Origin of the sequence: Bacillus sp. GC_Bacil_1, assembly GCF_026540675.1 — a bacterium.
Classification (GTDB): Bacteria; Bacillota; Bacilli; order Bacillales; family Bacillaceae_G; genus Bacillus_A; species Bacillus_A cereus.
Genome location: NZ_JALNUG010000022.1, coordinates 57672 through 98993 on the forward strand (window position 1 = coordinate 57672; position 41322 = coordinate 98993).

The window sequence follows — 41322 nt, forward strand, 5'->3', positions numbered from 1 at the left end:
CATTTGTAATATCTCTATAATTTACATCATATGTCTCAATTCCTTGTCCTCTTGTGTAATCAGCAAGCGCATAATTCCCACTGGTCTGTTTAGAAATACCAAATGTACGAGTTACGCCTAAATCATCTTTTCCTGTTCCAGTTAATGATGTAAAATTGCTAGTTTTATTTTCCTTAACGGATTCAACATACTCTTCACTTATTTTCAAACTTGATTCTTGTACCATATCTTTTAACATTTCACCATTATGAGCATTCACTAAATAAGTTCCAGATACATAATTTGGTGTTGTAGCAGCAAATGTAACTTGATATGCATTGCTAGCCTGCCCATGATTTTCATCAACAAAAATAACTGCCTTAACTTCTGGCTCAGAAATAAATTTAGTATCGTTTCCGTACTTTTTATAAATATATTGTTTTGCTTCTTCTTTTGATAAATTAATAGGTTTCTTTAAATCTTCTTGTGTTAAATTTTGTGCGCTAGCTCCTGAAATGCTTTTAATAATACCTTTTTTATCTACGTGAGCAGTCAACTGGTGGCCATATACTTCTTTCCCTTCATATATTTGTTGCATGCGCACAAGTGTAGTTCCATCATAAGAACCACGTTTTTGAAGAACCTTGTAATCTACTCCTGTTTCTGCACTAACTTGTTTTGGAGACAAAGCATGCTCCGTATTTTCCTTAAGTGCATCTTTCACTACATTCTCTGGTGCCTTTTTTGATGGTTGTGTCAGATCACCTGTACGGAACGAATCCTCTTGAATTTCAACTTGCATTTGACCAGGTTCCTCTGCATGACCTACTCCATATGGTGTTACACTTGTTAAAACGAATCCTGTTGTTAATGCTACTATAGCTATTTCTTTTTTATTTCCCATGATATTTACCTCGTATAAATTTCTATTATTTATATGAAACTGCTAAAATGTATACAATCTATTCCTAACATAAAAAGATGACTTTTGTAATCTACAAAACCCACCTCTTCAATATGTAATATCCCTAAAATGTTTTTAATACATAATTTCTATACAAAAAGAAAAAAGCATTCATTAACGAGCATTTTGCAATACTTTTATTAGGTCATTTATATTTTCAACTTTCTGCTGAAACTGATCAAGTCTGCTATGTAGCGATGAAGGATTTTTATCTTCAGTTGAAATAACTTGTTTTAATTCGTTTTCTAATTTATCATACATATCAAAGAAATTATCAAATTCTACACTTACAAGCTCTTCATTTTCGCGATAGAATCTTTTTGCTTCTATATAAGTCATATATGATTTATTTAAAAATCCTAATGAAATTAAATATTTAGAAGTGTTTTCTTGATAAATAGCAATATCACATGCCATTTTAATATCAGAATAAGTCTTTTGAACGAGACAATGCAATTCAAAAATCTTAAACTTTAATCCATTATTCATTTCATCCCCTCCCATCGTATCTATTCTACATAAAATTAGAATATTATACAAAGAAAATTATTAGTATGAAATTGACAATTTAAAAAATAACTTAAGGATAAACAAACTCCCTCGCATTATAAATTATAGTTACGGAGCATTTACCAACATAACAGCAAAATAAAAAGCGAAAAGAATAAATCTTTCCGCTCTTAGAGTAATAAATACATTTCATATTGTGCTAAAGAATTCTTTTCAAATCTACATTTCTTTAAAAAACCCTCCAGTAAATTATTGTTAGGAAACCCAATTGATAAACTTGATAAATGTAATTCTTCTCTTGCTACTTCTAATAATTTCATCCCAACACCAATATTTCTATAATCTTTATCTACGAAAATAAAACTAATTTTACCTTCTTCATTTACACATAGAGAGCCTTTTAAGTCATTAGTGACATATGCACCATAAAATACATTATTTGTTTTTTCGATATAATCAACATCATTTTGCCAATTTATATGGAAGTTTAACCATTTCTGAATTTCATCTTTAAAAGTTGGAAATTCTAATTGTTTTACTTCAATATCCTTACAATCTTTATTCATTATTTTAGTCAAATCATTTAAATTATAATAAGAAAGATCGTACACTTTTTCATAGCCCAACTTATTATAAAAATGAATCGCTCGGTCGTTTCCTACAATGACTTCGAGAAAAAGTTGCTTACATCCATGTTGAATCGCCTCTTCTTTATGCAGTTCAAATAATTTTTGACTCACACCAATACCTCGGTAATTAGGATGAACCGCTAATGTTCCACAGCGCATAGTCTTTATACTTTCATAATCCTTTATACCACCTAATATTACGCCAACTGATTTGTCACCGTCTAAAGCAAGAAAAGAATGTTCTAGCAAATTACCTTCTGGTCCCAAAAAACGGTGTATAAAATCACCTTTTGAAACTTCCATCTTAATAATATAATCGGAAAATCCATCTTTAAAAGCTTCATATACTAAATCAATATTTACTTCACTACATCTTTTATATTGAATCATATAAAATTGCCCTCCAATTGCTTGTATTAACCGCAACATGTACCCATATAATATATTCCATCTATTATAAATTTCAGCTCTTAATTTGAAATGAACGGACATTTCCCTACATATAACCCACTATTAATTTGTTTTATAACAAACTATCTATTATTTACTACATTAATCTCATAAACACGCAAAAAAGCAATTAAATGCTCACATGCTCTTTCGCATGCTAGCATTTTAAAGATTTTTTGTTCTTCTTTCGTTTTATCATTTGCTTGATCTGAAGCAGCTTTTAAACATAGAAATGGTTTTTTATTTATTTGGCATACATAGGCGAAAGCTGCTACTTCTTGATCAACTGCCAATGCTCCATATACGGTATGGAGTAAATATCTCATTTCTGAACTGCGAATACGTTGATCTCCGGATAAAAATGTACCGAAATGTATTGGATCATATGATCGTATTTTTTTTATTCTTCTTACAAGTGATTTTGTTGTTTCAATAGGTGCTGTTCTACCGTTATATAAATTAAAAACATCTTCCCCTGAGCCAGCTGCAGTAACATCGTGTTGTATTGCGTTTAGTGCCACTACAATATGACCGTTTTTCACCTTGTTTGATAAACTTCCGCATATTCCTGTCATAAACAACTCATCTGGCTGAAACTCACTAATTAACAATTGTACACAACTAGCGCAGCTTACTTTACCAACACCAGTAACAACTGATATAATTTCCAGCTCATTAATAGTATGAAAATGAAATTCCCAAGCTGCTCTTTTTTCAACACGTTCACTCGGATAATGTTGATGCAAATACGTCAGTTCTGGTTCCCATGCAGATACTATTGCAATACGTTTCATTACACGCTTCACTTCCCCTATTGTCATTTAAATAAGTTATCTATACTTTCTCGTTCATAATCTGGAATCCATTCTTTGTATTTCTTATATAAATCTCGTATTATTTCTTTATTCTTCGCAATTACTTTACATCCTCTATCATCACACATAAACATGACAATATCTTTCGTTGCATTTATGAGAAATACATCTGGATAAGAAATTTCTTTTTTTCGTCCAAATCGAGGATACAGAGCAGAGAAATCCTCGTGATTAGCAGCTTGTATAAGCAATTCATACTTAATATCTTCCGCAAGACATTTTAAAGAAAAATGATATGTACAATATAAATCTGCTTCTTCATCTTCAAATAGAAACGGTAACGTTTCTTGTCTTATATGAAATCTTAAATCTCTTTTCTTAATATATTTATTGTATACATTTATTTTCTGTGGAGTTTTTATGTTTTCCTTTTTAAATCTATAAACATTTGTCACTACAAACACTACATCTTCTTTTGAAAATATGTCTTCAAATAAGAATTTATTATATGTATATAGTTGAGAAAAGTATTCCATATTTAAATCGTCGGTTCCTTCTACAATTTGATATTTATCTTTTCCGAAATCAAAATATAAATGATTTCCCCACTGAGAATATAAGTAGGGTCCTAATGTAACTCCTGGAAATGTTTGATTCATATATTCTTTTAATTGCATTTCCTTGTCCTTTCTACTGTAAAATTCCTTTTAAATCCCAGTATGCTTCTTCTAGCCACGGATGTATAACTTTCAATGTATCTTTCCTTTCCCACAAATATGAAATATATACAAAAGCTGCTTTTTCCAATCCTTTTTTTATTTCTATTAAATATGGTGGTGTCCCGTTTTGATCCCATTCTATTTTATCTGCAACAAATAATACTAAATCCATCTTCGTTGCATGTTTACGCAACGTTGTATGGCAACAAATTGCATTTAAAATTTCTTCATTTTCTACTTTAAATATTTCTTTTGCGATTACTCTCGATAATTTTTGATGAATAATCATAGGAAACTTTTTTCTGCTTCCACTATCTCTACCCCAAACTCTTCAGCAACTGCAATCCTCTCCTCGTTCGGAAAAATGCCACTAATATCATGTAAATATCCTGCAATTGCTGCTTTTTCTTTATCTACGTGAAACTTTTCTGCAATCTTTTTTGCCTCATTTGCCACACGAATTGAATGTTTATATGTAAACTCTTTATTATATTTTAGTAGAAAGGCTTTAATATCATTTTCTATTTTTCCAGTTGGAGTAAATGAATATATATCACTATATAACATAGAAAATCCCCCTTATAACTAACTTACATTATAATGTAGAATCTAAATATCCTTTTTATTTTATATTCGATATTAATCTTTTTACTCCTTTTTAATACGTTACATGAAATTTTATACAAAATCATCGCTACAAGTACATAAATGTTTGATATTATAGTAATGTTGATGATTTGTAAGGAAAGGAACTACACAATGAATAAAAACATATTAATTATTGATGATGATAAAGAAATTGTTGAATTACTTGCTGTTTATTTGCGAAATGAAGGCTATAACATTTATAAAGCTTATGATGGCGATGAAGCATTGCAAAAGGTTTCTACATATGAAGTTGACCTTATGATTTTGGATATTATGATGCCAAAACGAAACGGATTAGAAGTTTGTCAGGAAGTACGTGAAAATAATACTGTACCAATTCTAATGCTTAGTGCAAAAGCAGAAGATATGGATAAAATATTAGGTCTTATGACAGGTGCCGATGATTATATGATCAAGCCATTCAATCCATTAGAATTAGTAGCAAGAGTGAAAGCTTTATTACGAAGATCATCTTTCCAAAACGCTACTTCGCAAAAGAATGAAGATGGTATTATTCGTATTCGCTCTGTTGAAATACACAAACATAATCATACTGTTAAAGTAAATGGAGAGTATATTAAACTAACCTCTATTGAATTCGATATTTTATATTTGCTTGCAAGTAATACAGGAAGAGTATTTAGTTCAGAAGAAATTTTTGAACGCGTTTGGAATGAAGATGGTTACGGTTCAAATAAGACTGTAATGGTCCATATTAGCAACTTACGGGATAAACTTGAAACAGTAATAAATGGAGAAAAATTTATTCACACTGTTTGGGGAGTTGGCTATAAAATTGAGAAATGAAGCATTTGATATATTAAAAGATATCCCTAAATGGAAACTTATTTTTTGGCTCTTATTAGCTATCACACTCACGCCTATTACTGAATTAATTATTTATCGCCTCGTTACGAGTGTAATTGAGAGTTCACTTACTCTAACTGAACTCGGTAAAGAATTCATTCGAATTTTTGGTTATGAAAAGTATAAAGGGATTAAAGAATCGTTATGGATGATGATTGTATCTTATTTGTTTTTATTTTCTATTTTTTCATCCTATCTTTACATTTTTTATCGTCACGAGAAAAAACTTTACTATGAAACTTGTATTAAAAAAATGATAGAAGAAATTCGTTATATTGCAAATGGAAACTTCAATCATAAAGTTTCTATTGTAAATCATAATTATCTAGAAGAATTAGCAATCGGGGTCAATGAAATTGTTGAACAATTAAAAGTCTCCATTGATGAAGAAAGACAAGCGGAACAAGCAAAAAGTGAACTTATTACAAATGTATCACATGACTTACGCACTCCCCTTACTTCTATAGTTGGATACGTAAATTTAATCCATCATGATAATTATAGAGATGAAGTAGAATTGCGATACTATATTCAAGTCATTTACGATAAAGTAACTCGTCTTAATGCATTAATGAATGACTTGTTCGAATATACACGTGTTCAAAATAAAGAGTTAAGCTTGTATTCTGTCCCTATTGACATAGTAGAGTTACTTGGGCAATTAACTGTTCAATTCCGTATACAATTTCAAGAAGCAAATATAGAGTGTCGACCTTCTTTCCCATCTCAAAAGCTCATGGTATTAGCTGATGGTGAAAAATTAGTGCGTGTGTTTGAAAATCTTATTATAAACGCTATCGCTTATGGAAGCGAAGGTCGCTATATTGACCTTACTGCTTATGAAAGCAATAATATGATTACAATTGATATAACAAATTACGGACAACCTATTCCTAGTACGGATTTACCTCATATTTTTGAACGTTTTTATCGCGTTGAGAAATCTCGCTCTACAAACACTGGTGGATCTGGACTTGGATTAGCTATTGCAAAAAGTATAGTCGAATTGCATAAAGGAACAATTGAAGTATATAGTGATGATGAAAAAACAACATTCACTGTAAAACTACTCCCATACAAATGTTAATATTATAAATAAAAAGTTCAATTTCTTATCATATAAGAAATTGAACTTTTTTCCATTAATACCCAAAATTTAATAATCCTTTATAATTCTTTAGAAATTCTTTACCTTTTCTTTCTTCCTAATTAAGCATTCCTTTTTACAATACTAGTATTGATGTCATAATAGGAGGATCGCTTATGCAATTCTTAAAGAAATTCGCTATTTTATTATTATCTTTTTTTATTACCGCACTTATCGTTTTATATTTTTATCTTTATGTAAATGGTCCGATTATTCAAGCTAAATCAGCTATTTTAATAAATGCTAATTCAGGTGAAATTGTTTATAAAAAAAATGAAGAAACTCCGGTACAATCAGCTGCTTTATCTAAATTAATGACAGAATATATCGTATTGGAGCAACTAAATGATAGAAAAATACAGTTAGATGACTTAGTACAAATAAGTAACGAAGTTTTCCGAGTAGAAACAAGCCCTATACAAGTAACATCGAATGATAAAACAACGGTTCGTGATTTACTTCATGCATTGCTACTGGCAGGGAATAATCGTTCTGCACTCGCTCTAGCAGAACACATTGCTGGAAATGAAGATAACTTTACAGTATTAATGAATAAAAAAGCAAAAGAACTAAAGTTATTACAACCATCTCCATTTCTAAACTCTACTGGAATTAATAATGATACAGATAAACAATCAACTACAACAGCGATAGACGCAGCTAAACTAGCAGCAAAATTAGTAAAAGATTTTCCAGATGTATTGAATATTACGAAACTAACCTCTTACCAATTTACCTTCAAAGATTCCCAGGTTTTCAATACGAATAAAATGATATATTCCCTTAATGAAAACATTAAACTTCAAGGTGTTGATGGCTTACAAACTAGTTTTTCAACTAACGGTAATTATAGTTTTGTCAGTACAGCAAAACTTGGAGATACTAGACTAATTTCAGTAATATTAGATGCAGATGAAGAAAACATTTCATTTATTGAAACAAAAAAGTTGCTACAGTATGGTTTTGATCCTTCCTCGTACTCTGCACTCCAAGCTTTTAAAGACGCCCTTACATCTTGGACAATATTGCTTCAGTTTAAAAATTTAATTATACAAACTATAATGATTTTTTTAATCATTACCACCTTAATGTTTTTACATATACGTCAGAAAAAATCCGAGGATTTCAATTAAGAAATCTTCTTATATATATAAAACCGACTTGCGCTTAAGATGCAAGTCGGTTTTTAATTCTATCATCCTCGTCCAATCAAATTTGCTGAAACAGATTGCAAGTTTAACTCCCTCGCCCATATAGATAGCTGACCAATATGATGAATTTCATATCCCATTACATGTCTTAAAACCTATGTTTTTCGAGGCATACATCCATCTCTGTTTCCTTTCGTTATGTTCTTTTGTTTGTATAAATGGGTTAATCTATTAATTCTATTAAATCCAACAATTGAACTATTACATTTTAAAGTTCTACTCATATACTATAGTAAATTACTAGAAAGGAGGTTTAACTATGGATAGTTGCGTTGTATTTGTAAACGGACAACCTTTTTTAGTTCTTTCAGTAGCTGGTATTGAAATTGCTAGATTAGAGATTTCCCTTCAAGTAGCATTAGCTCTAAGAGTGCTTGGGATACCAATCTGTGATTAATTACCAAATTAAAAGAAAAAGAGGGCATTAGCCCTCTTTTTTTATTTTCTTCTCACCTTTTCTTAACAACAAACAAAATTCAAATTTAATTAATTATAAAAAATTAAAGTATATGAACGTTACATGAAACACTTGTTAAGATAGCTGTCCTTCACACTATTTATTTCGCCGACATTATATAATCAAAGCACACAATGATTAACTTTTTATACGGCTTATTTTAAGTGTGCTAGCATTCTAGGCTAGATAATTATGAGTGCAAAAAAACTTCAAGTTCTCGTTTATATAAATTAAATAACGCTTTCACTTTTTGAATCGATTGATAATCTTTAAATTGCTGTTCTCTATCTTCTTATCCTTGAAGAGCACTAATCCAACTATACTCTACATCTACAATATGAAATAATGTTTCTAAAATACCACCAGTTTGCAAAGTAAATCTTCCTCTGAAAGTTGTTCACACCACTTAAACCAATCATCTCTTACTTGCCAATTATATTGAAATAAAGTGTACACATTTATCTCTCCCTTACTTCAATTATCCACCTAACAGCATCTGTTATATAATGTGGCTCATCTTTTTGAATATAATGACCACTTTGTTCTGCAATTATTAGTTTATTTTTGTTTGATAATCTTAATAATTCTTCTTGCAATTGTAACCATTTTATTTGTGCATCTTGCGAATAAAAAGCTTTTTTACCAGCAGCTAACACGACGAGTGGAATATCTCTCGTCGACTGACAATATTTATCTGCTTCACCCAGACTAAACATAAACTCTTCATAAGAACTTTCATGTACAAATTGTTTATAGTAAGCTTCTTGAAATTCTGGAGACATGATTGGCAAAAATGCTTCTTTATAATTTTCTGGTGTCGAATCAACCAAAACTATTCCCAACATATCTTCAGGATAAAAATCAGTAAATAAACGTGCATTTATACCACCAAAAGAATGTCCTACAAAAATATAAGGTGGCTTCAGTTGTAAAAGATTTAAGCATGTTCTCAAATCTTTTACCATTTCAGAACTAATACGTTTCTTGGAACTCTTCCCGCTTTTGCCTAATCCAGCCCGATCGTATGTAAGTACCGTACCATATTCCGTCAGTTCTTCAGCAGTTTGATTCCATGCCTTCGAATAATCACCATAGCCTGATTCCAATATAATAACAGGCTGCTGCTTCTTTCCTTGGAATATTTTCGTATACATTTTAAAATCAGCAACTTGTATATATTCCTCTATACATTTAACCATTGACAATCACTTCTCTTCGGCCAAGTTCCTCTACAGCGTGATTAATTATTTCACTTACAGATAAAGAACCATCCAATATGATATCTGAATTCGGCTTAACAGTATGAATTGCCTCTAAATAAGCTTTTCTCGCATATGTCATGTAATGTTCCAAATCATTATGTATTTCATCTATTGTACCTTCCTTAAAATCTCGCAAAATCCTTCTAGCCATCGCAATATCTAAAGGCGTATCAATAAATATAGTTACATCAATGAATTTTCGCATCTCACTATTTAAGTATGCAAAAGGATAATCTACAATAATATAGTCTAAGGTATTATTTTGTATAAGTTGCTCAATATCATGAATTAATGGTGTTAATACCCACTCGTCGTAATTCGCCCCATCATCAATCCATTTACAAATATCAGCAGGAGATTTATCAAATGTGTAACTATCAAAATATAGAGCTTTTGAGTTTTTAAACTTATGCTTTAATCTTTCTGTAATTGTAGTTTTACCTCCCCCCGAAACAGCTGCAATTGAAATTATTTTTGTTTTATTATCCACTATACCCACCAAACCCCTTTGTTAACATAATATAATTATAAATTACTATCGTTGCTACTTCTTCCATTCATATTCTAACATACTCATTTCCCATAAATTCCAATACGTTTCTCCTACTCTTTTTGACTCTCTTAATAAGCCTTCTTTTACAAACCCTATTTTTTCGTAACATGAAATGGCCGATGTATTAAAATCATACACACCAAGAGTTACTCTATGTAGTTTTAATTCGTCAAAAGCAATATGAAGTACTGCTTTCATCATATGTTTTCCTATAGAACGTCCTCTCATCTTCGTATTACCAACTAATACTTTTCCAATTCTAGCGGACTTATTAATATTATCTATTTGCCCAAGCGAAATATGTCCAATAACGTCTGAAGTCTCTTCATCTACCACTTTGAAAGCGAGTGTATTTGCACTTTCTATATACTTCTCTAATTGCTGTTCGTCTAAAGGAAATGTGAATGCATTTCCTGACCATTGTATTAGAAATTCTTCGGAATTAATCCAATTTATTAATTGTTTAAAATCAGATTTCTTAAAGCTTTCTAGTTTAATCACTTCCTTGCTCCTTTCGTACATCATGCTTTATAACCTCAAACTTATTTCTATATAAAGAATATATTCTCCTTTTATATAAAATTAAAATAAAGCCATTCATGTGAATGGCTTTACAAAAAAGCAGCATAATTATGCTTTGTTTGCTACATCAATACCATTAAAATCAAAGTCAGCAGTAACCGTTGTAACCGGTGGGAAAATTGCTTCAATTTTGCAAATGGAAATAATTACTCCAACCGATCCAGGAATAGCCGCAAGCCTAACTACATCACAACTTACAGACGAAACAGTACCTACATAAGTACGTCCCTCTGTATTAATTTGAACTGTTCGATTAATTAATTTCTTAAGTTCATCTCTAATTCCTTGTACACAAGAATTATCACATTTCTCATGCTGTTCTTTTTTACACTCTTCGAATACTTCCCAACAATCATCTTGTTTACATGTACACTTCTTTTTACAATTATTAAATCGAGAACCCAATACCTCACCCCCTAATCCTTTCTATTAGTAAAGTATGTCCACTAGCTTAAAAGGGTACGAGGCAAACACATAAAAAGAAAAAAACAAACAATTGTACCAAACTTTCTTTTCATTATTCATTATAAAAACAGACTTCTCCTAATTAAAAGCTTTTTAATGAGCGGCCGTAAATTTAGTCCTACTCCATTTAATGTTTAGACACCACTTTCTAAAACAAACCTTTTTTCTTTTAAATAAGACGCCCCTTAAAAACACACTAGATTTTCCCATTAACTCACATATACATAGACTTTATTTGTGGATTTCCCATTTTTCATTGTGAAATATACATTTAAAAAGCGTACTCGAAAATAAGATATTATTTGTAATCAGAACATTTTCTTCAACAAGTGTTTATTGAAAAATACCATAACTAGTAGTAGTTCTCTCCACTTTCTCTTAAAAATCAGCATAGTTTGTATGAATTCTATATCGAGTAGAAGACACTCTATCATATAAAGATAAAATAGTAGGTTAATAAACAAGCAATTTTTTTATTAAAACATAGAATAATATGAACACTATTGAAAGGAGGTAGAAATAAATGTCCTGGAAAAATGATTGCTGGAGTTCTCAGAAAAAGCATTGTTGTGATGATTGGTGGAAATCTAAAGAAAAACATCATTGTGATGATAATTGGAGTTCTCAGAAAAAGCATTGTAATGATGATTGGTGGAAATCTAAAGAAAAGTGTCATTGTGATGACGATTGGAGTTCTCAGGAAAAACATTGTAATGATGATTGGTGGAAATCTAAAGAAAAGTGTCATCGTGATGATGATTGGAGTTCTAAACGAAATAAGTGTCGTTGTAAATGTTTCTTTATTTGTTGCCATTGTAAAAGAAAAAATTGGTAATATTTTCGATGCCAACTTAAAGGAAAGAATATGTCTTTTGGAACCGATAAATACTAGAATGTATTATACAAAAAGCTGAATGAATATAATCAGCTTTTTATCAATGAACACGTAAAGATTTCAACAGACATATGTATTTACTGATTAGGTGGGCTATTAAGAAAAAACAAGCTAACTCTTATAAATCGATTTTTAATTACTTCACGTACGTATAAAGCTTTAGATGCCCTCATTACTTCAGACGAATTCACCAGTATTTTCAGCAAAAAATTCATGGAATCTTTAATTAGTCGAGTACTTTCATTGCCTTCAGAAACCCCAGAGACAAGCGGGGTTTCTTTTATTTAAATAAAGATTTTGTTTAAACTTTACAAAACTCACCTATATTAAAATATCTTCTAAAATCCTTATTGAACATTTATAATACTATTAAACGGTTTAAATTCGACAATCAGTAATGGAGGCATTTTAATGGGAAACATCCCAAAAGTATCATCACACCAATCAAATCCTAATATACCCTCACAGCAAGTGAATCCTAATACCCAACAAGGTAGTATAAAAAAAACAAGACGCCGTATTATAACTACTTTGGCTTTTATATTACCTATAATTTTTGTCCTTCAATATTCTCTGAATAACCAACAAGAAATGATTAAAGAAAAACAAATCACACTTAATACGGAACAACAAAAATTATCTTCTGTAAAGAAGGATGGTCATTCCCTTAACAAGGATGTCAAGGCTTTAACAAGTAGTGAAGAAGAAATTTTAAAATTCGCAAGGAAACTGTATGGATTTTCCAAACCGAATGAAACTATATTTCAAATAACTGAATAAAATTACACGGCATTACCTAAAAGGCGATTTGAAGATAATCGCCTTTTTATATTTAATTTCTAAAGGAATCATACTAATCTCTCTTTCTATCATATAACTACTTTGTTTAATTTGTTAAAATAAAACCGCTTGTCCGTTTCACTTTGCTCTATCATTACATTTACTATTAGTAATACGATTTTTAGAGGTGATAAATAATGGACGAGTTTTTATCTTTTGCTGCACTTAATCCCGGTTCTATTGGACCTACACTTCCAACTGTTCAACCTTTTCAATTCCCTACCGGTCCCACCGGTTCTACAGGAGCTACTGGATTAACCGGATCAACTGGACCGACTGGGCCAACCGGATCAACTGGATTTAATCTTCCTGCTGGACCTGCATCTATTACCTTGACTTCTAACGAAACTACAGCATGTGTATCCACTCAAGGAAATAATACTTTATTTTTTTCGGGTCAAGTATTAGTAAACGGTATTCCTACTCCAGGGGTAGTGGTCAGTTTTTCGTTTAGTAACCCATCTCTTGCTTTCATGGTTCCTCTTGCTGTCATTACCAATGCCTCAGGTAACTTTACCGCTGTATTTCTAGCCGCTAATGGGCCTGGAACAGTAACCGTTACTGCTTCACTTCTTGATTCTCCTGGAACAATGGCTAGCGTCATTATTACCATTGTGAATTGTCCGTAATGATTTTATTTTTAAGAACTAAGCAATTTCTAATAAAAAGAGCACTGATTTTATAGCGCTCTTTTTTTATCATTTGGATGTGCCTTTCAAATTAAATTTCGTAACAGCCTATTAAAATAACGCTTTTATTGAATTTCATCCTTAACAAAATTTAATTACTCCAATGAATAAACATGCCACAGTATCGTATTTTAATAAAAACTATAAAACAGACATACTTAACACTAATAGTAGAATTTTTCTTCTTCATCAAATTCACTTCTTTTCTTTTTATAAACATAAAAAAGGATCTCTATTTATACAGAGATCCTTTCTAACTTTATAATTTACTAGACTGTAACCCCTGAATAAACGGAACTACTTCAGGATTTACAAGTGAAGACAAATCACCTAATTCTTTTCCTAAGTAAGCTGCTTTAATAACACGGCGCATTACTTTAGAATTACGTGTTTTCGGTAAATCTTCTACAACGTGGATGTCTTTAGGACACAACGCTTTTCCAATATGAGAGTTTACTAAACTCATTAATTCTTTCTTTAATTCCCCTGTGAATGTTACATGGTCTCTTAACACTACAAAACAATGACAAACTTCACCTTTTACTTCGTCAGGTACACCAATTGCAGCAGCTTCGATTACATCGTTATGTTTCACAAGAATAGATTCATATTCAGCAGGTCCAATACGTTTACCTGCAATATTTAACGTATCGTCTGAACGCCCTGTGATGATATATTGTTCACCATCGTAAATGACCCAGTCACCGTGGACCCATTTATTTTCAAAACGCGACCAATATGTGTTTACGTAACGTTCATCATCTTCCCAGAAGCTTTTCGTCATACCTACCCAAGGTTTCTCTAAGCATAATTCTCCGACTTCATCTCGAATTGGTTTACCTTGATCATCCAGTACGACAGCTGCCATTCCTGGTAAAGATGCGTTAAAACTAATCGGTGCGATTGGCTTAATAAGAACATTGCCGAAAATCCCACCAGAGATTTCAGTTCCACCTGAGTAGTTACAGATTGGAACATTTCCTTTTCCAACTGTTTCAAACAGCCACATCCATGGATCAGGATTCCAAGGTTCTCCTGTTGATGCGAATACTTCCAAACTCTTTAAAGAATGTTTATTGACATACTCATCACCTTTTGCCATTAATGCTCGGATTAACGTTGGCGAAATACCTAGATGAGTAATTTCATATTTATCAACTGTCTCCCATAACCGGTCTGCTTCTGGGAAGTCTGGAACACCTTCGTACATAACCATCGTTGCTCCATTAATGAGTGAACCGAATAATAGAAACGGCCCCATCATCCAGCCCATATCAGTTACCCATAATACACGATCACCTTGTTTAATATTCATTCCAAATCCTGCATCAAAAGCTGCTTTCAAAGGAAATCCTGCATGCGTGTGTACTGTTCCTTTCGGCTTACCAGTCGTTCCTGATGTATAAATGAGCATTAATGGATCATCACTTTGCATTTCCTCGGCATGTATGAATGGTTTTTCTTTTTCTAGCGTATTCCACGAAAAGTCATAGTTATGTGGTATAAAATCATTTCCTGCATGACGAACGATAACAACTTTTTCAACAGTTGGGCAATGTTCACAAGCTTTATCTACTTCATCTTTTAAAGAAACAATTTTACCGCGGCGTGAAAATCCATCTGCGGTAATAATCATTTTTGAACCTGCCGCTTGCACACGTGTCATAACTGCATCAGACGCAAAGCCTGAGAATATTGGTGAAATAATTGCTCCAATTTTCATTACAGCTAGCATCGCAACAACTGTTTCTGGAATCATCGGCATATAAATTGTTACACGGTCACCTTTTTCAATACCCGCGTGTTTCAAACCATTGGCAACACGGCTTACCCAGTTATCAAGCTCTTCATATGTAAATGATTTTGAAGTTCCATTTTCTCCTTCGTACTGAAGTGCTGGCTGTATTCTTGTCTCTTCATCCGCAAGCCAGCGGGATAAAGCTGATTCTACAACGTTACATGTTCCGCCATTATACCACTGTGCAAACGGTGTACCATTTTCTAAATCTAACACTTCTGTATAAGGTTTCATCCATTGATAGCCAACTGCTTTTTCTGCCTCTCCCCAAAGCCAAGCTGTTTCCTCAATAGATTTATTATAAAAAGTTTCATAGTCTTCATATCCCAATGATTTCATCCAACTATATAAACGTGTTTTTTCCTTGTACTCTTCTGTTGGAAACCAAACTGCTTGTTTCAATGTTTTCCCCTCCTTAACTTTTTGAGCAAGAAAGCCCTAAATAGGGCTTTTAAACTGGATATACAGGATGTTTACGATCTGTGAATACTTGATATTTACTCATATACATTTCGAAACGTCCTTTTAACTCTTCACGTAAATTGTTTGGATGAACAATACCATCAATCACCATCTCTGATGCTAAATGATAAATATCAATATCTTTCTTATACTCTTCACGTTTTTCAGCAATGAAGCTAGCACGCTCTTCTTCTGGTAAAGCTGCAATTTTATTTGCATATACAGCATTAACCGCAGCTTCTGGACCCATTACCGCAATAGAGGCTGTCGGTAATGCCAAACAGCAATCTGGTTCAAATGCTGGACCTGCCATCGCATATAAACCAGCGCCATATGCTTTACGAACAACGATAGAAATCTTCGGTACAGTCGCTTCACTCATTGCAGAAATCATTTTTGCACCGTGGCGAATAATACCAGCACGCTCTACTTTTGTACCGATCATAAATCCTGGTACATCCGCAAGGAATAATAATGGAATATGATATGCGTCGCATAAATTAATAAACTTAGCAGCTTTATCAGCTGAATCATGGAATAATACGCCGCCCTTCATACGCGGCTGATTTGCAATAATACCAACTGGCTTACCATCAATACGTGCTAAGCCTGTAATTAGCTCTTGAGCAAATAATTTTTTTACTTCATAGAATGAACCTTCATCAATAACTCTATTAATGAGATCTTTCATATTGAAAGGAGCATTTTGATTTTCTGGAATGATTTGTTCTAACGTTTTATCGAATTGTTTCGGTTCTTGGGGTGTAACCAATGGAGTCTTTTCTAAGTAGTTATTTGGAAAATATGAAATGTATTGTCTTGCTTGTGTAATCGCATCTTCTTCTGTCTTACATAAAACATCTCCGCATCCTGATACAGAGCAATGCATACGAGCTCCGCCCATCTCTTCTAAAGTTACCTTCTCACCGATAACCATCTCAGCCATACGAGGAGATCCTAAATACATAGATGCATTTCCTTCTACCATCATTACAACGTCACAAAAGGCTGGAATATACGCACCACCAGCTGCAGAAGGTCCAAATAACAAGCATACTTGAGGAACTTTACCTGATAACTTCACTTGATTATAGAAGATTCTTCCTGCACCGCGGCGCCCTGGGAACATTTCTACTTGATCTGTAATACGTGCTCCAGCAGAGTCGACTAAATAAAATAACGGAACACGTAGTTTTTCAGCTGTTTCTTGAATACGTAAAATCTTTTCAACTGTGCGTGATCCCCATGATCCAGCTTTTACAGTAGAATCATTGGCCATTACACACGCAGTACGACCATGTATTTTACCCGTTGCCGTTACAACGCCATCCGCAGGTAAGCCTGTTTGTTCACAGTTAGCAAATAATGCATCTTCTACATATTCGCCATTATCAAATAGAAGCGCTAAACGATCTCGAACAAATAATTTTCCTTTTGCTTTATTTTGCTCATGATATTTCGGTGCCCCGCCTTGTTTAATTGTTTCAACTCGTTCTTCAAATGAATTAGATTGTTGTTTTTGGTCTAACATATTTACTCCCCCTTATACATCGGTTTGCGTTTTTCTTTGAATGCCTGTAATCCTTCTATTCGATCTTTCGTATGGATTACACCTTCATACGCTTGTTTTTCCATTTGTAATCCGGTATGTAAATCAACTTGAATACCATTTGAAATTGCCTCTTTTGCTAATCGAACAGCAATCGGTCCATTACTAGCAATTTTCTCTGCTATTTCAATCGCTTTCTCTTCAAGTAAATTAGCTGGTACAACAAATTCTACTAAACCGTATTCTTTTGCTTCTTGCGCTGAAATACGTCTACCTGTATAAATTAATTCTTTCGCTCTACCAACACCAATTAATCTCGGTAAGCGCTGTGTACCACCTGCTCCTGGTATAATTGCAAGTGTCGTTTCAGTAAGACCAAGACTTGCAGATTCAGCAGCAATTCTAAAATCACAAGCTAAACTTAATTCCGTACCACCACCAAGTGCAATTCCATTTATAGCAGCAATAACTGGCTGTGGTAATTGTTCAACCATCTCCATAGTAGTGCGAATCATACTAACAGCATGGCGAACTTGTTCTTCGTTCATATCGGCACGCTCTTTTAAATCTGCACCAGCACAAAATGCTTTTTCACCAGCACCAGTCAAAATAACTACACGCACGTTTGAATCTTCACTTATTTGAGTTAATATAGTTTGTAATTCATCTAATAATGCTAAAGATAATGAGTTTGCTTGTCTTTCACGATATAACGAAATCTTTACAACGTGAGGTGTTACATAATCAACTGAAATGTTTTGTAATTGTAGCATCTTCTCACCTACTTATCGTTTTATGTTGAAGCGCTCTATACACATGACTCGGTAATTGGATATTTAATTTACTTTGAATAAATTGACTTGCTCTCAATAACTTCTCTTCATCAATATTCGTTTGGACTCCTAACTTATGGAGCATATGTACTAGGTCATCAGTAGCAACATTACCTGATGCTCCTGGTGCATAAGGGCAGCCCCCGAGTCCACCACAAGAACTATCAAACGTTTTAATACCGTATTCTAATGATTTAACTACATTCGCTAGAGCCATTCCATACGTATTATGAAAATGCATTGCAAACTGCGAAGCATCATACTTCTTTAATAGATGTTCTAATACTTGTTCTACTTGTAATGGATTCGCTACACCGATTGTATCCCCAAGAGAAACTTCATAAATGCCGTATGAAAATAGTTGATTACATAATTCGTCAACTGCTGTGACACTTATATCCCCTTCATAAGGACATCCAAATACAGTAGAAACATAGCCTCTTACCTTTTTCCCTTCGAATAATGCCTGTTTTGTTATATCTTCAATTACAACTAATGCTTCTTTAATCGATTTATTAATATTACTTTTATTATGAGATTCACTTGCTGATAAAAAAACATTCACCTCATCTACATTTTGCAAAAAAGCTCGTTCCAAACCATTTTGATTCGGAACAAGCGCAGCATATGTAACATTTGGGTCCCTTTTCAGCTCAGAAAATACATCATTTGCATCTGCTAATGCAGGGACCCATTTTGGGTGAACGAATGAGGAAACTTCAACATACGACAATCCTGCTTCTGTAAGTAGTTGAATCCATTTTACTTTATCTTTTGTGCCAACAATCTTTTTTTCATTTTGTAAGCCATCACGTGGCCCGACTTCTTTAATGACAGCAAAATTAGGTAGTTTCAATTCGCTTCCCCCTATATCTCCCTATTCAATTTCTAATAATACATCTCCTTCATTTACAAAATCGCCTTCTTGCACATTAATTTTCATAACTGTGCCAGCTTCTTCTGAAATGATTGGAATTTCCATTTTCATAGATTCCAAAATGACGACATCCTGCTCTTCCTCTACTGTATCTCCTACTCCTACAACAATCTTCCAAACGTTTCCTGCCATCGATGCGTATACTTTCGTCATCATTTTTTCCCCCTTAATATTGTTAAATCTTATTTTTTAACGAGTTGTTTCGTTACAAACCCCGTTGTATAAATACCCTCTTTGAACACTTCGTCTTCCAAAACTTGCAGTAGCATTGGCGTGTTCGTTTTAATACCTTCTACTTTTAATTCTTCTAGAGCATCATGTAATTTCGAAATTGCTTCTTCACGAGTCTCGCCATGTGCAATGACTTTCGCAATCATTGGATCATAGAAAGGTGTAATCGTTACATGATTTTCTAAGAAGTGATCAATCCGTACATTTGACGGTAATGTTAAATCTGTAATTTTCCCAGGTGATGGGAAGAATGTTTTCGGATCCTCTGCATAAATACGAGCTTCAATGGCATGACCACTACGTTTTACATCATCCTGAGTAAATGATAGTTTCTCTCCACTTGCGATAAGGAGTTGCTGTTCTACAAGGTCTAATCCCGTAATTTCTTCTGTCACTGGATGCTCTACTTGTAATCTCGTATTCATCTCTAAGAAATAGAAGTTCTTCTGATCATCTACAAGAAACTCAACTGTACCTGCATTTGTATAGCCAAGTGCTTTGGCAGCTTGTACAGCAACTTCTCCCATCGCCTTTCGTGTACCTTCATCTAAAAATGGTGAAGGTGCTTCTTCGATTACTTTTTGATTTCGGCGCTGTACCGAACATTCACGCTCCCATAAATACACTGTGTTACCATGTGTATCTGCTAAAAGCTGAATTTCAATATGATGCGCATCTGCTATATATCGCTCTAAATACATTTCTCCGTTACCAAAGAAGTTTTGCGCTCTTGTTTTATTACTTTCAAACGCTTTGGTGAGCGTTTGCTCAGTTTCCATCAACTGCATACCAATGCCTCCGCCGCCTGCGGATGCCTTAAGCATTAAGGGATAACCAATTTGTTTTGCAATTTCAATTGCTTCTTCAGCAGTTTCAATATTTGTAGTAATACCTGGGACTACTGGGACATCTGCTGCTTGCATTGCGATACGTGATTCGATTTTACTTCCCATCTTCGTAATGATTTCTTCTGAAGGACCGATAAATACGATTCCTTCTTCTTTGCAACGAACCGGAAAAGACGGATTCTCTGATAATAAACCATAACCCGGATGAATCGCTTCTGCATTTGTCTTCTTAGCTATTTCAATAATTTTTTCAAGGTTTAAATAACTTTCTTGAACACGCGGTCCACCTACTAAGTAAGCTTCATTTGCCATCTTCACATGAAGGGCATTTTCATCTGCTTCAGAATAAATAGCAACAGTGCGTATGCCAAGTTTTTGACAAGTTTTCATAATACGAACAGCAATTTCCCCGCGATTCGCAATTAATATTTTTTGAAACATAGTGATTCCTCCCTTTTATCTACATCCTAAATGTCTAGCAATTACGAGACGTTGAATTTCAGAAGTTCCTTCACCAATTTCTAATAGTTTCGCATCACGAATATGTCGTTCAACTTCATATTCACGCATATAACCATATCCACCATGAATCTGTACTGCTTGATTCGCAATACGGCTTGCTGCTTCCGATGCAAATAGTTTTGCCATTGCCGCTTCTTTGCCGAAAGGTTTATCGTTATCTTTTAACCAAGCTGCTTTATGTACTAAATTGCGTGCTAGCTCTACTTCAGTCGCCATATCAGCTAATTTAAATTGAATCGCTTGGAAATTAGAGATTGACTTTCCAAATTGTTGACGTTCTTTCGCATATTGTAATGCACGTTCAAAGGCTGATTGCGCAATACCAACTGCCAATGCAGCGATTGAAATACGCCCTCCATCAAGTGTATATAAAAATTGTTTAAAGCCTTTATTTACATCACCAAGAATATTTTCTTTCGGTACACGAACACCATCAAGTACGATTTCACAAGTATTAGAAGCGCGAACACCCATCTTATCGTAAGGACTTGAAATCGTTAATCCTTCACTCGTAGTAGGCACGATAAATGCAGAAATACGTTTTCTACCATTCTCTTCAATACCGTTGACAGCGGTTACAATAATTGTATTTGCATACTCTGCGTTTGTAATCCAACACTTCTCACCACTGATTACATACTCATCACCATCTAATACCGCTTTCGATTGAGTACCACCTGCATCTGATCCAGCATTCGGCTCCGTTAATCCGAAGGCACCTAATGTTTTACCTGACGCCATTGGAACTAAATACTTTTGTTTTTGTTCTTCTGTACCGAAATAATAAATTGGAGAAGCACCTAATGAAATTGTTGCAGCATAGCTTAAACCGGTGCCACCACAAGCGCGACCAATTTCTTCAACTGCTAAAGCATACGATACTGTATCGCCACCTGAACCTCCATACTCTTCTGGGAATGGGATGCCTAGTAATCCTAGTTCGCCCATTTTTTGAAATGTTTCATATGGAAACTCTGCAGTTTTGTCATAATATACAGCTTTCGGTGCGATTTCCTTTTCAGCAAAGTCACGTACCATTTCTTTAATCATTTGTTTTTCGCGAGTTAGAGTAAATTCCATTCCGCTACACACCCCTTATCGAATATTGAGTTTCGACAGCGTGCGAGTTTCTACTACAAACATAACAACTTAAAAGACAGGAATATTAGTTAGACAATTGCTACAATTCTGTCATAACTTAATTTTAAAACAGATTCTGTACTAATGCACAAAAAAATTCCTACATTGTTCTACAACAACATAGGAGGTTTTGTGTCGAATTATGTAATTTATTGTTTAATAATCTCTACCTTTTCCGGAATCAGAAATTTCTACTAATGCTTCAGGGTATGGTTCGAAATATGTTTGTCTTAATAAATACTTTTCATCAAATCGAATAGCCCATGATTTTAAAATTGTAAGTAAACTACTAAGTGGTATTTTCTTTTCTGCATACTTTTGTAACAGTTCTATAAAATGATCTTTTTCTTGTTTTTTTAACTTTGTTTTAAAATATCCAAAAATGTGCTCGCATACATTTACATTCGATGTATAACGGGGCGCACGCATAAATAATTCATATAAAGTCTTCTCATAGTTTTCAAATACCACTTCAATTTTTTCATTTTTTTGATTTGCAATTATACGCCCTAATTCCTTTTGTTTCACCTGATTATATGCCATAAATAAATATTTATTGTCCGACTGAAACGATACAAGGTCTTTTATATTTTTACTATGTTTAATCATTTTGTAATATGCGATTGTAAATAGCCTTGTAAAGAAATGCTCTCTAATAATAAAATTCGACAATCTGCCTTCCTCTTCAATAGGAAGATGCGAAAAATTTTTTACTACTGCTCCCCCAAATAAGCCAGCTCCTTTTCCCTTTGCTGGCGCTTTTTCAAAACCAGAATAAATTTTCACATCACGCGTACCACAACTTGGTGAACGATTCTTTAAAATAAAACCATCCACATCCGATATCGTTTGTAAAAAGTCATTTGAAAACTGCTCCATTTTTTCAGTAACGTCTTCTCGTGTCGACGGTTGCACAAGTCTATTCATACCATTTTCTTCTACAATTCGTATCGTTTCACGAGGAGTTCCCAATCCAATCTCCACTTCTGGACAAACAGGTATAAATGTAACAAATGGCTGCAAATTTCGTATTGTTACATCTGGAATCATCTCTCCATTATAACGACAAGCATCAAATTCTAAACATTTACTTACGACGATTGTTGGTTTTGCAAATTGTCGCATCTTATTACCTCCTTAGTGCTAGCCCGTATAATATAAATTGTACTAAGATTAACATTTTAAGCAAAGTTTGATTCATTTATTTTTATGAGAAATATATATCCAATGATATATTAACAATCATTCAACTCTATTTTCTATAAATGTGCGCCTTATTAATGAGGGTTTAGATATTGTGAAATGAATAATACACACTTGCTTCGGAGAAATTAATGATTAAGAAAGGAGGGATTGTTATGAAAAAGAAATTATCATCTATTTTAAGTGTTTTAGCACTATCTATTATGTTTTTAGGTACATCTACGCAAGCTGAATACGATGGAAATAATATGAATAGAGTTAATAACACTGATATTTCAACTCGAGTAAATGACAATAACTTAGACAGAGTTAATAATGATGTAAGAACTCGAAATGTAAATACAACAAATGATTTAAATGATAATCGTGATAAAAATAATAATTGGGCTTGGCTTGGTTTATTAGGACTAGCAGGATTATTAGGTCTTAGAAAAAGAGACAAAGAAACACGCTGATTTAGAATGTTTTTAGTAAACAAGTACTTATTTATCAAAAATATATAATGAAAATAAATCGCCTTTTTAAAGGCGATTTATTTTTACTTAAAAGTAATGTATGTAATTCACATTTCAACGCTTAAATTCGTGGAGTTAATCCATACAATATAAATTGAATCGTATTTTCGATTTCCATTTCATCATCCCATTTTTCTTCAGGCAATAATAAAAATCGTGTTAATAATAAACCTAATACAGCTGATAAAGTAAGACGTAATACGGAAGATGACGGTATTTCAATAATCTCTCCTTCTTCTTGAAATTTCACAATCAATTTTTTGAAATGTGAAAAAAGTTCTGTTTCTATTAATTGCTGTATTTCATTTTTTAGTTCTGGTTGAAATGGTACTTCTTGAATTAATATTTTTATCATAGGAAAGTGTTTTTGAGCAAATTTAAATCTATTATGAATTACAACCCTTAAAAGTCCTTCATACGATTCATACTCTGATTTAAATATTTCTTTTGCAAAGGTTTGTACGAAAAATGGTGCAGCGAACTTAGTTAAAGTTGGCATTACGACCGCTAGTAATAAATCTTTTTTCGTCTTATAGTAGCGGAAGATTGTTCCTTCCGCTACACCAGCCCGTTTTGCAATTTCACTTGTTGAAGTTGAAGCGTATCCTTTTTCTCCAAACATATCAACAGCCGCCTCTAATATTCGCATTTGACGTTCATTTCTTTTATCCGTATTAGTTGCAGCTATTAATTCCTCCAGCCAATCCTTCTGCATTTATAAAGCTCCTTTTTGTCATTATTATATTTTGCGATGTTTCTTTAAAGCAAATACATTTCCTACTGCAAATAATATTGAAAAAAGTAATAATACAGCAAGATCTAATGCAATCTCTGTAAACCCTTGATTCCGAATCATCACTTGTCTCATTGCGTCAGCGCCGTATGTGAGTGGAAATACTTTCCCTAACATTTGTAGCCACTTGTTCATAGATTCCATTGGAAACAATCCAGAAAAGAAGATTTGTGGCACAATAACAAGCGGTATAAATTGAATCATTTGAAATTCATTATTTGCGTATGCCGATAAAAACGTACCTAATGTTAGTGCAGTTAAAGAGAGCATACATGTAATAAGTAGCGTTAGCCATATAGATCCAGCTACGTATAAATCTAAAATATAAACGGAAAAACTTACGATAATAATGGATTGTATAAAGGCAAAGATTCCAAAACCAATAATATAACCTGCGACTATTTCCCATCTTCTTATTGGGGTGGATAATAACCTTTCTAGCGTACCACTTAAACGTTCTCTTACGAAGGATACACCTGATAATATAAATACAAAGAAAAATGTAAAGAAACCAATTAATACAGGACCAAGCCCATCAAACATCGTAAAGTCTTTAGAGCCATGTAAAAAATTTACTTCAGGTTTCATAATCGATACATCATTCTTCTCTGTGCTTTTTTGCAATACTTGAAGTACAGCACGATTTTTTGACGAATCACTACCTTCCAACAGAAGTTTCATTTTTCCATTCTCTATTCGAAGTATTGCATCTACCTTTTGTTTTTCTAACTCAGAAATCGCGTTTTCTTTACTGTATTCATAAATTGACGCTTCTTGATTTTTCATCACTTTTACTATTTGAGCGGGCATATCAACAACAGCAATTTGCGGTATATAGTCTTTTTGTGTAAACACTAGCGATAATAGCCAAAGTAATAACATTGGTGCCCCAAACATCATCGCTAACGAACGCTTATCTCGAAAAAATTGGCGAATAATACGAATGATTACACCAGTAACTCTCATGATGACACCACCTCTTCCAACAAAAAGACATCTTCAATCCGTCCAGATGACACGCGTTTTTTCAATTCTTCAGTTGTTCCAACCGCAACTAGTTTCCCTTCTCTAATTAATCCTAGACGCTCACAAAATTCAGCTTCATCCATAATGTGCGTCGTTACAATAATCGTTGTGCCTTTCTTTTTAAGATCATAAAATTTTTCCCAAATCGTTTTCCTAAGAAGCGGATCTATCCCCACTGTAGGCTCATCTAAAATTAATATTTCTGGTTCATGGAGGAGTGCTATTGCTAATGATAAGCGTTTTTTCATTCCACCTGAAAATTGTTGTACTTGCTTTTTCATATACTGTGACAATTGTACAAGTTCAAAAACCTCTGCAATTCTTGTCTTTTTACTTTTCCCCTTTAATCCATACATCGTTGCTATAAAATCTGCATTTTCATATGCTGACAATTCTTCATATAATGCATCCGCCTGGGCCATATAACCAATTCGTTTCATTTCATTTAAATTAGGCATATTAGTATTATTAACAAGCACTTCACCTTTCGTTGCCTCATTAATACCTGCAATCATTTTAATGAGCGTTGTTTTCCCCGATCCAGAAGGTCCAACAAAACCAAAAATCTCTGCTTTTTCAACTTGCAATGAAAGATTGTGTAACACTTCTTTTTTTCCAAAACTTTTTGATACAGTCCGTAAAATAATTGAAGGTTGTTGCACGTTTCATCCTCCTTTTCCAATAAAAATGAGTGAGTACTCACTTTTATTTTACTCTTGCTTAATTATATGTCAAACTTCGTTGATTAGTATGTATGTTCAATCACCGATATTAAAAAATGAAACAGAGTCGACATTAGAATTTCATTTCCTAAAGTCGACTCTGTTTCATTTAAACTATAAATTTCACTTTACGTTTTTAAATTCATATACTTCCGAATTCTAGCAACGTCTAAAGAATATTCGATAACTAATTGCTGTAACGGTAAAATAACTGTGTCAGGATATAAATGTGCATATTGTAATGTTTCTGCATATTTTTCTAACCTTTTTTCTAAATACTTTATTATTTGATCAGGATGACTTACTAATAAACATTTACAATAATAATGGATTTGTTCCTCAATCGCCGTGTATTCTTCAATTTCATATTCTTTATGCATGTGTACACCCCTTTAAGTTTTTTATATGAATTACTTATCACAATTTTCACTCGACAAATTTTAAGTTTTTTGATTATTTACACTATAACAAACACTGAGGGTCAAATTTTGTTACTTTATGTAACGTAGAAAATTTTTAACAAAATTGTAATGTTTACTCCTGCAAAATACAGAAAGCCCCTTTACTCATTTTTGTATAAAAAAAATCGTACAGCTTAATTTAGCTGCACGACTACAATTTCTGGCCTATTCAAAATCCTTTGCGGAATGATACTATTTCCTAATCCTCTACTCACTACCATTGATGTATTTTGTTCTACATATAAACCCGCTGTATATTTAGGTAAAACACCTTGATTTGGCGCAACTAATCCTCCGATAAATGGCAATCTAACTTGCCCTCCATGAGCATGTCCCGATAAAACCAAATCCAACCTCTCATTCGTATATTCCTTTATAAATTCAGGCCGATGGGATAATAATACATTATATTTATCTGGCTGCATTTCAATTTTCGCTTTTTTAATTTCATCTATTATAATATTTCCTTCATCACGGTTTCCAGTAACAAACTCTGGATCATCAATACCTAGCAAGTTTATTTCTTGCTCACCCTTTCGAATGCCTACATGTTCATTCCTTAAAACATTGACATCATATTTCTTCAACTCTTTTTCTAAATTGTTATACTTTCCAGACCATTGTTCATGGTTTCCTGTCACAAAATATACAGGATATTTCTTTACAATTTCTCGTATTAATTGCATACTAACTTCTGCATCGTATGATTTACTGTCAATTAAATCACCCGTAATCGCAATAATATCTGGGTCTATACTTTTTATTTTTTGAATTAACACATCTTGATTATCGCCAAATTTTTTATTGTGTAAGTCTGAAATTTGTAGAATTTTATACCCTTTAAAAGAGGATGGTATTTTACTAGAGGTTATTTTAACCTCAGTTATACTTATTAAATTGTTCTGTAAATATAAAAAGATACTACAACCTACTAATGTAGCAATAAGTAATATACTTCTTTTAATCTTCTTGCTCATATTCCCTCCTAAAATCTTCATCAATACTACAATTCTCAAAAACATTTCAATAGATTATTCTTTTTATCTAACGGTTCTCTTTTAAAGTGAAATCGATTTAACTACGATAATCAAGTACAAGTTTCTAATTTTAGGAACTGAAGAACTTATATCACTCTGTTGAAGTAAACATGCCCGGTTCTGTTCTAATCGTAACTCTATCATATAACATTAAAGCCGAAATTCCCAAGTTAAGGAATTTCAGCTTTTTGAGTTCGTATGAATATCTTAGTTTTAGTTCTATGTATCTTGCCGTTGTACATCTTAGTACATACCAGTTGTCTCTCTATATGTGGTGAGTTTTTTATCTTTTTCAATAATCAACTATGTATAAAACATTTAACTTAGTTAATACCCTTAATGAATATCATGCTTTTTAAAGTTTCCGCAACATCATATACAGTGACAAAGGCATTTTCATCAATTTCATGAATAAGTTCCTTCATTGTTTCTAAATTTTAAAATTATGTAGCGTCATTCCATTCAGACTTCAATATTGAATATTGATATTCATCAATCCACTGCCCTTTTAGCATGTAATTCTGTAATAAATGACCTTCTCTCCTCAACCCCACTCGTTCTAGTACAGAAATAGACTTATTATTTCGAACGTCCGAAAATGCAATCACTTTATGTTTCCGTAATGAATGAAATATGTAATTCAGTAAGGCACAAACAGCTTCAGTTGCATAGCCTTTCCCCTGATATTCTGGAGAAAGAGTAAATCCAATTTCTACAATGCGAGGTTCATTTACAAGTGTGTGAAGTGCACAATCTCCAATTATTTTGTTATTTTCAGCCAAAGCAATTGCGAACTGAAACCAAGTACCTGGTAGATTAGGATTATTTTTAACTTGTTCATTTACAAACGTTTTAGCCTCATGATATTGATAATTAACCCATGACTGAAATCTAGCCACTTCTGGATTAGAACGATAAAAATGAAAGTAGTTAGTGTCATCCATACTAAACCTTCTCAAAATAAGGCAATCTGTTCTCCAAAAGACTTGATTGTCATTCTCCATAACTATTCAACCTCTTTTCTACATTAATAATATCTTTATATTACATATGTATAAATAGTTTACATGCTTATAAAAAAGCGATTCTTTTCACATTAAAAAGAATCGCTTTCCAAGTTCTTATTTTTAATTATATTACATAAAGAATTGAGAGATTATTATTTAAGAGCCTTAACTATAACTTCCGTTGCCTCTGCAATGAGTTGATTATCATAGGTAGCCTCTTTCTCATCTTTACTAGATAAAATTGCGATGATAATTGGTGCTCTATTTGGAGGCCAAACGATAGCAATATCATTTCTTGTCCCGTAACTGCCAGCACCTGATTTATCTCCAACTACCCAGTCAGTTGGTACGCCTGCACGAATAAGTTTGTCCCCTGTAGCATTTCCTTTCATCCACTCTGTAAGAATTTTACGTTTTTCAGCTGGAAGTGCATTTCCGACCGTAAAAGCTTTAAGATTCGTAGCAATTGCTTTCGCTGTACTAGTGTCACGAATGTCTCCTGGAATAGCTTCGTTTAATTCTGTTTCAAAGCGATCAGACATAGTAACCCGATCCCCCATCTTTCTAAGCGCTTTTTCATATCCTTTAGGTCCGCCTATTTTATTAAATAAAATGTTCCCTGCAGTATTATCACTTGAACGAACAGCAGCCTCAGCAATTTCTCCTAGTTTCATTCCAGTATCTACATGTTTCTCTGTAACAGGTGAATAATCCACTAAGTCTTCTTTCGTAAATGTGATTACTTCATTTAATGTATCAATTGAGTTTTGCTGTAGTAATACTCCTGCAGCTAAAGCCTTGTAGGTTGATGCGAAGGCAAATCTTTCGTTAGATCGATAAGAAATTGTTTGATTTGTACCAGTATCAATCGCATATACACCTACTCGAGCATCAAATTTTTTCTCAAGTTGAGAGAACTCTTTATGCGTCGCCTGATTTTTATGTTTCACTTGTCCAGTCTTTTCTTTCGCTTCAACTTGCAGTGCCCCTCCTGTAAAAGCTTCTAAGCTTGTAATACTTAAACCTAATATACCAACGCATATTCCTATTTTTAGCATCCTCTTATTTTTCAAAATCATCATTCCTTCCAAATTTTTAGCACCTTTTTATACGTACACATAATAGACAATCACCGAACCAAATTTGTTCCATAAACTAAAAAAATTATAGCTAGTATGAGAGTTATTAACAAAATAAGAGATAGTAGCTACGACGCCTCTATCTCCTATTTCATATTTCATTTTTTTACTTATAAATGGCTTTATATGAACAGGTTCTTTCCCTGAGAAAAGTACTCTAATTTTGCTTAGAACTACCTGTACTAGTAGCTTCACCATGTATACGTTGCTGTTTTAAATCAAAGTATACATCTAATACTTCCTTTCCGATTATAGAATTAATTCCATTTTTATCATCATGAAGCCATGGAACTACTACGGAAAATGCTACTTCTGGATTATCATATGGAGCATATCCAACTAACGTTAAGTTGTAACATTCCATACGTTCTCCTTTTGCATTTCTACCAATCGGGTCATCTCCACCATATACAGTTTGGGCTGTTCCTGTCTTTCCTGCTGGTTTATATGGCGCGTTTTTGAAATATTTCACGCCAGTTCCATCACCTTCTTGGAATACCCATCTAAACCCTTCTTTTATCCGATCAATATGTTCTTTCTTCATATCAATTCGATTTAATACGACAGGCTCTATGGAACGTATAACTTTGCCAACCTCTTCTTTTATTGATTGTTCTCGTATTTCTTGTACAATTTGAGGTTGCATTCTATAACCACCATTCGCAATCGTTGAAATATATTGCGCTAATTGCAACGGCGTATACGTATCATACTGACCGATAGAAAAATCTAGTAAAAACCCAGGTTGACTATCTACTTTTCTCGTTTGTCCAATTATTTCATTCGGTAAATCAATACCTGTTGGGACACCTAAACCAAATTGCTTGAAATAATAGCGCATCGTATCAAATGCTCCTTGTTTAATATCCAATGAGCCATTTGGTACGTAATTAACTCCCGCAATTTTTAAAGCTGTCTGGAACATGTATACATTCGAAGATACTTGTAAAGCCCGTAAATCATTAATATTACCAAATCCGGATACATTCCACGATTTCTTAGCTTGTGTACCTTTAAATTTCATCGGCGCGTCATAAAATTGATCTCCTGGATGTATTGCGCCTGTCTCATATCCAGTTAATAAAGTAGCACCTTTTACAGCTGACCCTAGCTCATACGAAGTTGTCATGTTTCCTAATGCCAAATCCTCAACCTCTATTTTCCCTTCTTTTTCTACAATCTTTTTGCCTGCCATTGATAAAATTTGTCCGTTATTTGGATTCGTCATGACAACAAAAGCTCGATCGAGCAGTGGCTCTGAACTCTTAAAAGCTCTCAAGTTTTTCTCTATACTTTCTTCCACTTTCTTTTGTAATTCCATATCAATCGTTAATGTTAAACTATTACCACTTTTTCCTTTAGAGATTATTTCTGTGCTAACAATGTTTCCTGATTTATCAGTAATATTTTTCACTTCTTCTTTTGTGCCGTGTAATACATCTTCATATCGTTGTTCAATATAACTTTTTCCAACACGATCATTACGGTTATATCCACGTACTAAATAAGAATCTAAATTTTCTTTCGGTAATCCTTCTTCACTACTCGTAATATTTCCTAATACAGAACGAAATAAATTACCGTTTACATAATTACGTTCCCAATCAACAGTTGCATCTACTCCTGGAAAATTCGCAAGATTTTCGCTTATCCGCGCATACTCTTCATCTGTTACATCTTTTTTAATGATTTGTGGTGTTAGTTGATAACCTGAACTCATTTTACTTTTAATAGCTAACACCTTTAAATCTTGTGCTGTTAATTCTGCTAATTCTACCTCTGTAACACGACCTCGTCTTAAGTCTTCTATTTTTTTATCTAACTCTTTTCCCTCTATACCCTTTTCTTTAAACTTTTCTATATCTTTCTTAGTAATCTTTGTCTCCGCACGTTTCGAATTCAACTGCATCCAAAAATCTTTTTTATCGATATCTGTTAATTTATTTATATCTTGTTCAGGCATTTCAAGTACTTTCGCCAAGTCTTTTGCTATTTTTAAAATATCTTCACTCGTAATTCCCTTCACCCTTGTATACGTAATTGTGCGAAGAGATTTATTATTAACAACTGTTTTCCCTTCTCGATCTAAAATTTGTCCACGTGGAACTGGAATACTAGTTATTGCATTTTGACTACTTTCCACTTGGTTCTTATAAGCCTCTCCCTCAACGATTTGTATCTTTCCTAGCTGCATAATAATAGCTGAGAATAGTACAAATATGCAAAGGAACATTATATTTAATCGAATAGATATATATGTCTTCTGCTTCTTGCCTTTTTGTTCTTTCATAAATCCTCCATTTAATCCTTTCAGAAATTGCTACAAATACTAAAAGCATTCCTTATATATTAGATACCGATAATCGGTTATAAATATCGCCTCAATTTTTTGCTTAATCCTTGTAAGCAACCATTTCTTTTCGTTTAGATACGGAATTAATAACTCTCCCTTCCTGTTTTCTCTCTATTTTTTTGCCACTTGCATGAGAAGTGCTAAACTGTATAATGACTCTTATTAAACTTACATATAAACTTGCTAGTAAATTTTCATGCTAATTATTCCTTTCTTCATGCTGTAATACTTAATAGACAACCTAAACAATAAAGTTGTTCCACATTTACAAAAAAAATAATTAAATATAAGATGAAATAGGCTACATAAGGGAGGGTTATATGTTACATATAAAAAGATGGAGATTTTTTGCGGTTTTTTCTATCGTAGGTTTGATTTTACTAATTTTATTAAAAATCAACTTCATTTCAATTACTATCGCAACTTCTTCAGCTGAAAGAGGAAAGATTTTTGATCAAAATGGTGTAATACTAGCTACAAATAAGAAAGTTAAGTCTCTATATTGCACTTCTAATGACGAAAAGCTATCGAAACAAGATACATCAAACACATTAGCTTTTTTTAATCAATTTTCAAGCGAATTTCAACATGATATTTCTACAGAGAACATAAAATCTCAATTACAACAATCTTGTAAAAAGCAGACTATGAATGATATACCGTTATACTCTGATATAACTGAGAATGAACTTGCATTCATAAACAAAAACAAACCCAATAATGTAATAATTAAAGATGAATGGATTCGATATTATCCTAAACACGAAATTGGTTCACAAGTAATTGGGTATGTAGAAAATGACCTTAATTCAAAGCATAAGGCTGTTGGAAAAAGCGGGATTGAGCTGCAATATGAAAATGATTTAAAAGGAAAACCAGGTAAAACTCTTATTTTTAAATTGAATAATAAAAAGTTCTTATGGAACATTCAAAACGTACAAAAAGGTAAAGATGTACGGCTAGCTTTAGACTCTGAGTTGCAGCAAAAGGCAGAAGAAGCATTAAAATCTCAAATTAAGAAAACACCTGATGCTAAAGCTGGTTATGCTGTAGTGAGCGATGCGAAAACTGGCGCAATTTTAACTATGGCCAACTCGGTAGTTTTTGATCCAAATATATTAAATACACATGTATCTTCTAGAAAAGAAAACATTAAATCTCTTTCGCAAAATAAAGCAATTCAAAAATTAAAGTATGGTGAATCTTATGTAAATATGGCTTCTACTATAAAACCACTTACTATTTTAATTGGATTAAATGAAAAGCTTTTTCAACCCGAAGATACTTATTTAGATAAAGGTACTTTTCAATATGATAATCAAAATAACATTACGAATGCGCCTGGAACACCAACAGGGGAGATTACACCGAGGCAGGCTATCATTAATTCATCTAACACATTTATGACAGCAAAAGTAGCTCTGCCCCTATTCAACCAAAATAATGGGAATATAGAAAAAGTGGCACATATATGGACAGATTATTTAATGCAATTCGGCCTACGTTCTAAAACCGGGATTGATTTACCCTATGAAGAAGACGGACAATATCAATTCCATCCATCTAATAAGTTTGAAAATGGAATCTCCGCTTTATTAAACGCCTCTTGGGGAGGAAATGAAGTGCATACCCCTCTTCAACTCGCTCAATATGCAGCAACTTTGGCAAGTAAAGGTGATAAATATAAACCTCAAACTGTAAGTGCAATTATTAGTCCGGACGGTAAGGAAACAAAAAAGTTTAAACCAATTTTAGAAAGTTCAAATCGTTACCCGATGAACTTTTGGAGTGTCGTGCAAGGTGGAATGAGTCAAAATATAGAGGAAATTAAAAAGTTGCCCTTTGACGTCGCAGGTAAAACAGGTATTACAGGTTTTCCGAATGAGCAAGAAAGAATGATAAATCATTCTCTTTTCATTGCATATGCTCCTACCGAAGATCCACAAATTGCCGTTTCTGTCGTTATTCCTGGTAGTAATTCAGAAAAAAACATCGCTGCTCTCGTTACATCAGAAATTTTAGAGTCTTGGCATACACTTCAAAAAGAGAATAAAAACAAAGAGGAAGGTTCATTAAAGTGAACCTTCCTCTTTTACCAAATAGAATCTATATTTATTATTTTCCATTCACCATTATCATTTTTTTCGAACATAAATGAATACTTAATATCAGTTAAAACATACTCTTTTTGTACGTATCCAGTATTGCCATTAATTGTCGATATTTTTATATATCCATCATTTTGCACTTTTTCTGGAATCCAAGCTTTTACCATTTCATTAGATACTTCATATAACACTTGTGATTCTCGTTTTGGTTCAGCTAAAATTTTCGTTTTATTTCCAGTAACCGTTGCATATATAAAATGCGCTTGCTTTGGTTGGTTACTTTCTGTCAATCCACTTGGTACTTTGTATACTTTTTTTGTATCATTTGCAAACTCTCCCCCCATTGTAAGAGCGACTTGCAACTCATGAAAAATATCTTCATCAAACTTCAGTTCATCCTTTTTATAACTCTTCCCTTTAAATAGAACTTCATCATTTAACGCTTTGTACAGGTCATTTTCATTTTTTGAGTTCGTACTTTGATATAGTTCATTCATAAATTGTTTTAATGATGGATCTTGAGCAGACTCATCTTTTGTTTTAGGCTTAATTTGAGTACTACTTTGTACCGGTGATTTATTATCATCAAGCCAAGGTTGTTGAACAATGAAAAATAACATTGTACAAACCAAAACAACTACAATAGGTAATGCTTTTTTACGAAATGGTCTTTTATGTTTTACAAAATCCACTTCATTATTTTCATATATAGACTGCTTTATTTTAGAAATAAATTCTTCTTCATCTTTACGATTCTCCATTGGCCCTTTTTTTATTTTTCTATACCAGTCCGGATTTTGTTTATTGTTCATCACTACTACCCTCCCCTATTAATTTTGAAACCTTACTTCTCGCTCTACTTAATCTCGATTTTACAGTTCCAATGGATACTCCTAATGTTTCAGCCATTTCTTCATAAGATAATTCATATTTTGCGTCCAATATAATTATTTCACGGTGCTTTTTAGGTAGTTCTAATACAACCTTCCACACATCATTCATTTCTTCTTGCTTAAAAAATTCTTGTTCTGCTGACAGGGATTGCTTATCGTCACTAAAAAATCCTATTAAAGATATCCTTTTAAAATAAGAGGATTTCAAATAGTTTATTGCCGTATTTCTTGTGATTTTTAATATCCACGTTTTAATAGATGACTCCTTTCGAAATGAATTCCAATTTTTAAACACCTTTATAAATACATCTTGCGTGATATCATCTGATAAGTGTGGATCTTTCGTAATAATAAATGAATAATTCCATACATCTTGCCAATAGTCTTTTATAACATAGTCCAGCTCATCATGATTACACTTTTCAATAAACGTCTGTTCCATTTCCACACCTCAAACTTATTTGAATAAACATAAAAACTGCCCTCACTTTTATTATGGTTTCAATATATAGACAAGATACAAGTTTCATTTGTTCCATTGTTTATCTTTTTTCAAGCAGAATAATACTACTAAAAAACAAGTAAAGCATACAATGATAAAATTCTACTCATGAAAATCTGTTTTTTGAATTTAACGTAACACTCCACTTGTCCATTTCAATTTGCTATCTCCTTCTATTTGCCATTAACAATGTCAACTTTTCTAGAATCACAGCAAAAAAGCATTCTTTCTAATCGAGAATGCTTTTTTGAAATTTAATTGTTCTATATTTTCCCCAATTTATATCTTTGAGTTAAGCAAACATGTAATAAATTTAGTCAAAAAATTCACCATATAATTAAGTATTATTTCTGAAATACATGTTTTACTTTTTCACCTGGAACGTTACTTCCTCCTCTTCCTTTTACATCTTCAATCATCATTGTAACAATCATGTCTGGCGCATTTGCATCGAAAGCTGCGAACCATCCCAGTTCTTTTCCGTCTGCTTCTTTCGACTCTTTCAGTTCTGCTGTGCCAGTTTTACCAGCAAGCGTTACACCATCAACCTTTGCAATTCTCCCTGCACCATCAGGGTCATTAATGACTTTGATTAATGCACTCTTTAATATCTCTTGATTCTTTTTAGAAACCACATTTTCTTTCCAATTCCCTGCTACTTTTGCTTCTTTTAAAAGATGTGGCGACGGAATATTCCCTTCATTCACAATCGTTGCATATGTTAATGCTAAATGAAGTGGCGTCATTAATACTTGTCCTTGTCCATAGCCCGTGTCTGCTAGTTGAATATCGTTTTTTATCCCATCTTTTGCAATGATTGAAATAGGAAATTCGTATTCGATTGGTAATTTTTCATGAAATCCGTACTTTTTAAATTCCTTTACATACTGATCTTTTCCCATTTTCAAAGCTTGTTGAGCAAAATAAATATTATCAGAGTACTTCATTGCCTTATCAAAATCAATTGGACTTGCATCCTTTACACGCGTTACATAGTAATTTCCCCAAGATGAATCTTTTGTCCACTTCAATCCTTGAATTTTAAATTCTTCCTTCGGATTTATTGTGTTTGTTTCCAAACCAATTGCACCTGTGATCGTTTTAAATACGGAACCTGGTACAAATGCTTGTGTAAAGCGATTCGTCATTGGTAGTTTCGAGTCGTTACTCCATGCTTCTCGTTGGGCTTTCGATGCTCCTCTAACTATTATATTTGGATTATAAGCAGGGCTACTTACAAGTGCGATTGTTTCACCTGTTTTAGGATTGACCGCTGCACTAGACCCTGCTTCAGTTTTCATCTCATTAAAGATTTTTTCTTGAATTGCAGCATCAATTGTTAACGTAACATTTTCTCCTTCTTTTGCTTCTTTTTTTGCTACGTTTTTAATCTCTTTCCCCTTCTCATCTTCTATAAATACGCGTCCACCCTTTTCACCACGCAATTTATTTTCTAACACTTTCTCTAAACCGGTCTTACCTACTAAATCATCTGCTTGATAACCTTGTTTTTGAAGTGATTTTAACTCCTCCGCATTCACCTTTCCGATATATCCAGTTAAGTGTGCCGCTGCTTCACCTAATGGATACGTACGAATATTTACTGGGCGAGATGAAACTCCTTCTAATTCAATATAATCATTCTGTCTGGTTCCCTCTTTTAAAATACCAATTGGTACAAAGGAGTCTGGTTTTATCCATTTTGCTGTGAGCTTTTGTTCGACCTCTTCTATAGACATATCAAGTAATTGTGCTACTATTTCTTTCGTTTGCACTGCTGTTTCGCCTAGTTTCTCTGGAATAATTCCAACCTCAGTTGCTTTACCATTCGTTGCAAGCCCTTTTCCATTGCGATCATATATTTCTCCGCGTTTTCCTTGCTCTATTTGCATACGTACTTTGTAATCTTTTTTCATACCTGGGAAGATGAAGTCTGGTGTCCAATCTGTTTTCCAAGACTCTTTATCTTTCACAAGTTTTGCTTCATGGATGAATGAAACTGGTCCTACATCCGTATCCATCTTAACTTCAAAAAGAAAAAGCTCTTTATCTTTCGTATTCTCTCCTTTCATTTTAACTTTTAAATTCTTAGCTCCAATCCCCTCATAGATTTTTTGATATTTTTCTGTAAATTCTTTTTTAGAAATCGATTTTTTGGCATGATCTGATAAATGATCATACATATTTGCAAACTTTTTATCATTCCATAAATTAATATATTCTTCAAATGCTTGTTTTGGCGGTTCGTTTTTATTACATCCTACCAACATAACTGCGAAACAAATGAAAAACAGCATCCATAATTTTTTCAATTCAATCTTCTCCCTTAGTTAAAAATGATGATTCCTTTCTTAATTTATTTAATAAAAAATGTTTTAACGCTTAATAGACAGTGAAAGTAAGGATATTGTTCCATATTTACAAAAAACTAAAAAAGAGTGATAAGAATTCCGTAAATTTGGAATCCTCATCACTCTCGTTTGATATTGTGCAAATCATGAATATGAAATAATAATTTCTAATTTTAAAAAATAATTTTAATTTTCCAACTAACGAGATAAAAATCATGTATTTGTTCTATTTTTAATAATTCATAAATTCGTTGAAATGTTCGCATCAAATTCATCTGATGTTTTGGTATCTATTTTTCTCCCATCAATTGTCATCTTTATTTTTTGTTTTTGGTTTGCTGTTACCACCCAAGCGTTCGGTAAATAACGATCTTCATGGGATAATGTAGACGGTGAATTTATAACCTTTCCTCCTAAATATAGCGTAGCAGAAGAACCTCCATCCATTGCCATTGCATTTATAGCGCCTTTTTCATATAGAATATCTTGACACTCTTTTAACGTAGCCCCTATACTATGCGTCTGTCTACCGTCAATAACTAGAAACATAATTGTACCATCTTCTTTTTGGGCCATAATACTTCTTGGAGCCGACCCCCAACCGCCGTCTCCTTCTGTAATCATTTTTTCTCCATTTACAATTAACTGTGGCATAAATCCAGCTGCGGAAACGACTTGTTTATCCAACAGTTGTTGGGTAGAATAATTTCCTGTTATCATTTGACCAAACTTTGTTAATCCCGTAATAATTGTAGGGGCATTTCTATCCATATTTGTATCAATAGCTTTCCCATTTTCTATCACAATTCCAGTAGCAACATTTCCTCCACCCCTTCCTGTTTCGTCAGCAAATCCACTTGCATTCACAGCAACAAGTGCATGATTACGTTTTGCCATTACGCTAATTTTTTCTCCCCTGTTAGCGCCCTGTGTTCCTTGATGGCTAACAAGTTTAACATTGAAGGGATTGCTAATAGTAACTAATTTTCCTTCAAAAAGAAAGCGACTATCTTTGTTACTTTTAATCGTTTCTACATCAATTTCTAATGGCTGATTTTTAAATTCTTCTAATCTTTTTCCTGCTATTTTTTTATAAATATGCTCATCACTATTTGACCATTTTGGATGATTAATTCTATCTTGCAATTTATCTAGTTCCTTTTGGGATAGGAATGTATACTTCGCATATTGTGGATGCTGAGAAGTTAGTATACTCCCAGCCATTGTTATGCGAAGCTCCCGGCCATAGCTAGTACCAAATAATATTCCTATGCCAATAAGCATGAAAATAGACAATAGAAGCAAAATTCGTTTGAAGATTTTTCTTAGATGTTTCATAGTTTTATCCTCCGGTATTAATTACATTCAATGAATCTTTTAAAATATTTTTTAATAAAGACAAAGGTGTTTGATTTCCTCATGCCTGAATTCCCCGCTATATTTTAGCAATTAGGGCAAAATACTTATTCCGAATTTCATTTTTTCAGTGTATATTTATAAATTTAATAACATTTTTGCAACCATGAAATAAATTACTAATCCTGTTCCGTCAACAAATGTTGTAATAAATGGACCTGAAACAACTGCAGGATCTAGTTTTAATTTTCTTAGAATCAAAGGTAAAACAGCTGCTACAAGAGAGGCCCAAATAACAATAAATAATAAAGTAATTGCTACAACTTGTGCAACTTCTGTTCCAACTCCTAACATATAAGCACGAGTGAGCCCAGCTATCCCAAGTGCAAGTCCAAGAAGCATACCTATTGCAAATTCCTTTTTCATTACACGGAAAATGTCTTTAAATTTCACCTCTCCAATACCAATTGCACGAGTAATTGTTGCTACAACCTGTGTTCCTGTATTCCCTCCAGTACCTACTAATAATGGAACAAAGAAAGCAAGGGCAACTACAGTTTCAATTTCGTCTTCAAAATACTTTAATACTGTACCTGTATATGCCTCAGCAACAAAAAGAAGTAATAACCATGGTAGACGTTTGAAGAAAATACTCCAAACGCTAGCTTCAAAGTAAGATTGATTCAACGGTTCACTTCCGCCTAACTTTTGAATATCTTCTGTAGCTTCTGCTTCCATAACATTCATTACGTCATCAAATGTTATAATACCAATCATTTTATTATTTACTGTTATCACAGGTATGGCTGCTAAATTATAATTTAGTAGCTTTTTTACAACTTCTTGCTGGTCAACTTCAGCATGTACTGAAATTACCTCTGGCATCATGATAGTAGATAATATCTCTTCATCTGCTGCTAGTAATAACTCATGTATGGAAACGATTCCCTCAAGATAACCATGACTATCAAGAACATAACTATAAGATATTGATTCTACATTTTCAGAATGTTCCCTAATGTACTTCAATGTCATTTTTACTGACCAATTTCCTCTAACTGCAACAAAATCACTTGTGACAAGACTTCCTGCCGTTTCAGGTTTGAAATTCATCAATTTTTTTACGTTATGTTTTGTAATTTTGTCTAGATACGCCATTAATTTAGCTTGTTTTTCAGGATGAACCGCTAGAAGTAAATCTACTAATTCATCAATCGGTTGTAAATTTAGTAACTTTTTAGCTTTGTTTTCAGATAAGTGAATTAAGATATTATATTTTTCTTCTGCACTCATATATTGAAGAATTTTAGAGCTTTTTAATACGGGAATCGTATTTAGCAATATGATTTGATCTTCAATTGAAAATCTTTTTACTTCTTGCGCAACATCATACGACGGAAGACGTAAAACTTTCTCTGCATCCAAATTATTTTTGGTTACAAGTAATTCTTTTAATAATTTCTTCATGTTAACTCCTCCTCATATTGCTAAGGGAGACTCTAGAGTTTCATGAGTGGTTTTGTTTTATTTTATCTGTCTAAAATTTTTTATTAGAGCAATAATAGTTACATTGCAATCAATTCATTATTTAGAATTACCTCCTTTTTGAATATAGACAAGATAAAAATAAATAACATTAAACAGAAAAACCTTTACTCAAAAAGGAGTAAAGGTTTTATCACAATACAAATAAATGATTATTAAGACAGCTCTGCCGAAATCACAGAGGTGCCTTTCTACCAAATCGTATACCACTCCCTCGTTGAGTTTTAGCACTGTATAGCATAGGTTTTTATAACCAGCTACATTAAGAAGGGCCTTAATCCGACCGTTCCTGTTGACCCATTGGCGTCT

Annotated in this window: 39 protein-coding genes, 4 pseudogenes and 1 riboswitch (1 of these 44 cut by a window edge); of the genes and pseudogenes, 9 read left to right on the plus strand and 34 right to left on the minus strand. The window is 33.2% G+C overall.

What is annotated here, in order from left to right:
* From OXT04_RS25290 to yqeK, 6 genes and pseudogenes are all read right to left on the minus strand, one after another.
* On the minus strand, positions 1-883 hold the 5' portion of the coding sequence (locus OXT04_RS25290; RefSeq protein ID WP_267418425.1) for a M4 family metallopeptidase. It extends 1799 nt beyond the left edge of the window; only the first 883 of its 2682 coding nucleotides appear in the window; the start codon lies at positions 881-883; its stop codon lies beyond the left edge, outside the window.
* Between the two features lie 174 nt (positions 884-1057).
* Positions 1058-1432, minus strand: a complete 375-nt coding sequence (locus OXT04_RS25295; RefSeq protein WP_001059026.1) for a hypothetical protein — start codon at positions 1430-1432, stop codon at positions 1058-1060.
* A 191-nt stretch (positions 1433-1623) separates the two neighbouring features.
* Entirely contained in the window at positions 1624-2472 is an 849-nt protein-coding gene (locus OXT04_RS25300; protein WP_000617067.1) for a GNAT family N-acetyltransferase, read from the minus strand.
* A 143-nt stretch (positions 2473-2615) separates the two neighbouring features.
* The gene (gene mtnN / locus OXT04_RS25305) at positions 2616-3353 is read right to left on the minus strand and encodes a 5'-methylthioadenosine/S-adenosylhomocysteine nucleosidase (protein WP_000151939.1); all 738 of its coding nucleotides are present in this window, start codon (positions 3351-3353) and stop codon (positions 2616-2618) included.
* Entirely contained in the window at positions 3350-4024 is a 675-nt protein-coding gene (locus tag OXT04_RS25310) for a DUF3885 domain-containing protein (protein ID WP_071714863.1), read from the minus strand. The genes mtnN and OXT04_RS25310 overlap by 4 nt, the downstream gene beginning before the upstream one ends.
* 13 nt (positions 4025-4037) lie before the next feature.
* Positions 4038-4633: pseudogene (yqeK, locus tag OXT04_RS25315) on the minus strand (bis(5'-nucleosyl)-tetraphosphatase (symmetrical) YqeK).
* A gap of 192 nt (positions 4634-4825) precedes the next feature.
* On the opposite strand from yqeK, the gene OXT04_RS25320 reads away from it, so the two are divergent.
* The 3 genes from OXT04_RS25320 (at position 4826) to OXT04_RS25330 (ending at position 7861) form a co-directional block, all read left to right on the plus strand.
* Positions 4826-5521 (plus strand): response regulator transcription factor, encoded by a 696-nt coding sequence (locus OXT04_RS25320; RefSeq protein ID WP_001038807.1) that lies wholly within the window; start codon positions 4826-4828, stop codon positions 5519-5521.
* On the plus strand, positions 5511-6668 hold the full coding sequence (locus OXT04_RS25325; protein ID WP_001243309.1) for a sensor histidine kinase: 1158 nt from the start codon (positions 5511-5513) through the stop codon (positions 6666-6668). Before OXT04_RS25320 ends, OXT04_RS25325 begins: the two co-directional genes overlap by 11 nt.
* A 176-nt stretch (positions 6669-6844) precedes the next feature.
* Positions 6845-7861, plus strand: coding sequence for a D-alanyl-D-alanine carboxypeptidase family protein (locus OXT04_RS25330; RefSeq protein ID WP_001160052.1), 1017 nt, complete (start codon positions 6845-6847; stop codon positions 7859-7861).
* A 62-nt stretch (positions 7862-7923) separates the two neighbouring features.
* Here OXT04_RS25330 and OXT04_RS30220 read toward each other — a convergent pair.
* Positions 7924-8034 (minus strand): annotated as a pseudogene (locus tag OXT04_RS30220) (DinB family protein); the annotation flags it as partial.
* A gap of 164 nt (positions 8035-8198) precedes the next feature.
* On the opposite strand from OXT04_RS30220, the gene OXT04_RS25340 reads away from it, so the two are divergent.
* Positions 8199-8336: a DUF3956 domain-containing protein gene (locus OXT04_RS25340; RefSeq protein ID WP_000376554.1), complete on the plus strand. Its 138-nt coding sequence runs from the start codon at positions 8199-8201 to the stop codon at positions 8334-8336.
* Between the two features lie 259 nt (positions 8337-8595).
* Here OXT04_RS25340 and OXT04_RS25345 read toward each other — a convergent pair.
* The 5 genes and pseudogenes from OXT04_RS25345 to OXT04_RS25365 form a co-directional block, all read right to left on the minus strand.
* Positions 8596-8852 (minus strand): annotated as a pseudogene (locus OXT04_RS25345) (DinB family protein); the annotation flags it as partial.
* A 2-nt stretch (positions 8853-8854) separates the two neighbouring features.
* Positions 8855-9595 (minus strand): alpha/beta fold hydrolase, encoded by a 741-nt coding sequence (locus OXT04_RS25350; RefSeq protein ID WP_000237653.1) that lies wholly within the window; start codon positions 9593-9595, stop codon positions 8855-8857.
* Positions 9588-10157, minus strand: a complete 570-nt coding sequence (locus OXT04_RS25355; RefSeq protein WP_000513265.1) for a nucleoside/nucleotide kinase family protein — start codon at positions 10155-10157, stop codon at positions 9588-9590. Before OXT04_RS25355 ends, OXT04_RS25350 begins: the two co-directional genes overlap by 8 nt.
* Before the next feature lie 45 nt (positions 10158-10202).
* Positions 10203-10736: a GNAT family N-acetyltransferase gene (locus OXT04_RS25360; protein WP_000990082.1), complete on the minus strand. Its 534-nt coding sequence runs from the start codon at positions 10734-10736 to the stop codon at positions 10203-10205.
* A 105-nt stretch (positions 10737-10841) separates the two neighbouring features.
* Complete coding sequence (locus OXT04_RS25365) at positions 10842-11198, minus strand: hypothetical protein (RefSeq protein ID WP_000535577.1); 357 nt, start codon at positions 11196-11198, stop codon at positions 10842-10844.
* Between the two features lie 563 nt (positions 11199-11761).
* On the opposite strand from OXT04_RS25365, the gene OXT04_RS25370 reads away from it, so the two are divergent.
* The 3 genes from OXT04_RS25370 to OXT04_RS29835 all read left to right on the plus strand — a co-directional run bounded on the left by OXT04_RS25370 (position 11762) and on the right by OXT04_RS29835 (position 13622).
* On the plus strand, positions 11762-12172 hold the full coding sequence (locus OXT04_RS25370; protein ID WP_186314336.1) for a hypothetical protein: 411 nt from the start codon (positions 11762-11764) through the stop codon (positions 12170-12172).
* A 392-nt stretch (positions 12173-12564) separates the two neighbouring features.
* Positions 12565-12933, plus strand: coding sequence for an FtsB family cell division protein (locus tag OXT04_RS25375; protein WP_000526886.1), 369 nt, complete (start codon positions 12565-12567; stop codon positions 12931-12933).
* Positions 12934-13130: 197 nt separating this feature from the next.
* Complete coding sequence (locus tag OXT04_RS29835; protein ID WP_144476993.1) at positions 13131-13622, plus strand: exosporium leader peptide-containing protein; 492 nt, start codon at positions 13131-13133, stop codon at positions 13620-13622.
* 319 nt (positions 13623-13941) lie between these two features.
* On the opposite strand, the gene OXT04_RS25390 is transcribed toward OXT04_RS29835, so the two are convergent.
* The 8 genes from OXT04_RS25390 to OXT04_RS25425 form a co-directional block, all read right to left on the minus strand.
* Positions 13942-15882: an AMP-binding protein gene (locus OXT04_RS25390; protein WP_065228864.1), complete on the minus strand. Its 1941-nt coding sequence runs from the start codon at positions 15880-15882 to the stop codon at positions 13942-13944.
* A 49-nt stretch (positions 15883-15931) separates the two neighbouring features.
* Positions 15932-17473: an acyl-CoA carboxylase subunit beta gene (locus OXT04_RS25395; RefSeq protein ID WP_000886744.1), complete on the minus strand. Its 1542-nt coding sequence runs from the start codon at positions 17471-17473 to the stop codon at positions 15932-15934.
* 2 nt (positions 17474-17475) lie between these two features.
* Positions 17476-18264 carry an enoyl-CoA hydratase gene (locus tag OXT04_RS25400; RefSeq protein ID WP_000939814.1) on the minus strand — a complete coding sequence of 263 codons (789 nt, stop codon included), beginning with the start codon at positions 18262-18264 and terminating at the stop codon, positions 17476-17478.
* A 4-nt stretch (positions 18265-18268) separates the two neighbouring features.
* Positions 18269-19180 carry a hydroxymethylglutaryl-CoA lyase gene (gene mvaB, locus OXT04_RS25405; protein ID WP_000775435.1) on the minus strand — a complete coding sequence of 304 codons (912 nt, stop codon included), beginning with the start codon at positions 19178-19180 and terminating at the stop codon, positions 18269-18271.
* A 21-nt stretch (positions 19181-19201) separates the two neighbouring features.
* Positions 19202-19417, minus strand: a complete 216-nt coding sequence (locus OXT04_RS25410; RefSeq protein ID WP_001987345.1) for an acetyl-CoA carboxylase biotin carboxyl carrier protein subunit — start codon at positions 19415-19417, stop codon at positions 19202-19204.
* 26 nt (positions 19418-19443) lie between these two features.
* Entirely contained in the window at positions 19444-20781 is a 1338-nt protein-coding gene (locus OXT04_RS25415; RefSeq protein ID WP_000486742.1) for an acetyl-CoA carboxylase biotin carboxylase subunit, read from the minus strand.
* A gap of 15 nt (positions 20782-20796) precedes the next feature.
* A complete protein-coding gene (locus OXT04_RS25420; RefSeq protein WP_110497683.1) occupies positions 20797-21942 on the minus strand; it encodes an acyl-CoA dehydrogenase in 1146 nt (381 codons plus the stop codon).
* A 216-nt stretch (positions 21943-22158) separates the two neighbouring features.
* Positions 22159-23127, minus strand: a complete 969-nt coding sequence (locus OXT04_RS25425) for a YbgA family protein (protein ID WP_086385285.1) — start codon at positions 23125-23127, stop codon at positions 22159-22161.
* A 233-nt stretch (positions 23128-23360) separates the two neighbouring features.
* Between OXT04_RS25425 and OXT04_RS25430 the strand changes: the two genes are divergently transcribed.
* Positions 23361-23660, plus strand: coding sequence for a WGxxGxxG family protein (locus OXT04_RS25430; RefSeq protein WP_000728156.1), 300 nt, complete (start codon positions 23361-23363; stop codon positions 23658-23660).
* Positions 23661-23781: 121 nt separating this feature from the next.
* On the opposite strand, the gene OXT04_RS25435 is transcribed toward OXT04_RS25430, so the two are convergent.
* The 9 genes and pseudogenes from OXT04_RS25435 to OXT04_RS25475 form a co-directional block, all read right to left on the minus strand.
* On the minus strand, positions 23782-24435 hold the full coding sequence (locus tag OXT04_RS25435; RefSeq protein WP_016098539.1) for a TetR/AcrR family transcriptional regulator: 654 nt from the start codon (positions 24433-24435) through the stop codon (positions 23782-23784).
* A 24-nt stretch (positions 24436-24459) separates the two neighbouring features.
* Positions 24460-25479, minus strand: a complete 1020-nt coding sequence (locus tag OXT04_RS25440) for an ABC transporter permease (RefSeq protein ID WP_001266734.1) — start codon at positions 25477-25479, stop codon at positions 24460-24462.
* Positions 25476-26201 (minus strand): ABC transporter ATP-binding protein, encoded by a 726-nt coding sequence (locus OXT04_RS25445; RefSeq protein ID WP_001187075.1) that lies wholly within the window; start codon positions 26199-26201, stop codon positions 25476-25478. The genes OXT04_RS25440 and OXT04_RS25445 overlap by 4 nt, the downstream gene beginning before the upstream one ends.
* Before the next feature lie 188 nt (positions 26202-26389).
* Positions 26390-26641, minus strand: a complete 252-nt coding sequence (locus tag OXT04_RS25450) for a hypothetical protein (RefSeq protein ID WP_000548621.1) — start codon at positions 26639-26641, stop codon at positions 26390-26392.
* Between the two features lie 215 nt (positions 26642-26856).
* Positions 26857-27699, minus strand: a complete 843-nt coding sequence (locus OXT04_RS25455) for a metallophosphoesterase (RefSeq protein WP_053564455.1) — start codon at positions 27697-27699, stop codon at positions 26857-26859.
* A gap of 396 nt (positions 27700-28095) precedes the next feature.
* Positions 28096-28184, minus strand: a pseudogene (locus OXT04_RS25460) (DUF2179 domain-containing protein); the annotation flags it as partial.
* Positions 28185-28202: 18 nt separating this feature from the next.
* Complete coding sequence (locus OXT04_RS25465) at positions 28203-28763, minus strand: GNAT family N-acetyltransferase (RefSeq protein WP_086388015.1); 561 nt, start codon at positions 28761-28763, stop codon at positions 28203-28205.
* Between the two features lie 155 nt (positions 28764-28918).
* A complete protein-coding gene (gene bla, locus OXT04_RS25470; protein ID WP_016512811.1) occupies positions 28919-29845 on the minus strand; it encodes a class A beta-lactamase Bla1 in 927 nt (308 codons plus the stop codon).
* A gap of 217 nt (positions 29846-30062) precedes the next feature.
* Entirely contained in the window at positions 30063-32195 is a 2133-nt protein-coding gene (locus OXT04_RS25475; protein ID WP_097822267.1) for a peptidoglycan D,D-transpeptidase FtsI family protein, read from the minus strand.
* 383 nt (positions 32196-32578) lie between these two features.
* Here OXT04_RS25475 and OXT04_RS25480 point away from each other — a divergent pair, with 383 nt between their 5' ends.
* Positions 32579-34339, plus strand: a complete 1761-nt coding sequence (locus OXT04_RS25480; RefSeq protein WP_267418450.1) for a peptidoglycan D,D-transpeptidase FtsI family protein — start codon at positions 32579-32581, stop codon at positions 34337-34339.
* Positions 34340-34350: 11 nt separating this feature from the next.
* Here OXT04_RS25480 and OXT04_RS25485 read toward each other — a convergent pair whose 3' ends face one another.
* The 5 genes from OXT04_RS25485 to mgtE form a co-directional block, all read right to left on the minus strand.
* A complete protein-coding gene (locus tag OXT04_RS25485) occupies positions 34351-35178 on the minus strand; it encodes an SH3 domain-containing protein (protein WP_001060761.1) in 828 nt (275 codons plus the stop codon).
* Complete coding sequence (locus OXT04_RS25490; RefSeq protein WP_000438327.1) at positions 35168-35701, minus strand: RNA polymerase sigma factor; 534 nt, start codon at positions 35699-35701, stop codon at positions 35168-35170. The genes OXT04_RS25485 and OXT04_RS25490 overlap by 11 nt, the downstream gene beginning before the upstream one ends.
* Positions 35702-36105: 404 nt before the next feature.
* The gene (locus OXT04_RS25495) at positions 36106-38073 is read right to left on the minus strand and encodes a penicillin-binding transpeptidase domain-containing protein (RefSeq protein ID WP_267418454.1); all 1968 of its coding nucleotides are present in this window, start codon (positions 38071-38073) and stop codon (positions 36106-36108) included.
* 279 nt (positions 38074-38352) lie between these two features.
* A complete protein-coding gene (locus tag OXT04_RS25500) occupies positions 38353-39450 on the minus strand; it encodes a phosphodiester glycosidase family protein (RefSeq protein WP_000681834.1) in 1098 nt (365 codons plus the stop codon).
* A gap of 156 nt (positions 39451-39606) precedes the next feature.
* A complete protein-coding gene (mgtE, locus tag OXT04_RS25505; protein ID WP_000734827.1) occupies positions 39607-40935 on the minus strand; it encodes a magnesium transporter in 1329 nt (442 codons plus the stop codon).
* 280 nt (positions 40936-41215) lie between these two features.
* Positions 41216-41322, minus strand: a riboswitch (M-box (ykoK) riboswitch). This riboswitch is flagged as partial in the annotation.

Coding starts and splice junctions, on each gene's coding strand:
- OXT04_RS25295 (WP_001059026.1), bottom strand. CDS start 1,432: ATGAATAATGGATTAAAGTTTAAGATTTTTGAATTGCATTGTCTCGTT.
- OXT04_RS25300 (WP_000617067.1), bottom strand. CDS start 2,472: ATGATTCAATATAAAAGATGTAGTGAAGTAAATATTGATTTAGTATAT.
- mtnN (WP_000151939.1), bottom strand. CDS start 3,353: ATGACAATAGGGGAAGTGAAGCGTGTAATGAAACGTATTGCAATAGTA.
- OXT04_RS25310 (WP_071714863.1), bottom strand. CDS start 4,024: ATGCAATTAAAAGAATATATGAATCAAACATTTCCAGGAGTTACATTA.
- OXT04_RS25320 (WP_001038807.1), top strand. CDS start 4,826: ATGAATAAAAACATATTAATTATTGATGATGATAAAGAAATTGTTGAA.
- OXT04_RS25330 (WP_001160052.1), top strand. CDS start 6,845: ATGCAATTCTTAAAGAAATTCGCTATTTTATTATTATCTTTTTTTATT.
- OXT04_RS25340 (WP_000376554.1), top strand. CDS start 8,199: ATGGATAGTTGCGTTGTATTTGTAAACGGACAACCTTTTTTAGTTCTT.
- OXT04_RS25350 (WP_000237653.1), bottom strand. CDS start 9,595: ATGGTTAAATGTATAGAGGAATATATACAAGTTGCTGATTTTAAAATG.
- OXT04_RS25360 (WP_000990082.1), bottom strand. CDS start 10,736: ATGATGTACGAAAGGAGCAAGGAAGTGATTAAACTAGAAAGCTTTAAG.
- OXT04_RS25375 (WP_000526886.1), top strand. CDS start 12,565: ATGGGAAACATCCCAAAAGTATCATCACACCAATCAAATCCTAATATA.
- OXT04_RS29835 (WP_144476993.1), top strand. CDS start 13,131: ATGGACGAGTTTTTATCTTTTGCTGCACTTAATCCCGGTTCTATTGGA.
- OXT04_RS25395 (WP_000886744.1), bottom strand. CDS start 17,473: ATGTTAGACCAAAAACAACAATCTAATTCATTTGAAGAACGAGTTGAA.
- OXT04_RS25400 (WP_000939814.1), bottom strand. CDS start 18,264: ATGCTACAATTACAAAACATTTCAGTTGATTATGTAACACCTCACGTT.
- OXT04_RS25410 (WP_001987345.1), bottom strand. CDS start 19,417: ATGATGACGAAAGTATACGCATCGATGGCAGGAAACGTTTGGAAGATT.
- OXT04_RS25415 (WP_000486742.1), bottom strand. CDS start 20,781: ATGTTTCAAAAAATATTAATTGCGAATCGCGGGGAAATTGCTGTTCGT.
- OXT04_RS25420 (WP_110497683.1), bottom strand. CDS start 21,942: ATGGAATTTACTCTAACTCGCGAAAAACAAATGATTAAAGAAATGGTA.
- OXT04_RS25425 (WP_086385285.1), bottom strand. CDS start 23,127: ATGCGACAATTTGCAAAACCAACAATCGTCGTAAGTAAATGTTTAGAA.
- OXT04_RS25430 (WP_000728156.1), top strand. CDS start 23,361: ATGAAAAAGAAATTATCATCTATTTTAAGTGTTTTAGCACTATCTATT.
- OXT04_RS25435 (WP_016098539.1), bottom strand. CDS start 24,435: ATGCAGAAGGATTGGCTGGAGGAATTAATAGCTGCAACTAATACGGAT.
- OXT04_RS25440 (WP_001266734.1), bottom strand. CDS start 25,479: ATGAGAGTTACTGGTGTAATCATTCGTATTATTCGCCAATTTTTTCGA.
- OXT04_RS25450 (WP_000548621.1), bottom strand. CDS start 26,641: ATGCATAAAGAATATGAAATTGAAGAATACACGGCGATTGAGGAACAA.
- OXT04_RS25455 (WP_053564455.1), bottom strand. CDS start 27,699: ATGAGCAAGAAGATTAAAAGAAGTATATTACTTATTGCTACATTAGTA.
- OXT04_RS25465 (WP_086388015.1), bottom strand. CDS start 28,763: ATGGAGAATGACAATCAAGTCTTTTGGAGAACAGATTGCCTTATTTTG.
- bla (WP_016512811.1), bottom strand. CDS start 29,845: ATGATTTTGAAAAATAAGAGGATGCTAAAAATAGGAATATGCGTTGGT.
- OXT04_RS25475 (WP_097822267.1), bottom strand. CDS start 32,195: ATGAAAGAACAAAAAGGCAAGAAGCAGAAGACATATATATCTATTCGA.
- OXT04_RS25480 (WP_267418450.1), top strand. CDS start 32,579: ATGTTACATATAAAAAGATGGAGATTTTTTGCGGTTTTTTCTATCGTA.
- OXT04_RS25485 (WP_001060761.1), bottom strand. CDS start 35,178: ATGAACAATAAACAAAATCCGGACTGGTATAGAAAAATAAAAAAAGGG.
- OXT04_RS25490 (WP_000438327.1), bottom strand. CDS start 35,701: ATGGAACAGACGTTTATTGAAAAGTGTAATCATGATGAGCTGGACTAT.
- OXT04_RS25500 (WP_000681834.1), bottom strand. CDS start 39,450: ATGAAACATCTAAGAAAAATCTTCAAACGAATTTTGCTTCTATTGTCT.
- mgtE (WP_000734827.1), bottom strand. CDS start 40,935: ATGAAGAAATTATTAAAAGAATTACTTGTAACCAAAAATAATTTGGAT.